Consider the following 56,299-nt stretch of genomic DNA (forward strand, 5'->3'; position numbering starts at 1 on the left):
CTCGAAGGCGAGTTCGCCCATGACCTGGGCCCAGCCGCGGCCGCGTTCGCCGAGTAGCGCCGACTTGTCGACGACCGCGTCGTGGAAGATGACCTCGTTGAAATGCGCCTGCCCGTCGATGCTCCGGATGGGCCGGATCTCGATGTCCGGGTGGGGGAGGTCGACAACGAGTTGGGACAGCCCCTGTTGTCGGTCATCGGGGACGCCGTCGGTGCGTGCCAGCAGCACCATCGCGTGCGCGAGGTGGGCGCCGGTGGTCCAGACCTTGGTGCCGCTGACCGTCCACGAGTCACCATTGTCGACGGCGCGCGTGCGAACGGCAGCCAGGTCGGAACCGGCGTCCGGCTCACTCATGCCGATGGCGAAAAAGATCGTGCCGGAGGCGATCCCGGGCAGGTATCGCCGCTTCTGCTCCTCGGTTCCGTTCGCGAGGATGCCCGGTGCCATCTGGCGGTCGGCGATCCAGTGGGCGGCCACGGGGGCGCCGTGTGCGAGCAGCTCCTCGGTGACCACGAAACGTTCGACCGGCGTGCGGCCGTGGCCGCCGTACTCGGTCGGCACGGTCATACCGACCCACCCACGCGTTCCCAGGCGGCGACTGAATTCGGGATCGAATCCGGTCATCCAGCTGTCGACGTCGGGGATGATGCCGCCACTGTCGATCTGGTCGCGTAGGAATGCGCGAACGTCGGCCCGGAGTGTGTCGAGTTCGTCGGCGGTCACCGAGCGCCGCGGCGAGGAGGTGGTCGTCACTGCTTCGGGCCCCGCGACGACCAGGCCTGCTGCCCCTTTCGGGACATCGACCACATCTGCACTCCGCGTTCGATTTCCAGGGCCGACGACCAGCTGACCGCCGGCGGACCGAGTTCGAGTCGGGCGCTGGTCATGATCCGACGGGTCAGTTCTGGATCGCGTGCGGCCGGCCCGGTCAGCCCGTCGACGAGTGCGGGCAGTTCCTCGGCGGGGACGGCGGCGTGTGCGAGACCCTTCGCGACCGCGTCGGCGCCGGTGAGGCTCTGTCCGCAGGCGGCCATGGCGATCGTCGCCGACCAGCCCACCGCTCGCCCGAGCAGGGACAGGTGTCCGCCACCGGGATGGATGCTGCGCGCAAGGAACCCACTGTCGAGAATCGCGTCCGGTGTGGTCACGAGGATGTCGGTGGCCATGGCCAGATTCAGTCCGGCTCCGACTGCGCCGCCCACCACCACGGAGATGGTCGGCACGGGTAGCGACCCGACCCGCACGAACGCGCCGTAGACCGCCGACGTGCGTGAGACCGCCTCGGGCGAGGCGGGATCTGATGAAGAGGTCGCCAGATCGCGGGTGTCGGCGCCGCTGCAGAAGTACTGGCCCGCCGCGTCGACGACCACGGCTCCGATCGTCGGATCGTCGGTCACCCGGTCGCAGAACTCGTCGATCGCCGCTGCCATCGTGAGACTGATCGCGTTCTTGCGTCGCGGGTTGTTGAGGGTCAGACGCGCGACGCCATCGGTCACCGAGGTGAGAACCGACGGAGCATCGGTATCGGGCTGGGTACTGGTTCCTTCTGACGTCATGTCGCCGACCCTAACAAGATCGGATCAGAAATTGTATCCAATCACTGGGGTCTGCTCATTGTCCCCGGTAGGGCGCGTTCGGGTCGCCCGCTCAATGGGACGGACCGACCGGCAGAGGTCGGGAACGGCACTACTGTGCGGCGAACGACGTGGCTCAGCGCAGGTGGGCCATCGCGTGGCGACAGAAGGAGCAATCAGGTGTTCGATTTGACCGGACGGACCGCGTTCGTGAGCGGCGCGGGACAGAGTGTCGGCGAGGGAATCGCGAGAGTTCTCGCCAGGCAAGGAGCTTCGGTGATCGTCAACGACCTGCACGCCGACCGCGCGGAGAAGGTCGCCGCGGCGATCGTCGAGGAAGGCAACCGCGCCGTAGCCGCACCCTTCGACGTCGTCGACTACGACGCCACCGTCGACAGCATCCGTGCCGCCGAAGCCGAGCTCGGCGGGCAGGTGAACATCGTGGTGAACAATGCCGGCGTTGCGGAAGGCCGGATGATCAAGCCTTTCCGTGACCTGGCGCCCGAGGAATGGCGAGCCCCCATCGACCTCAACATCTTCGGCGCGATGAACTGCATCAAGGCCGCGATCGATGGAATGTGCGACGCCGGGTGGGGGCGGATCGTCCAGATCTCGTCCGGCTCGGCGCGCACCGGTCAGAATATCAACCAGACGATGTACGCGACTGGGAAGAGCGGTATCGAGGGGTTCATTCGGCATCTGGCCGCCGAAACCGGCCAGTACGGCATCACCGCCAACATCGTGGCTCTGGGTCATCAGAAGAATCTCGAGGAGAAGATGCCGCCGGAGATGCTCGAAGCAATCCTGAAGACCATTCCGATCGGCAGGCTGGGTGACCCGATCGAGGTCGGGGCGTTCTGTGCGTACCTCGCCTCCGACGAGGCAGGCGGCATCACCGGCCAGACCCTCGACTTCAACGGCGGGTCGCAGACGCGATGAGCGAAGGTGCGGTCACCCTCTCGCTCACCGCGATCCGGGTCGGCGATCTGACGAGGTCGGTCGAGTTCTACACGAAAGGTTGCGGTTTCGAGATGGAGCGTGAGTTCACCACGCCCTCGTTCACCGCGGCGATCGTCCGCGCGGGTTCGGCGGGCCTCGAACTCATCCTGCCCGCCGACGGCGCGGTCTCCCAACCCGCCGATCACGGTGACATGCTGCGCAAGTTCGTCCTCAACACCGACGACCCGGCGGAGATCATGCGCCAGGCCTGCGGGCTCGGCGGCAAGGTGATCACCGAGGCCGCCGAGTATCCCGAGTACGGCATGACGATCGGAGTGATCGCCGACCCGGACGGATACGAACTGGAATTCGTCGGGCCGGTGCAGCCCGCAGGGTGACGAGGACCACTGAGCGGGAACGGCGCGGTATGGGTCACCGTGAGGCCATTAGCGTGGCCGCTGCCGGTGGCGATCAGGAGCTCGGCCGGCATGAGATCGACATCCGCGCACGCCGGGACGGCCGGTGCGGCGCAAGAACACGGAGTGCGCAATGACTTGAAACAGCAGTTTCGACGTGGTCGTCATCGGGTCGGGCGGGGCCGCACTGGCCGGCGCGCTCGCGGCGACGTCGCGCGGGCTGACGGTGTGTGTGGTGGAGAAGTCGGACCGGTTCGGCGGGACCTCGGCCTACTCGGGCGGCAGTGTGTGGTTGCCCGGCAACCACGTCCTCGCGCGCGACGGCGTCGACGACTCGGTGGAGAATGGGCTCACCTACTTCCGAGGCACCGTCGGCGACCGGACCGATCCCGACGTGCAGCGCACGTTCATCGAAACCGGTCCGGTGGTTGCCGAGTTCCTCGAGAACGAGATCGGGATCCCGCTCGAACACCGGCCGTTCCCCGACTACTACGCGGCGCCGGGCCGAAAGGACTACGGGCGGAGCATTTTCGCCAAACCGATCACCGCCGACGAGGTGGGGGCCCGAGTCCACGACGTCCGCCCGATGGTCCCGGCCGATCAGTTCGGCATCGAGATGGACCGTACTGTGCTCGACGGTGGGCAGGCCTGGATCGCGCGGATGCTGTTGGCCCTCGACGAATCCGGACGTGCAGAGCTTCACACGGAGACCGCCGCCGAGTCCCTGATCTCTGACGAGTCAGGTCGGGTCACCGGCGTCGTGGTCCGCAGTGCGAACGGCGAACGCAGCATTCAGGCGCGGGGCGGGGTCCTGCTCGCGGCCGGTGGCTTCGAACGCAACGCCGAGCTGCGACACGACCTTCAGCAGATGCCCTCGTCGAAGTGGACCTCCTCGCACCCGGACACGGGATCGGGCGACGCCCTCGCGATGCTCCGGAGCGTCGACGCGGCACTGGATCTGCTCGACCAGTCGTGGTGGTGCCCGGCAACCCTCTTCCCGAACGGCCACGCGGTGTTCACGCTCGGTTTGCGGGCGGGGATCATCGTCGACGAGACGGGCAGCCGCTTCGCGAACGAACTGCTCCCGTACGACCAGATGGGTCGCGCGATGCGCGAACGGATGCTGGCCGGAAAGGGCGATGGGTTCTGGTACATCTTCGACGACCGATCCGGCGACGACCTCCCGGCGATCTGTGCGCCTTCCCCGGACCGAGCGGAGATGACCGCGGCCGGCTTGTGGCACACCGCATCGTCGATCGACGACCTGGCGTCCGCGATCAGGATCGACGCCGCGGCGCTCACCGCAACGGTGGATCGCTTCAACCAGATGGCCGCGCAGGGCAGCGACGACGACTTCCAGCGTGGCGAGGACCCATACGGCCGGTTCTTCCTCGGTGCCCAGACGGCCGCCCAATGCCTGGTCGCCCTCGACGGATCGCGCTTCCACGCGGTCCGGATGGTGCTCGGTGATCTTGGCACGAAGGGCGGGGCGGTGATCACCGGCGACGGTGCGGTGCTCCGGACCGACGGTAACGGCGTGGTGCCCGGGCTGTATGCGGCCGGCAACTCCACGGCTTCGATCTCGGGGGAGGTCTATCCAGGTCCCGGGACACCGCTCGGTTCCGGGATGGTCATGGCCTACCGTGCCGTCGCGGACATGGCCTCACAACTCGCCGACGCGGGACAGGCAGCCGAACCCGCCTGACATCGAAACGATCTGGGGCTTGCTCCGGAACGCAATGTTCCACAAAGACTCCGGGCCGTGGTGCGGCAGAATGCGCGCCACGGCCCGGCTTCATGTCCGGTTCAGGTCGATCGACGAACCCGCTTCAGAGGTGACTACCGCCGTCGATGCGGATCTCGGTCCCGCTGATGAACGCCCCGTCGTCGGAGGCCAGCATGGCCACGACGCCGGCGACCTTCTCCGGTCCGGCCATGCCGGGGACGGCCGACGGTTCAGAGTTCTCGATCCGGACCACCGGTTGCATCTTCATGAACAGCGACGCGTCGGAGTCCTCCGGCAACCCCGGGGCCGAGGTCATGCCGGACGAGATGCTGCCGGGCGCCACCGACACGGCGCGGATCCCCTGCTTGGCGAACTCGAGCGCGATGGTGTGCGTCATCGACTGGATGCCGCCCTTGCTGGCCGCATAGGCGGCCATGTAGGGGTGCGCGAAGCTGGCCGAGGTGGAACTGAAGTTGACGATCACGCCGCGGCCGCATTCGATCAGCGCCGGCAGCGACTCCCGGATCATCAGAAAGGTGCCGGTCAGGTTGATGCGGATGATCTGATCCCACTCCTGCAGCGTGACCTGCTCGGTGTGTCCACTGCGGAGAATTCCGGCGGCGTTCACCAGTACGTCGAGTCCGCCGAGGTGGCCGGTGGCGAAAGCGACGCCGTCCCGCACCGAATCCTCGTCACCGATGTCGATGGCGCGCGAGACGAACTGGTCCGGTTTCGCGACGTCGGCTGCGGCCTGCGCGGTTGCGGCGAGCCCGTCGCTCGAGACGTCGGCCCCGACCACGTTCGCGCCCTCGGACAGCAGTCGCAGCACGGTGGCCTTGCCGATCCCCGAACCCGCGCCCGTGACCAGGACACGTCGGCCGTCGAATCGATTCATCCGTTCCTCCTTCTCGTCGCCCCGTCCGGTACACGAGGGCTGTGGGCCTCGATCGTGCCTCGGTACGGAGGGTCGCGTCGCCCACATCTCCCGCTAGGTGGGCGGTGGCGACAAAGGGAACCTCGAATCAGTGATCGGCGAGATCGGCTGCGACGCACCGGTCCCAGATCTCGCGCGCTGCGATTCGGACCGGGCCGAGGAGTTTGCGATGATCGATGGCTCCCACCGGACCGCAGATGGAGAGGCCGGCCATGTTGCCGTAGATGTGGTCGGGGGGCCCGATCGACACACCGACGCAGGCGATCCCCGGGAAAGCCTCTCCCCGATCGAACGCGCCACCACGATCACGGATCTGCGCGAGCTCACTGTCGAATCGCGACGCCGTTGTGATGCTGAGCGCGGTGCGCCGGACGAGTTCACCGTCCTCGTCTGTGTGCAGACCTCGAGGTGAGATGCGTCGCGGCGATGTCTCCGCGTAGGCGAGTACCACTTTCCCGAGCGCGGTCAGGTGTGCTGGGATTCGTTGGCCCACGGCGGTCGGGGTTGGGCCCGACAGTCGCCCGTTGACTTTTGCGAGGTAGACCGTGTCAGCGCCGTCGACGACGCCGAGTTGCATGGTGTAGCCGGTGCGCTGCGCGAACGCGTGCATCACCGGCCGGGCCCCTCTGAGCAAGCGGTTCTGGTTGAGTGCGGCCTGCCCGAGTTCGTAGGCCTTGACCCCCAGCTCGTAGGTCTGGTCGGGTGACCGCGCCAGCCAGCCCGCCTGGGCGAGCTGCTCGAGTAGACGATGGACCGACGACCGCGGCAGCTTTGTGCGGGCGGTCACCTGGGCCAGGGTCATGGGCCCTGCTCCGTTGAACGCCTCGAGCACCGTCGACACCCGATCTACCACCGAAATGGGGGTGTCACCCGTCTGTGTCGTCCTCACCTGACCTCCTTGATGTGACACTGATCACGATACCCCCGCGCCGGCGGACGTCCTCCGCCACCGCTGTTCAGCGACACCGACCGTCTCAGGCGAGGCGACCTCCTGTCGCCTCGTGCTCCCGGCCAGCGGAACGAGCCCCCAACGGAGCGGATCCGCCTGTCTATCCTTCGCGGAATGTCCGCGTGGTCACGGACGGTTCGCGCGAGAATGCGGCCGCGATCCCGCACGAGAACCGATGAGGAGGCTCATGTCCAGCGACGCGATCGCCGACGCCGATGTGGTGACGCTGCCGGCAGTCGGAGCGACCGCCGAAGGAGGTCGTGGTCGACGTGTCCGCGTGGTCGAGGTCATCGACGAAACCGCCGACGCCCGGTCGATCGTTGTGCGTCCCCGGCCCGAGGACGCCGACGAATTCGACTATGCCCCCGGTCAATTCCTGACGGTTCGGGTACCCGACGCCGGCAACGGCAGTGCGCGGTGTTACTCGCTGGCAAGCTCACCGCACGCGGACACCCACGTGAAGCTCACGGTGAAGCGCGTTCTCGGCGGGCACGGCTCGAATTGGATCTGTGACACCGTCGAAGTGGGGGACGAGCTCGAGGTCCTTCCGCCCGCAGGCACCTTCGGTCCGCGCTCGCTGACGGAACCTGTGGTGCTGGTCGCCGGCGGCAGCGGCATCACGCCGGTCATCTCCATTGCCAAGTCGCTGCTCTTCAGCGGTCCCGGTCACGTCTTCCTCGTCTACGCGAATCGCGACGAGGAGTCGGTGATCTTCGCTGCCGAACTTCGTTCGCTGACCGAGCGGTTCGCCACGCGACTGACCGTGGTCCACATACTGGAGTCGGTCCAGGGATACCCGACCCGGGAGGGGCTGTCTGCGTTGTTGCGGCCGATGACCGATCGCAACGTCTACGTCTGTGGACCCACCCCGCTGATGGATCTCACCGTGGACGTGTGTGCGGAGGTCGGCTTCTCACATGACCACGTCCACACCGAGCGATTCCTGTCGTTGCACGGCAATCCGTTCGACAACGTCGAGTCGTACGAGACCACCGGCTCCGACGCCGGTGAGGTTGTCTGCGCGGTCGAGGTGGATCTCGACGGCGAACGGCGCACGGTCGAATGGAAGGCACGGCAGAAGCTGCTCGACGCGCTGCTCGCGGCCGGCCTGGACGCGCCCTACTCGTGTCGGGAGGGCGCCTGCAGCGCGTGTGTATGCGTCCTGAAATCGGGGGAGGTGACCATGGCGCACAACGAAATCCTGGCCGAAGAAGACGTGGCGGAGGGGTATGTCCTCGCGTGTCAGGCCGAGCCGGTCAGCGACGCCATCGAGATCGAATACTGAAACCGGCCGCCCGGGTTCTGAATCGGCTTCCCATTCGATGGGAGACGCACGTCACAAGTGGGCCTTCCGTTGCCAAGCTGAGCACACCGCGATGCAGCGACGGATGTCGCGAGAATCCGATCAGGAGGCCCAGTGAGTTCCACCACCGAAATCAACGACGAGGTAAGGGTCATCGATGCCGGAGCGCCGCCGGAGCGATTCGCGCGCGGCTGGCACTGCCTCGGGTTGGTGCGTGACTTCGCCGACGGCCAGCCTCACCAGGTCTCCGCGTTCGGTACCGAACTCGTCGTGTTCGCAGGCGAAGACGGCACGATCAATGTCCTCGATGCGTTCTGCCGGCATATGGGTGGAAACCTGGCGCAGGGCACCATCAAGGGCAACACCATCGCCTGCCCGTTCCACGACTGGCGGTGGCGCGGCGACGGCAAGTGTGCGGCCATCCCGTACGCCAAGCGAGTCCCGCCGATCGCCCGGACCCGGTCCTGGCACACCTCGGTGGTCAGCGGACAGCTGTTCGTCTGGCACGATCCACAGAACAGCAAGCCACCGGCCGAGCTCGCGATCCCCGAGATCCCGACCTACGGCGATCCGGGGTGGACGGACTGGGTCTGGAACTCGATCGAGGTCACCGGGTCGCACTGTCGCGAGATCGTCGACAACGTCGTCGACATGGCGCACTTCTTCTACGTCCACTACGGAATGCCGACGTACTTCCGGAATGTGTTCGAGGGACACACGGCGACGCAGTCGATGCGGACACGGCCACGTCCGGATGCGGCGGGGGTCAGTCAGAGCACGAACTACAGCACCGAAAGCCAGTCGGACGCTACCTATTACGGGCCGTCCTACATGATCGACAAGCTGTGGAGCGGCGGCCGGGACCACGAGGATGGGCCGAACATCTACCTCATCAACTGTCACTACCCGATCTCGGCGACCTCGTTCCGGCTTCAGTACGGCGTCATCGTCGAGAAGCCCGCCGGACTCGCCGACGAGCAGGCGGAGCAGATCGCCCAGGCGGTGGCCAAGGGTGTCGCCATCGGCTTCGAGCAAGACGTGCACATCTGGAAGAACAAGTCGCGGATCGACAATCCGCTCCTCTGCGAGGAGGACGGTCCGGTCTACCAGCTCCGCCGCTGGTACGAGCAGTTCTATGTCGACGTCGACGACGTGGCCCCGGAGATGGTCAACCGCTTCGAGTACGAGATCGACACCGAGCGCGCGCTGCAGTCGTGGCAGGCAGAGGTGGACGACAATCTCGCAGCCGGGCGCAGCGCGTTCGCGCCGAACCTGACGTCCGCCTCCGCCGAGTCGACATCCTGACCGCCTGCGGTCGACGAGACACCCACCAGGAGAACACCATGAGCTACGAAGTCCTCGACAAGATCATCGACGGAGCTGACGAATTGCGTTCCGGCGCCGAGGAGTCGGAGAAACTCGGCCGCCTGTCCGACGATGTCGCCAAGGGCCTCAAGCGGTCCGGGATCATCCGGCTCCTGCAGCGCAAGAGATACGACGGGTACGAAGCCCATCCGAGAGAATTCGCCGAGACCGTGATGAAGACGGGAAGCATCTACGGCTCCGCCGGCTGGGTCGGCGGCATCGTCGGTGTGCACCCCTGGCAGCTGGCCTTCGCCGACCCGAAGGTCCAGGACGAGGTCCTCGGCGGCGATTCCGACACCTGGCAGGCGTCTCCGTACATGCCCGGTGGCGTCGCGATCCCGGTCGAGGGCGGGTACCGCATGACCGGCCGTTGGCAGTTCTCGTCGGGAACCGACCACTGTGACTGGATCTTCCTGGGCGCCATGGTTGGTGGTGACGACGGCAAGCCCCTGATGCCCCCGACCGGGTTGCACGTCATCCTGCCGCGGTCGGACTACGAGATCATCGACGACTCGTGGGACGTCGTCGGTCTGCGCGGCACCGGCAGCAAGGACATCGTGGTGACCGATGCCTTCATCCCGGACTACCGGGTGATGAAGTCGCGGGAAGTCATCGACGGCACCGCGGCCAAGGAATACGGCGTCACCGAGACCCTGTACAAGATGCCGTGGTCGACGATGTTCCCACTCGGTATCACCTCGGCGACCATCGGTATCTGCGAGGGCGTGCTCGCCGCCGGAGTCGACTACCAGCGCGAGCGAGTGAACGCAAACGGCACCAAGATCAAAGATGACCCCTACGTCCTGCACGCGCTGGGCGAAGCCGCCGCAGAGATCGATGCGGCCCGGCAACAGCTGTTGAGCAACGTCGATCGGGTCTGGGACCTCGTCGATTCCGGGCGGGACGTCGACTTCGAGACCCGGGCAGCCGTGCGACGCAACCAGGTTCGTTCGGCATGGCGTGCCGTGCGGGCCGCAGATGACGTGTTCGATCGTTCCGGCGGAAACGCTCTTCGGATGGACAATCCGCTACAGCGTTTCTGGCGCGACGCCCACGCTGGTCTGCACCATGCGATTCATGTGACCAGCACGACGTATCACGCATCGGCGTTGTCGTCGCTCGGAGTCGAGGTCCCTGCCGGACCGCTTCGAGTTCTGATCTGATCCGGACGAGTCGAGGACAGGACGTTATGACTGAGATCAAAGGCCTGGGGTACGTGCGGGTGTTGGCCACCGATATCGATCGCTGGCGAGAATTGGGATACGACGTACTGGGTTTCGCGCCCGGCTCGGGTCCTGAGAAGGACGCGCTGCACTTCCGGATGGACGAGCGGCCGTCGCGGATCACCGTCGAGCACGCCGATGTCAACCGTGTCAGTGCGGTGGGTTGGGAGGTCCGTGACCACCTCTCCCTGCAGCGGTTGATGTCCACGCTCGACGCCGAGGGCATCGAGTACGCGCCGATGTCGCAGGACCTCTGTGACGCCCGCAAGATCGAAGCCGGCATCTCGTTGAAGGATCCGGGCGGCACGCCGCTGGAGATGTTCCACGGGCCTGCTCTCGATCACAGCCCGGTGATCACGAAATACGGTCAGAAATTTGTGACGGGCCAGCAGGGTCTGGGGCACGTGGTCATGCCGACCACGAACTTCGACGAGTCCTACCTCTTCTACACCGAGACGCTGGGTTTCCTTCCGCGCGGCGCTTTCCGGATGCCGTCGCCCCCCGGCGCCGGCCCGTTGCGCATTCGCTTCCTCGGCATCAATCAGCGCCATCACAGCCTGGCGATCATGCCGAGTCTCGAGGGCCGTGATCCCGGTCTGATCCACGTCATGGTGGAGGTGGACGAACTCGACGCCGTCGGGCGCGCCTACGACCAGGTGATGTCGCGCGACTTCCCGGTGTCCTCGACGCTCGGGCGGCACACCAACGACAAGATGGTGTCCTTCTACGTTCGCGTTCCGGGTGGTTGGGACATCGAGTACGGCACCGGCGGGAAGCTCGTCGACGAGAGTTACTACACCGCAGAAGAGATCACCGCAGACAGCTACTGGGGTCATGAGTGGATGTGGGCGCGCGAGGCGAAGGCGGCGGCACGCAGAGCGGCCCAGGACGAGGAAGTGGCCCAAGAGGAGGAAGTGGCATCGTGACGATCAGGGACTTCGATCACGATGTGGTGGTCATCGGCGCGGGACTCTCCGGTCTCTACGCGGTGTACAAGCTCCGCGCACAGGGCCTGACCGTCCATGGGTTCGAGTCAGCCGAGGGCGTGGGCGGGACGTGGTATCACAATCGCTATCCGGGCGCGCGGTGTGACGTCGAGAGCATCGATTATTCGTACTCGTTCGACGACGATCTGCAGCAGGAGTGGACCTGGTCGGAACGATTCGCCACGCAGTCCGAGATCCTGGCGTACCTCGAACACGTCGCCGACCGGTTCGATCTGCGCAAGCACTACGACTTCCTCACCCGGGTCACCTCGACCGTGTACGACGAGGACTCCGCCCGGTGGACGATCTCCACCGACACCGGCCTGACCACGAGGGCGCGCTTCGTCGTCATGGCGACCGGGGTGCTCTCCGCGACCAACCGGCCCGACATCCCCGGACGAGACCTTTTCGAGGGCGAGAACTACCACACCGGCGAATGGCCGCACCACGAAGTCGTTTTCACCGGCAAACGTGTCGGTGTCATCGGCACCGGGTCATCCGGTATCCAGTCGATCCCGGTGATCGCCGAGACGGCGAAGCAGGTGGTGGTCTTCCAGCGCAGCCCGAACTATTCGATCCCCGCCGGCAATCGGCCACTCACCGACGACATGATCGCCGACGTCAAGGCGAATTACGCCGAGCGCAGGCGGTTGTCCCGGGAGAGTGGCGGCGGCACCCCGAACGCCCCGTACCCGAAGGGCGCGATGGAGGTCGACGACGCCGAACGCAAACGCGTCTACGACGAGTGGTGGCATCGCGGCGGTTATCTGTTCGCCAAGGCGTTCCCGGACCAGACGATCAGCCGGGAGGCCAACGACACCGCCCGTGAGTACGTCGAGGCGAAGATCCGGGAGATCGTCAAGGACCCGGCGGTCGCCGACCTGCTCATCCCCACCGATCACCCCATCGGAACCAAGCGGATCGTCACCGACAGCGGCTACTTCGAGACCTACAACCGCGACAACGTGACCCTGGTGAACCTGCGAGCCACCCCGATCGAGGAGATCACCCCCGGCGGGGTGCGTACGACCGAGCAGGAGTACCCGCTCGACATGCTCGTCTACGCCACCGGGTTCGACGCGATGACCGGTTCTCTGTCCCGCATCGACATTCGCGGTCGGGCCGGTCGGACCATGGTCGAGGAGTGGTCGGCCGGACCGCGCACCTACCTCGGTCTCGCCGTCAACGGGTTCCCGAACATGTTCTTCGTGACCGGTGCCGGAAGCCCGAGCGTGCTGGCGAACATGGTGCTCGGCGCCGAGCAACACATCGACTGGATCGCAGCGTGTATCGCCCATGTCGACGGACACAACGCGGCGACGATCGAGGCGGAGAAGGAAGCCGTCGACAGTTGGGTCGCGGAGTGTAACGCCAAGGCTGCCGGGACGCTCTTCCCCACCGCGAACTCGTGGTACATGGGGGCGAACATCGAGGGCAAGCCGCGCGTGTTCATGCCCTACATCGGTGGATTCGGCAACTACGGGAAAATCTGCGCCGAAGTCGCGGAGGCCGGTTACAAGGGCTTCGCGATCTCGTGAATACGAAGGGGCTGCAGCATGTCTGAACGCAGGACCGATCTACATCCCGATGTCGAGGCGATGCTGTCGGCGCTGGAGGCCGGGTTCCCGGACGTGACCGAACACGATCCCGCCGAACTGCGTGAGATCATCGTGTCCCGGCGGGCGCCGTTGTCACGACAACCCGACATGGCGGTCGCCCGTGACGTCGCGATCGACGGACCCGATGGCGACCTTCTCGGAGTGCGAATCTACGTACCGCACGGTCGTTCCGACGATCGTCGAGATGATGCCCGGCCGGTCGTGGTGTTCGCGCATGGCGGTGGTTTCGTGTTCTGCGATCTCGACAGCCACGACGAGTTCTGCCGGGCTATGGCGGCCGAGGTCGACGCCGTCGTGGTGTCGGTCGATTACCGTCTGGCGCCGGAGAACCCGGCGCCGGCGGCGATGGAGGACATGTACCGGGCGATCTGCTGGACGGCCGAGAACATCGCCGGTTATGGAGGAGACCCTGCCCGGATCGCGGTCGCCGGCGACAGCGCCGGCGGCAACCTGGTCGCTACCGCGAGCATCGCTGCGCGCGACCGGGGCGGCCCGGCGATCGTCGCTCAGGTCCTGCTCTACCCGGTCATCGACGACGACCTCGACACCGAGTCGTATCGGCGCTACGGAGTCGGTTACTACAACAGCACGAAGGCGATGCGATGGTACTGGGATCAGTACGCGCCGAACGGGCGTGACAGCGCCCGGATCATTCCCACGCGCGCGGCGTCGCTCGCCGGGCTACCGGCGGCGGTGGTGGCGACGGCCGAACTCGATCCGCCGTGCTCGGCCGGAGAGGACTATGCGCACCGCCTGCGCGAGGCCGGTGTCCCGGTCATCGAGCACCGGTTCGACGGATTGTTCCACGGGTTCTTGACCTTTCCACAGTTGTCGCTGACACCTCCTGCGCGGGAGAAAGTCTGGCAGATGATGCGCGACGTCCTCGCGCAGACAGCGAACCAGCCCTCCCATTGAGTGGACCGGCACGGCCCGCCGCCGCGGCGGACCGCCGAGCATAGGGCGAGATGTGAAGTCGAACACAGGAAGTGCGTAGAGGTGGTCATGACACAAGAAGTGGCGGGCCGGCGGTTGACGGGCAAGGTCGCTCTGGTCACCGGCAGCAGTCGCGGGATCGGCCGGGGGATCGCCCGCCGGTTGGCGTCGGAAGGTGCGACGGTGGTCGTCACAGCTCGGTCGGCCAAGCCGTCACCGTCGGTGCGCAACGGTGAGAACCACGTGCTCGCCGGGTCGCTGGCCGAGACCGTCCAGGCGATCGAGGAAGCGGGCGGCACCGCCATCGCGATCCCGGCCGACCTGGAGAACCCGGTGGACCGTGACGGCCTCGTCGATGCTGTGGCAGAGGCCGCCGGCGGCATCGACATCCTGGTGAACAATGCGGGGTTCGCCGACTACAGCAGCATCGAGAACATGAGCGAGGAGACCTTCGACCGCACCGTCGAGCACTATCTGAAGGTTCCTTTCCTGCTGTCACAGAGAGCGATACCGCACATGCGGAAGAGTGGCGCCGGCTGGATCGTCAACATCGGGTCGTCCACCGGCATGAGTCCGATCCGACCCTTCCGTGACTACAACAAGACCTCTGGCGACGTCATCTACGCGGCGACGAAGGCGGCGCAGCACCGGTTCACCCAGGGGCTCGCCGCAGAATTGCTCGACGACAACATCGCGGTCAATGCCGTCGGTCCGTCGACTGCCATCCGGACGCCCGGTGCGGCGGCACTGCTGCCCGACGGTTACGAGACCGAACCCGTCGAATACCTCGCGCAAACCGTGCTGGAGATGTGTACGACACCCGCGGCGGAACGAACCGGATTGATCGCGTTCAGTCTCCACTACCCGTGGGCGACCGACACTGTTGTCCGCACCTTGGACGGGCGCGACGAGTTACCTCGCCGCGAGCCGCCGTCGTGGAGCAATCCCAACATCCGCCCCACCGGGCTCTAGGAGTGAGCACGACGATGGGTACTGCTGCACAACAACGTTTTTCGACCGGCACGGCGGTGGTCACCGGGGCGGCCGCGGGTATCGGCGAGGGACTCGCGCGCCGGCTGGCGTCGCTCGGGATGACGGTGGTCGTCGCCGACGTCGACGCCGATCGCGCTGCCGCGGTGGCCGCCGACATCTCCTCGGCCGGTGGGCGGGCCGAAGGGCGGGGCGTCGACGTCAGTCACCCCGACGAGGTCGAGGCGCTGGCCGAGTCGGTGTTCGACCGGCACGGCAGCGTCGAACTGCTCATCAACAACGCGGGGATCGAATCGGCCGGTCTGCTCTGGGAGATCGACGACGCACGCTGGCGCCGACTCATGCAGATCAACGTCGACGGGGTGTTCTACTGCCTCCGGTCCTTCGTCCCCCGGATGCTCGGGGCGGGATCGCCGGCGTGTATCGCCAACATGTCGTCGGTCGGTGGACTCAATGCAGTTGCGGTGCAGGGGCCCTACATCGTGAGCAAACACGCGGTGCTGGCGATGACCGAATGCCTGCACCAGGACCTGTCGATCGTGGGAGCCCCGATCCAAGTGAGCGCGATCATCCCGCACTCGGTCCGAAGTCAGATCTTCCTCGCGGCTCAGCGGGAGGCGCCGACCGACAACCCGACCGCCAACGCGGTCTTCGATGCCATGCAGCGCGACAACGTGGCCAAGGGCCTCGATCCGCTCGATGCCGCCGAGCACATGATCGAGCAGATCGCCGAGGGCGAGTTCTGGATTCACTCCGACGACGAGATGTGCGCGGCGGCGGCCCATCGTCGTGGCCGCCAGCTCCTGGACCTTCTCCCACCACCAGACCCACGAGACATGCTCACCCGCATGGGTGTGCCGCTCCCGGAAGGCAAATCATGACCGAGACCATCTCCGCAGGGGTTCAATCCGACGGAACATCCGACGGGGCCCGTGTCGATCCGGACGCTCTCCGCGAGATCCTCACCGAGTGCGACCCCGCGCCGCTGCTCATGTCACTCGTCCATCTCACCGGGGACACCGCACTTCTCGACGAGTTCGGAGCCAGGCTCGAATACTCCCGTCCCGGAACGCACTACGGCACCCCGACGCCGGGCGCCCTACCTGCCGGGCAGTATCCGCAGGACGTGGTCGACGACGTCCGGGCCCGGGCGCTGGAGATCCTCACCGGCTCCGATCTCGTTGCGCAGCTGGAAGTACCTGCGCCCGACCTCTTCAGCGCGATGGCCCGGGTGGCCACCTCGCAGGAGGTCGACGAGGAGTTCATCCCGCTGCTGCGCGAACAGGCCGGTTTCGTCACCGACGAGCGGTATGTGCCGGTGACCGCGACGCCGCCGACCGACTTCGAGGTGATCGTCGTCGGCGCCGGTATCACCGGTATCAACGCCGCGATCAAGTTGGGCCAGGCGGGCTTCTCGTACACGGTCTTCGAATCCAGAGACGAGATCGGCGGCACCTGGACCCGCAACACCTACCCGGGCGCGGCCGTCGACACGCCGAGCCACTACTACTCCTATTCGTTCGAACTGAACCCGAACTGGTCCCGGTACTACCCGACGGGCCCCGAATACCAGCAGTATCTGCTCGACGTGGTCGCCAAGCATGAGCTCCGCGAACATATTCGGCTGAAGACCTCGGTGCAGTCCATGACGTGGTCTGAGGAGGATCAGGTCTGGGAGGTCGTGACCCGCGACCGCGCCGGCGCCGTCGAGCATCACCGGGCCAAGGCCGTCATCTTGGCGCTGGGGATGCTGAACTCCGCCAACATCCCCGACGTGCCGGGCCTGGACACTTTCGACGGTCGCGTCGTCCACACCGCCGAGTGGGATGCCGACCTCGATGTCACCGGCAAGCGAGTCATCGTCTTGGGAACCGGTTGCACGTCGGTCCAGGTCGTGGCGAGCATCGTCGACAAGGTGTCGGCCCTCGACGTGATCGTCCGCACCCCGCACTGGATCGTTCCCGAGCGCACCGTCGTTCACGACGTTCCTGCCGGACAGCGCTGGGCGCTCGAACATCTCCCGTTCTACAACCAGTGGTTCCGCCTGCGTTCCTACTGGTTCGCCTCGGACAACCTCTACCGCTTGCCGCGTGTCGACCCCGAGTGGGCGGCCAGCCACTTCTCCGCGTCCGCCGAGAACGACATGGTCCTGAAGAACGCCCAGAAGTATCTGCGGGACAGCTTCCCGGACCGTCCCGACCTCATCGAGAAGTTGACGCCGGACTTCCGCCCCTACGCCAAGCGGATCGTCAAGGATCCCGGCTTCTATGCAGCACTGAAGCGGGACCATGTGTCGTTACACCGCGCCTCGTTCGAGCGGGTGACCCCCGAGGGTGTGCACACCACCACGGGCGAGTTCATCCCGGCGGATGTGATCATCTTGGCCACCGGTTTCACGCTCGACTTCACGACGAAGATCGACATCGTCGGACGGAACGGCGAGAAGCTCGCCGATGTCTGGAAGGGCGGCGAGGACCCGCGCGCGTACAAGGGCGTCCAGGTGTCCGGCTTCCCGAACCTCTTCGTGACCTCGGGTCCGAACTCGGCGCCCAATCACGGGGCCGGACACAACATCACGAGTGAGGAACAGGTCCACTACGTGGTGGAGTGCCTCCAGTATCTGCTGGAGCACGACTACGCATCGATGGATGTGCGGCAGGAAGTGCTCGAGGAGTACAACGCCGAGGTCGACAAGGCCCTCGACGAGACGGTCTGGGTGCACACCGGCGGGCCGGTCAACAGCTACTACCGCAACAGCAGCGGACGGGCCATCGTGCCGTGCCCGTGGCGCCTGGTCGACTACTGGACGATGATGCGTGAACCGGATGCCGAGGACATGACCTTCGTCTCCGGAACCGGCGCGCCCGCGGAGTCGGCCCGATGAGCGCACCCTCGACACACACCGTCGACCTCCTGGTCATCGGAGCCGGTACCGGTATGGCCGCCGCGCTTGCCGCGCACGAGCTGGGTCTGAGCACCCTGGTCGTCGAGAAGTCGGAGTACGTGGGTGGTTCGACCGCCCGCTCGGGCGGGGCGTTCTGGATCCCCGGCAACCCGGTGCTGACGAGCGCGCAGCCCGAGGACACGACCGAGGTGGCCGCGACCTATGTGGCCTCGGTCGTCGGAGACACCGCGCCACGCGAGCGCGGCACCGCCTTCCTCGATCACGGGTCGGCGGCGGTGGCCATGCTCTCGCGGACAACGCCCATGAAATTCATGTGGGCACCGGGTTATTCGGACTACCACCCGGAGTTGCCGGGTGGGTCGGCGGTCGGTCGGACCTGCGAATGCAAGCCGTTCGACGCGGCGCAGCTCGGGTCCGAACGACCGCGACTGCGTCCGGGTCTTATGGAAGCGCCGCTGCCCATGCCCGTCACCGGTGCCGACTACAAGTGGCTCAACCTGCTGACGAGGGTGCCGCGCAAGGCGGTGTGGCGGGTGGCCAAAGCGCTGTCGATCGGCGTCGGCGGACTCGCTCTGAGGAAGGAGTATGTGGCCGGCGGTCAAGCCCTGGCGGCGGGTCTGTTCGCCGGAGTCGTGCGTGCCGGGATTCCGGTGTGGACCGACTCGCCGATGGTCCGGCTGCTTTCCGACGGTGGCCGGGTGACGGGTGCGGTGGTGCGACGCAACGGTGTCGAGACCGTTGTGCGGGCCCGCAGAGGTGTTGTCCTCGCCGCCGGTGGATTCGACCACGACATGGAGATGCGCCACAAGTTCCAGTCCGAACAGCTGATCGACGGGGTCAGCTTAGGGGCCACGACGAACACCGGCGACGCCATCAAGATCGGCCAGGAGCTCGGAGCCGGCCTCGCGTCGATGGACCAGGCGTGGTGGTTTCCCGCGGTGGCGGCGGCCCCGGGTGGGTCGCCGTCGGTCCTGCTCGCCGAGAGGTCCCTGCCGGGCTCGTTCATCGTGGACGCCTCGGGCCGCCGGTTCATCAACGAAGCGGTGGACTACATGAGTTTCGGACAGCGCGTGCTTGAACGCGAGCGTGCCGGGGATCCGGTCGGCGAGATGTGGCTCGTGTTCGATCAGAAGTACCGGAACAGCTATGTCATGGCGGGCGGCTTGTTCCCCCGGCAACCGCTGCCCCAGAAGTGGTATGACGAGGGTATCGCGGTCGCCGCGGACGATCCGCGCGATCTGGCGGTGCGTATGGGGGTCGACGAGTCCCGCTTCGTGGACACGTTCGATTCGTTCAACACCGCCGCCCAGGTGGGTGTCGACCACGCGTTTGGCCGGGGTTCGAGTGCATACGATCGGTACTACGGCGACCCGACAGTCACACCGAACCCCAATTTGCGCGCCTTGCATCGTGATTCGCTCTACGCGGTCCGCGTCGTGTTGAGTGATCTGGGAACCTGTGGTGGGTTGCGTGCCGACGACCGCGCACGGGTTCTACGCGAGGACGGTTCGGTGATCGACGGTCTGTACGCGATCGGCAACTCGGCTGCCAACGCATTCGGCGCCACCTATCCCGGTGCGGGTGCGACGATCGGTCAGGGACTCGTCTACGGGTACATCGCCGCCCTCGCGGCCGCCGGGAGGCTGCCGGATCCGGCGAAAGCTGCTCACTGACAACTGAACACCGAGAAGGGCCCCGATGACCAGTCATCGGGGCCCGTCTCGTGTGCAGAGTGTCAGCGCGCGTTGAAGCCCGCGTCGACGGGGAAGGTTACACCGGTGATGTACTTGCCGGCGTCGCTGACCAGGAAGGCGATCGCGTTGGACACGTCGATCGGATCGATGAACGGTACCGGCATGATGTTGCGGACCGCGTCGAAGTCGGCGTTCGGATCGCTGTAGAACTGTTCGATGATCGGATTCTGGATCATCGGGGTGGCCACACCCGTGGGGTGGATGGTGTTGACCCGGATGTTCTGCGGGCCAAGCCAATTAGCGTAGTTGCGCATCAGGCCGACCACGCCGTGCTTGGCGGCGGTGTAGGCCGCGTTCACCCCACCCATGCCACCGGTGCCCTTGAGGCCCTGGCTGGAGCTGGTGATCACGATCGACCCGCCCTGGTTCTCGAGGAGGCTCGGCACAGCTGCCTCGACCGTGTTGTGGACGCCGTTGAGGTTGACGTCGATCACGTCGAGGAATGCCTCATGGGTGTTCACGTTGACGCCCAGCGGCATGATGCCCGCGTTCGCGAGCACGATGTCGACGCGCCGTCCGAGGGTCTCCTCGCCGCGTGCGAGTGCCGACGAGACCGCCTCCGGGTCACGGACGTCGCCTTGCGAGGCCACGATCTTGCCGCCGGCCGCCTCGACCTCCTTGATCGTGATGTCCAGATCGTCCGGTGTCGACATCGCGTACTCGACAGTGGAGATCTGCGAGCAGAGGTCGATCGCGATGATGTCGGCGCCCTCGCTCGCGAGTTTGATCGCGTGACTGCGGCCCTGTCCTCGTGCGGCGCCGGTGATGAAGGCTACTTTGCCATCGAGCGTTCCCATTGTTTCCTCTCGGTCCCGACCACGTGACTGCTCATTGTTGTTTCTGTTCCCCTGGCGGACAGGACTTTTGTCCCCGGGGACGGTCCTCCGCAGAGGAGGGCTCCGGGTAAAGCTACGAGGGCGCGAAGGTCGGGCCAAGACGGGTTCCTGACCAGTGGGACGGGCTTGAGAGTCGAGGGATCTCGGCGGCTCGCCTGTCCGTCCCGGCCAACGGGAATCAGGGCGCGGATGACGATCGCGGGAACTATGGTCGCCATCACAGCGGTGTCGACGAGGAGATGGATGTGATGGCATCAGTTCCGGATCAGGCGGTACGCACGAACACCGACGGCGGGGCGGGCCTGCCAGAGGTCGACGGGCAGCTCATGCGTCGGGTGCTCGGCCACTTCGCGACCGGTGTGGTCGCGGTGACCGGCGTGCACCCGGCAACCGGGGAGCCCACCGGTCTGGCCGCAAATTCGTTCACCTCCGTCTCGCTGCACCCGCCCCTGGTCGCGTTCTGCGTCGCGCAGACGAGCTCATCGTGGCCTCTCGTCCGAGCGTCGGGACGGTTCACCATCAACATCCTCGCGGAGTCGCAAGAGCACATCTGTCGTCAGTTGGCCGCGCGTGGAACCGAGAAGTTCCGCGGCCTGAGCTGGGACCCGTCACCCTCGGGCGCGCCGGTGCTGACCGGGACCCTGGCCTGGATCGAAGCGGAGATCGAGAACGAACACGAGGCGGGCGATCACACGATCGTGGTGGCCAGGGTTCGTCACCTGCACGCCTCCGACCAGGCGCCGCTGTTGTTCTTCCGGGGTCAGTACGGGCGCTTGTCCGCGGCACATGCGGGCTGAGGGAGAACAGGGGAACACCGTGACGATGACACCGTTGAACTGCAGGGGTTGCGACCGGGTCGTGCGCGTCGAGAAGTTCAGTGCGGCACACACATCGGTCGAATGGACCTTCGATTCCCGGGAGTGTCCCTTCATCGCTGCGCTGGCGGATTCCGACGTCTTCGGATCGCATTCGCGCCAGTGCGAGCAGCTGCGCCAGACGATAGATCAGGCTGTCGTCGACCACCGACTGACCGAGTCCGTGCTGGAACTGCCCACGGCAGAACAGCTTCCGCGGTTGCACTGAGGCCCGGCGTCGTCCTCGAATCGTCCGCGAGCGCTCCGCTCCCGGTGTGTGCCGGTGAACGGGAACCGTGTCGATCGTTTCGACGTGACGGTGGCACGCTCGTGAGATGACGATCAACGGAGACACCCGCACCCCAGATACCCCGACCTCCGACGCCCAGAGCGCAGATTCCCGGGCCACACCCGAACTCCTCGAGCTGCCCACCGAGCACGGTATTCTGCGCTACCGCGAGGCCGGCGACGGCCCGCCTCTTGTCCTACTCCACGGATCGGGTCCCGGAGTCACCGGCTGGCGGAACTTCCGCGGGAACCTCCCCGCGCTCGCCGCGCAGTTCCGCACATTCGTGCTGGAGCTCCCGGGATTCGGGGTCAGCGACAGCTTCGGGACTCCCCATCCGATGATGTCCGCACAGACCGCGGTCACGGCCTTCCTCGACGGGCTGGGCCTCGACCGCGTGCGCATGATCGGCAACTCCATGGGCGGGTTCATCGCCACCGACTTCGCGTTGAATAATCCGGCTCGCGTCGAGCGACTGGTTACCGTCGGCGGTGCCGGGACGAATCTCTACGGCCCCCAACCGGGCGAAGGCATCATCCGGCTCAGCGAGTTCGTCGAGAACCCGACCCGCGAATCGTTGGTCTCCTGGCTCAATTCGATGGTCTACGACCGCTCGCTGATCACCGAGGAGATGATCGACGAGCGATGGGCGCAGGCGACGGACCCGGACACGCTGGCCAGTTCGCGCGCGATGTACGGCACGGCAGCCTTACAACGAATGTCCGATGCGATGCGGACCTCCGACGCGACACCCGGCTGGGCAAACCTGCGCAAGCTCCAGGTGCCGACCCTGATCACCTGGGGGCGCGACGACCGGGTCAGCCCCGTGGACATGTCGATCATCCCGATGCGGACCCTGCCCTTCGGCGAGGTCCACATCTTTCCCAACTGTGGCCACTGGGTCATGATCGAGCAGCAGAAGGCATGGGAGTCAGCGGTTCTCGCGTTCCTGACGCGCTGATGGCCTCCGGCACCGGACAGCGAGCGCCCCACGGGACCTCCCGTGGGGCGCTGCTCGTCTCGACGTTCTACCGCGCGGAATCCACCGAACCGGCCAGCTCAGCTGTTGGCACCACGGGTTCGTCGGCGGTGCAGAAACTGTGGCAGACACGTTCTCTCACGATGCATCGTGGGTTCTCGGGGTCGAAGAATGCATCCACCGACGCCCAGTGGATAGGGTGGTCCATGTATTCGCCGAGCAGCCCGTCGATGTCGGCGAACTCTTGCTCCCAGACGTGCGTCCACCGTGAGTCACCGCCCGCCTCTGCCACGTGGCTGAGCTGCCACGCCCGCATCGAGGTGACGAACCGCGGCATCCGCAGGAGCGTACGTTCGAACTCGTCGATCTCTTGGTCCGATGCCGTCTCGTCAACCCGCAGGAGCAGAGTGCGATAGACGATCCCGTCCTCGCTGTGCTGCCGCCGGCCCGAATCCCCGGCCAGGCGGGTGTTCGCACCGTGATATTCGACCGAGTTGACGCGAGCGACCGATGCTCCCGAAGTCGCCCACTCGACATCGGCGCGGCCCCGCCGCCACTCCTCCTCGGAATCGAACTGTAGGTGGACGACGAGGTCTCCGCCGTTGCGGACTCCGGCCAGCGTCGGCGACACAAGGGTCCTGCGCGCACCTGTCGCCGAGGCGGCCGCGGTCACACGGTCGACTATCGCGTCCAGTGCCCGTGGGTCGTCGGGGTCGGTCAGGTGGATCAGCCGGGTGATCTCATACATCGCAGAGTCCTTCCACGTCGCCTACATCGGCCGCCATGGAACGGGAGCGCTCGACGATCATCGGCGCCTTGTCGGTCCACCATTGTGCGGGAGCAGGGTCGTGCCGGGCGGCGACCATGGTCTGCCACCAATCGCGTGGTCCCTGTACCGACCAGGTCGCGGTCACGGTGTTGCTGGCGTCGTCGAGCCAGACCGGTGGGCTGACGACAATCCGATCCAAGGTCAATCCCCGGCGCGTGGCGGCAGGTGCGTATTCATCGAGGTAGGCGTCGACGAAGTCGCGTGCCGCACCGGGTTTGAGGACGACCTGATCGACAACGAAGATGGTTCGGTCGCTCATGGACGATCACGCTATCGGGCCGGTGACAACCTGCTGGTCTATTTCCCGGTAGCCGGGAGGTGAGCGGATCGGGCGAGCCGCGCTCCCGATGATCGGGAAAGCAAACGCCGTTTCACGGGCAGCCCGTTGATAGTCTCGGCTGGTGAGCGACGATCCCCATCCGAATCTGCCGGCGACGAGCTGGGCGGTGCTGGGCATGTTGTCGTTCGGCGAGGAATTGACCGGCAATGATCTCAAGAAGTGGGCGGACTGGAGTATCGGCTTCTTCTACTGGAGCCCGTCGGTGAGTCAGGTGTATGCCGAACTGAAGAAGCTCGAGGATCAGTCGCTGGTCGTGTCGCGCAAGGTGTCCGACGAAGGTGTCCGGGGACGGCGCGTCTACGGAATCACCGACACCGGTCTCGAGGCGCTGCGCAACTGGTCTCGTTCGGCCGACGTCGAGATCCCCGTGCTGAAACACGGGGTGATGTTACGTCTGTACATGGGTCATCTGCAGACGCCCGAGGAACTCAAACACGTTGTGCGTGCCCACATCGCCAATCTCCGCGAGACCGCGGACCGGGCTGCGCTGCACGCCGAACACTCCGAGGCCGAACCGGGCTGGGCCTTCTCCCAGATGAGCCTGCGGTGGGCGCAGCGTTATTATCAGTCCGAGATCGAGCTCGCGCAGGAGTTGTTGGCGGAGATCGATTCCGCCGCGGCGCGGTTCGACTCAGCCGCCGACCACGACGATCGGGGACTCCCGATCCCGAGGAATCCCGGCGCATGGCGCGACGTCCCGGCCGATTCGGGAACGAGCGACTCCGTACAACCCGGCTGACGGGTCGCGCCGCGGGGCGGCGGAGCGATCACCCCTCGGCGAGCACTCGTGCCGCGGTGGGCATCGACCGCATCAGGTTGCGGCGCTGCAGGGTAGGGGTGACCCGCGTTCCGTCGCACATGCTGCGCCAGATGGCGCCGGCGGTCAGGCGCACCGGGTTGATCATCGTCGAATCGAAGGTCAGATCGCGCAGGGGCCCACACACCGAGACTGCTGTGGTCGCCTCGCCGATCGGTCCGATCGGCGCGGCTATGCAACCGAAACCGCTGACGGATTCGTTGCGCTCGAAAGCGATTCCATGTTCGAGAATCAGATCGGCGCCGGGAATCCGGTGCCCGCTGTAGGCGAGCAAGGCTCGTCCCAGCGCGGAGCGGCGTGCGTCCCGGCGACCCCCGATCCGGGTGGGCACAAGGGGCGCCAACCGGCCGCCGATCTTGTCCAGGTAGACGACATCGTCACCGTCCAGGACGGCCAGGTGCACCACCATGCCGGTTGTCCGATACAGCTGCTGGAGGTGTTCGGTCGACGCGGCGTGCACACGGTCCTGGTGAACGGCCAACGATCCCAGTTCGACGAGCCGGATACCGAGGCTGTAGTTGCGGCCGTCTCGGCTCAGCCACCGCAGGGCGACGAGCCGCTCGAGCATCCGGTGCGCCGAGGATCGCGGCAGGCCGGTCCGGAGCACGATCTCGGCGAGGCTCAGTCGGTCCCGGCCGTCGAAGGCGTCGAGGACGAGCGACAACCGATCGAGAATTGCGCTCGGTGCTGACGGGGCGTCGTCGGCGATCTCGTTCGGAATGGACATGCCGTCGCTCCTGTTTCCGGGCTGCATCGCCCTGACGTGGCTATTTCTATTAGGAAGTGTGCCACAGAGCGCACCTAATGTGAAACGGCTCACGGAAATCGTGCGCAGATTCGGCCCCGGGTGCGGCCGGATTCACGCCCCGGCGACGACCACCAGCGGACATCTGGTGCCGGTGAAAATGCTCGCCGCGCACAGGTTGCAGTGGATGCACAGCGAGGTCGTGGTCAGATCCTTCTGGATGCGATTGATCAGGTCCGGCTCGCGCAACAGTGCGCGAGCCATGGCCACATACTCGAAGCCGTCGCGCATCGCGGTGGTCATGCCGCCGTGATCAGTGACCCCGCCGAGGAGCACGAGAGGCATGGTCAGCGCCTCGCGGAACTGCCGCGCGTGATCGCGGAAGTAGAGCGGTTCGTACGGGTACTGCTTGAAGACGAATCGGCCGAACATCTTCATTCCGAGTTTGACGATGCCCGACTGAGTCTCGGCCATTGCACGAACCGGCACGTCGCCACGGAAGAGATACATCGGGTCCAGCAGCGACGACCCGCCGGTCAATTCGATCGCGTCGAGATGTCCATCCGCCTCGAGCATCTGGGCGAACCGGAGTGATTCGTCGAGCCACAGCCCGCCCGGCACGCCGTCCGCCATGTTCATCTTGGCGATGACGGCGACCTCACCGGCGGCCGCCTCGCCGACCTCGGCGACGATCCGGCGGGCGAACCGGGCGCGATTGGACAGCGATCCACCCCAGGAATCCCTGCGACGGTTGATGTTCGGGCTGAGGAAGGAACTCGCGAGGTAGTTGTGGCCGAGATGGATCTCGATCGCGTCGAAGCCGACGTCCTTGGCCATGCGTGCGGCATCCCCGTGCGCTTTGATGACCCGGACGATGTCGTCCTCGGTGGCGGCACGGTCGAATCCCATTGCCAGCGGGTTCGGCCGGGCCGACGGGGCGATGGATGGCAGTCCGTTGGACCGCGAGTTGGCCACCGGTCCCGCGTGTCCGATCTGGGCCGACACCTTGGCGCCCGTCGCATGCACGGCGTCGGTGAGCCGTCGGAGGCCGGGGAGGGCGTCGGCCCGCCAGTAGATCTGATCGCGCTCGGTGCGCCCTTCCGGGGCGACGGCGAGGTAGGCGACGGTGGTCATCCCGACACCACCCTTGCCGACGGCCACATGGAAGTCGATGAGTTCCTCGGTCACCAACGCGTCGCGGGTGACGCCTTCAAAGGTTGCCGACTTGATGATGCGGTTGCGCATCGACACCGGACCCAGGCGGGCCGGGGCCAGTGGATCCGGCGTGGTCGTCGCGGGAACGGGGGACGCGATGTCGGGCATCGGGATCTCCTTGATTCGGTGGACTGGTCCTGAAAAGGCAGGGGGCTGTGCACATCTGGTGCAGGACCGGTTGTGTCGGGCGGTTCGGACCGTGTGATCTCGCGTGAGACCCGGCCTCAGGTGTCGGCGGGGATCTCCGGGATGCGGATGTCGATCCAGCCGAGCATCGCGTCGACCGCGTCCGCGGAGTCTCCGTCGGCACCGGAATCGGCCCATTCGGTGAGGGCGGCGAACGCGGCGGCCTGGTACGTCGACGCCATTGCGCGGCAGATCGCGGGCGGCGCGTGCGGCACCCGCCGGCCGATGAAGGCGGCGAGTTCGTCGATCCAGGGGCGATAAGCGCGGGGTGCCATCGCGAAGAGCTCCGGCTCGTCGGCGATCAGCCGTAACCAGGCCGGATTGACGCGCTGCACGCGGGGATGATGCGACACCGAGCTGACGACGCCGGTGCGGATCGCATCGGCGAGCGAGTCGGCGGCCGAAGTCTTCTCGAGAGCGTCTCGCAGCCGGACGGTGGCCTGTGCGACGCCGGTCCAGGCGATGTCGGCCTTGGTAGGGAAGTGTCGCAGCAGCGTCCGCGCGCTCACTCCGGTGGCGTCGGCCAGGTCGGCCCAGCTCGTATCGGCGAAACCCTGGTCGCGCCACAACCGGAACGCGGCTTCCGCGACGGCTCCGGAATCGATCACCGACGGTCGACCGCGCCCGCGCCGGCCGACGGCGGGGGGCGGCGCGGGCGGATCGTCGAGAGGGGGCACGCACTGAGCAGACCATTTTTGTCCTAGTGTGTCAAATATAGGCGGTGCGCGGTGCCGTCGTCATCGAGACGGAGGAGCAAGCGATGGGAGAACGAGCGGTGAAGTGTTACGTGGTGACCGGCTCGGCGTCGGGAATGGGCCGTGCTGTCGCGAAAAAGCTTCGCGTACAGGGGCATAAGGTCATCGGCGTCGACCTCGTCGACGCTGAGGTCGTCGCGGACCTGTCCACCGCGGGCGGGCGGCGTACGGCGATTGCCGACGTCCTTGCGGCCGCAGGCGGACGGCTCGACGGTGCGGTTCTCGCCGCGGGTCTGGGGCCGACGCCGGGCGAGGAACGGCTCCGTCTGATTGCCGAGGTCAACTATCTCGGCGTCGTGGAACTGCTCGAAGGCTGGCGGTCCGCGCTGTCCGCCGCGGACGAGGCGAAGGTCGTCGTGTTCTCGAGCAATTCGACCACGACCGTCCCTGCGGTGCCCTCACGTACCCTCGCCGCGTTCGCCGAACGCGACATCGACAAGGTGTGTCGGTCGGTCCGGATCTTCGGCAGGCAACGAGCGCCCATCGTGTACGCGGGCTCCAAGCTGGCGGTCAGTCACTGGGTGCGTCGCGCGGCCGTGTCCCGGGAGTGGGCGGGTGCCGGCATCCGGTTGAATGCGCTGGCTCCCGGTGCGATCCTGACCCCTCTCCTCGAAAGGCAGCTGGGGACCCCGACCGAGGCCAAAGCCATCCGGAGCTTCCCGGTCCCGATCGGCGGATTCGGCGATGCCGACCATCTCGCTGACTGGGTCCTGTTCATGCTGTCCGACTCCGCCGAATTCCTCTGTGGGAGCGTGCTGTTCGTGGACGGCGGCTCGGACGCGTACTTCCGGGCCGAGGACTGGCCGCGATCGGTGCCGATCCGGCGCTTGATCGGTTACGTCCGGCGGTTCCGGGGATTCGTGCCGAACAGCTGACGCGGCGACCGTTCGGTCGCCTCACCAACCGCCCCGCTCCGTCCGGACCGGGGCGGTTCGGCGTGCAGACCAGCGTCGCGAGGCGCCGTGGTCCGAACTGCCCGACGAATGTCCCGGTCACCGGGAACCGCCGTCTCCGCACCCGTACGACCTGCGCTCATAATTCACTGCTTGCACCCGGAGGGTGACGCGAATCACGCGGGGGGAGCCGATGTGTGGGATGTCCTATCCGATGCGCGGGCCTCGCAGTTCTGTGAAGGAGTACCTGTTATGAAACTCGGTGGACTGACTCGCCATCGGCGAGCCGTGGCCGGCCTGAGCGCGCTCGCGGTCGTGAGCGTGGTCGGCCTGACGGCATGCGGCAGTGACGATTCCTCGAGCAGCAGCGCACCGTCGGCGGCGACGACGTCCCTGCCCGCCGACCCGGCCGACGGCACACCTGTCAAGATCGGCTTCATCTCCGCCGAAGGCGGTGCCGCTGTCTCACTGCCCGAGTATCGGCAGGGCGCGGAGGCGGCAGTCGAATACGTCAACGAGAACGGCGGCGGCCTGGCCGGGCACCCGGTCGAACTGATCGTCTGCAAGCAGCAGGAAGAGCCCACCTCGGCCACCAAGTGCGCCAACGAGCTGGTGGAGCAGGGTGTTTCAGCCGTACTCTCACCAGGAACGTCCATGGGCCAGGTGATCGTCCCGATCGTCACCGGAGCCAAGATCCCCTACGTGACGCTCAACGCCGTCTCCGCCGCCGAGCTCACCTCACCGGGTGTCTCGGCTCTCTCCGCCGGACTCCCCGGGACGCTCACCGCCACGGCGACGGGCGCGAAGAGTGAGAATCTGAAGAAGGTCACGATCTTCGCCAGCGACGGTGGCGGCATCGGCAACGTGATCCGCCAGATGGGTGATCCGATCTTTCAGGCGATGGGCATCGATCTGAACGTCGTGCCGATCCCGCTGGGCGTGCCGGACCCGACCCCGATGGTCTCGGCCGGACTGTCGGAGAAGCCCGACGGAATCAGCGTCGTGGCGGATGCGGCAACCTGCGCTGCCGTGCTCAAGTCGGTCCAGACCCAGAACCCCACGATCAAGAAGATCCTCAACCCGATCTGCCTGGACCCGAACGTCACCGATGTCGTCGGTGTCGACGCCGTGAAGGGCAACATCGGCATCACCGCGACCGACTACCTCTCCGACGATCCGGATTCGGTCCTCTACCGGAGCGTCTTCGAACAGTACGCACCCGATCTGTCGATCACCGGTGCCGGATCCTCGGGCTACCAGGTCGTTCTCGGCGTAGTCCGTGCTGCCGACGGTATCCAGGGCGGGGTGAACGCAGCCGCCATCGCGGATGCCCTGAAGGCGAGCAAGAACGTCGAGATGCCCGCGGGTGGCGGAGTCACCTTCACCTGCAACGGGTCCGCCTTCCCGCAGATGCCGACACTGTGCGCGAGCCAGACGCTCTACGGCACGATCAACGATCAGGGTGTCCCGGTCGACCTCAAGGCCGCCGGACAGAAGCCGGCCGCGTAAGCGTCTGGCGCAGAAGGAAACAATATGACTGACCATCTCTCCTATCTCGTTCTCGGCCTCGGCAACGGCGCGGTGTACGCGGCCATCGGGCTCGCACTCGTGATGACCTTCAAGAGCTCCGGCGTCGTGAACTTCGCGACCGGCGCGGTTGCCCTGTACACCGCGTACACCTACGTCCTGCTGAGGACGGGGGAGCTGATGGTCCCGATCCCGGGCCTCCCCAAGTCGATTCACCTCGGTGGACCACTTGGGGTGGTTCCGGCCATGGCGATCGCGCTCGTCATAGCCGCAGTTCTCGGGGTTCTCTGCTACGCCTTGATCTTCCGGCCGATGCGCAATGCCTCGGTGGTGGCCAAGGCGGTGGCCTCGATCGGTCTGATGATCGTCCTGCAGGCGGTCATCGCCCAGCGGGTCGGCACGCAGATCCCCCTGGTGGAACCGATTTTCCCGATGAAGACCATCCCCATCGGCGACAGCGTCGCGCCAACCGACCGTATGTGGCTCGCGGGTTGCGTCGTCGGTCTCGCGATCGTCACCACACTCGCCTTTCGGTACACCAGATTCGGTGTCGCGACCGAGGCGGCGGCCGAATCGGAGAAGGGTGCCTATCTGACCGGACTGTCGCCGGACAAGATCGCGTTCAGCAACTGGGCACTGTCCTCGGTGTTGGCCGGCCTCGGCGGCATCCTCATCGCCCCGCTGGTCTCGCTGAATCCAGTTGCATACACGATGTTCATCGTTCCCGCGCTCGCCGCGACGCTCGTCGGCAACTTCTCGTCCATCTGGCTCACCGTGATCGCCGGGATCGCGGTCGGCGCCCTGCAGTCCGAGGCGACCAATCTGCAGAACACCTTCGACTGGCTTCCGAAAACCGGTCTCTCCGAGGCGATCCCGCTCATCCTCATCCTCGGCTTCCTGGTGGTGAAGGGGCGGCCGCTACCCGATCGCGGTGCGGTGGTGCGCCAGGCACTGGGCCGGGCGCCCCGTCCGGAGCGGATCGTCCTCCCCGCACTGGTGTCGATCGCGATGGCCGTCATAGCCTTGATGCTGACCACCGGGAGCTATCGGGCGGCCGTGATCACCAGCATCATCTTCGCCGTCGTCGCGTTGTCCCAGGTGGTCGTGACCGGTTATGCCGGGCAGGTGTCGTTGGCCCAGCTGACCCTGGCCGGCGTGGGTGCCTACTCCCTGTCGGTTCTCAACACCCACCTCGGCATCCCGTTCCCGTTCGCGCCCATCATCGCGGCGGTCGTCGCCACCGTGCTCGGTGTCGTCGTCGGTCTGCCGGCCCTGCGCGTCCGCGGCCTACCGCTGACCGTCGTGACGCTCGCGCTCGCGGTGTTCCTGGAGGCGTTCTGGTTCCGGAACCCCTCGCTGAACGGCGGGGTCACCGGCGCGCCCATCGACACCCCGCGGTTCCTCGGGATCGACCTCGGGATCGGTGCCGGGGAGAACTACCCCCGCCTCGCGTTCGGCGTCCTGTGCCTGATCGTGCTCGTTCTCGTCGGGCTCGGTGTGGCCTGGCTGCGACGCAGCACGCTGGGGACCGACATGCTGGCCGTCCGCGCCAACGAGCGGTCGGCGGCGGCAACCGGTATCGATGTGTCGCGAACCAAGCTGGCCGCCTTCGGGATCGGCGCGTTCATCGCCGGCCTCGGCGGCTCCCTGCTCGGCTACCAGCAGACCCTCGCCACCGCCGAGTCGTTCACGGTGTTCCTGGGAATCAGTCTGTTCGCGGTCATGTACATCGCCGGCATCACCTCGATCACCGGCGGGATCCTGGCCGGCCTCATGGCACCGGGCGGTCTGCTGTACATCGTCCTCGACCGTGCGGCCGACATCGGGGAGTACTACACGCTGATCAGCGGAATCCTGCTGATCGTCTCGGTGATGGCCAACCCGGACGGTATCGCGAGCCGGCTGCCTCACATCCCCTGGCCGGCGCTGCCCGCGCTGCGGCGGCGGGCCGTCGACGAGGTGTCGGTTGCCGCCGGATCCGCGACCTCCGGAAGCTCGGCGCCGGCGATCGACCGCACCGATCCGGTTCTCGCCGTGGACGGTGTCGGCGTCCGCTATGGCGCGGTGGTCGCCGCCGAGGACGTGTCGTTCGAGGTCTATCCGGGAGAGATCGTCGGACTCATCGGACCGAACGGCGCCGGGAAGACCACGATCATCGATGCGGTGACCGGATTCGCGCCGTCCACCGGTGCGGTCACACTAGGGGGCCACGACATCAGCACGCTGCGCCCGCACGTCCGCAGCCGGCACGGGTTGGGTCGGAGTTTCCAGGACGTCGAGCTGTACGACGATCTCTCGGTGGCCGAGAACGTCACCGTCGGCGCGAGCCGGTCCCGTTCGGACGTGCCAGTGGAACGTCGGGTCACGCAGGTGTTGCAGATGGTCGGGCTCGACGAGATGGCCGACGCCGAGGTCGCCACCCTCTCCCAGGGCCGGCGCCAGCTGGTCTCGGTGGCACGAGTTCTCGCGGCATCGCCGAAGGTAGCGCTGCTCGACGAACCGGCTGCCGGGCTGGACTCCTCGGAGAGCCAGTGGCTGGGCGAACGGCTGCGGATGGCCCGCGACGCCGGGACCTCGATCCTGATGGTCGACCACGACATGGACCTCGTCCTGTCGATCTGCGACCGCGTCGTGGTTCTCGACCTCGGCAAGGTCATCGCCACCGGAACGCCCGAGCAGATCCGCACCGAGGATGCCGTCATCCGTGCCTATCTCGGGATGCCAGGTGGCGCGGTGGATGCCGAGCACGAAGCGATCCCGGAGTTGCACACCGCAACCCAGACCACAAGCACCCAGGAGGTCCTGTCGTGAGCGCGTTGCACTGCACGGGGTTGACAACCGGATACACCAAGCAGCGTCCGTGTGTGCGGGACGTCGACCTGACGGTCGAGGCCGGCGAGATCCGGTGCCTGCTCGGTCCGAACGGTGCCGGAAAGACGACCCTGCTGCTGGCTCTGGCGGGAATGCTGCCGCGGTTCGGCGGTGACATCGAGGTCGACGGGACCTCTCTCGCCGGTGGACGTCCACGTGACGCGGTTCGTGCCGGGATGGTCCTCGTGCCGGACGACCGCGCGTTGTTCCGGCAGCTGTCGACCGTGCAGAACCTCCGACTCGCTGTGCGGGAGCGCAGTCGGCGAGCCGCGGCTGTGGACCAGGTCATCGAGTACTTTCCCTCGCTCGAGAAGCGGTTGAAGATCGACGCGGGGCGACTCTCTGGTGGCGAGCAGCAGATGCTCGCGATCGGCCGTGCCATCGTCCAGCGGCCGAAGGTCCTACTCATCGACGAGCTCAGCATGGGGCTCGCGCCGGTGATCGTCGACGAGATCCTCGAGGTCCTCCGGCGCCTCGCCGCCGACACCGGGATGGCAGTCGTCCTCGTCGAGCAGCATGTGCACCTGGCTCTGAACGTCGCGGACACCGCGGCCGTGGTGGTGCACGGGAACGTGGTCATCGACGACTCGGCGTCGGCCCTGCAGGCCGAACCGGCGCGAATCGAGCGCGCATACATGGGAACCGAGGGCGCGGTGGCGGTCTGACAGTGGCGGCGACGGTCCCGCTGAATGGACTCACTGGCCTACTTCGCGCACAGACGTAGTGGAATCAGCATCGTCACGTCGACCCGGATCCGGTGCAACGGGATGTCGGAATATTAGAACGTGTTCTAGAATTGAGTGATGCGCTTGCGCGCCACTGCGGTGGTGAGCGTTCCCCAGGTGTACGAGAGTGAGGCGAAATGGCGGTTGACCAGGCAATTCGCGAGAAGATCGCTGCTGACCTGGCGCGGGCGGAGGCGTCGGCGACCGCGATCGACCGGCCCACCGACGCCCATCCCGACCTCGATGTGGTCGACGCGTATGAGATCCAGCTGATCAACATCCGCAAGCGACTCGACGCCGGGGCCAAGGTCGCCGGGCACAAGGTCGGCCTGGCCTCCGAGGCCATGCAGAAGATGATGGGCGTGGACGAACCGGACTACGGCCATCTGCTCGACGACATGCAGTACTTCGAACACACCCCGATCGACGCCAAGAAGCTCTGCTTTCCGCGCGTCGAAGTCGAGGTCGGCTTCATCCTGGGCGAGGACTTGCCGGGGGAGGGCTGCACCAATCAGGACGTCATCGACGCGGTGGCCTGGGTGGTGCCGTCGATCGAGCTGATCGACTCCCGGATCAAGGACTGGAAGATCACGCTCTGCGACACGATCGCCGACAACGCGTCGTCGTGCGGGTGGATCCTCGGACAGCAGCGCGTCCCGATCTCCGAGATCGACACCGGTGACATCGAGGCGACGCTGACGCGCAATGGAGAGATCGTCGCGAAAGGCAATTCGTCTGCGGTATTGGGCCATCCGCTGAACGCCGTGAGTTGGCTCGCGCGCAAGGTCGAGGGCTTCGGAGTGCGCCTGCGCAAGGGCGACGTGATCCTCCCGGGCACCGCGACGCGGGCCATCGACATCTCGTCGGGCGATCACTTCGTGGCGGAGTTCGCCGGCCTGGGCAGCGTCACGCTCGACTTCACCTAGACACGAAGTGTCCTTCGATTCCACTGAGACACCGAATTTGCTGGACCTGAACAACTTTCACACAGTATGAGGAGGAACCCGTGGCAGCCAAGCTGACCGCAGCGATCATCGGGTCGGGCAACATCGGCACCGACCTGATGTACAAGCTGGAGCGCTCCGAGGTGATCGAGCCGCGCTGGATGGTCGGCATCGATGCCGCCTCCGAGGGTATGAAGCGCGCGGCCGATCATGGCCTGATCACGATGAGCGGTGGCGCCGACGAGCTGCTGGCGTCGTCGGAGCGTCCGGATCTGATTTTCGAGGCGACCTCGGCCTATGTGCACCGCGAGTACGCGCCGAAGTACGAGGAGGCGGGCATCATCGCCGTCGACCTCACCCCGGCCGCTGTCGGCCCCGCCGTGGTGCCGCCGGCCAACCTCCGCGAGCACCTGGATGCGCCGAACACGAACATGATCACGTGCGGTGGGCAGGCGACCATCCCGATGGTGCACGCGGTGAGTTCGGTTGTGCCGGTGCCGTATGCCGAGATCGTGGCGTCGGTCGCCTCGGTGTCGGCCGGTCCTGGAACCCGCGCGAACATCGACGAGTTCACCGCGACGACCTCGGCAGGTGTCGAGACGATCGGGGGCGCGCAGCGTGGCAAGGCGATCATCATCCTGAATCCGGCCGATCCGCCGATGATCATGCGTGACACCATCTTCTGCGCCATCCCAGAGGATGCTGACATCGATGCGATCGCCGAGTCGATTCACCGACGGGAGAAAGAGATCCAGGCATACGTGCCGGGTTATCGACTGTTGCAGGACCCCCAGTTCGACCCGCCGAGCGTCCTCAACGGCGGTTTCGCGCGGGTCTCGATCTTCGTCGAGGTCGAAGGCGCGGGGGACTTCCTCCCGCCGTACGCCGGGAACCTGGACATCATGACCGCCGCCGCCACGAAGGTCGGCGAAGAGATCGCAAAGACGAAGTTGGGAGTCCCCGCATGAGCACCAATGTGGTTCTGACACCGCGCGACCCGAAGCTGATGGCTAACGCGCGCAAGTACTCCGACACCCTCGACATCCGCATCACTGACTCATCGCTGCGCGACGGCAGCCACCACAAGCGCCATCAGTTCACCGAGGAGGAGGTGCGCGCGATCGTCGGCGCACTCGACGACGCCGGTGTTCCGGTCATCGAGGTGACCCACGGTGACGGTCTGGGCGGATCGTCGTTCAATTACGGTTTCTCCAAAACCCCTGAGCAGCAGCTGATCAAGGCCGCCGCAGAAACAGCAAAGCGAGCCAAGATCGCCTTCCTGATGCTGCCGGGGCTGGGCACTAAGGACGACATCCGCGCCGCGCAGGACAACGGCGGTCAGATCTGCCGCATCGCCACGCACTGCACCGAGGCCGATGTCTCGATCCAGCACTTCGGACTCGCGCGTGACCTCGGCCTGGAGACCGTCGGCTTCCTGATGATGAGCCACAGCCAGCCGCCGGAGGTCATCGCCAAGCAGGCCCGCATCATGGCCGACGCCGGGTGCCAGTGCGTGTACGTCGTCGACTCCGCAGGTGCTCTTGTCCTGGAGGACGTGACGGTGCGAGTGGAGGCCCTGGTGGCCGAGCTCGGCAACGACGCGCAGGTCGGGTTCCACGGTCACGAGAACCTTGACATCGCGGTTGCCAACTCGGTCAACGCGATTCGTGCCGGTGCACAGCAGATCGACGGGTCGATCCGTCGATTCGGTGCCGGCGCCGGGAACACGCCCACCGAGGCATTCGTCGGCGTGTGCGACAAGCTCGGCATCACCACCGGCGTCGACTTCATGAAGATCGCCGACGCCGCACAGGATGTCGTCCGTCCGGCAATGCCGTCGGAGTGCCTGGTCGACCGGTCGGCGATGATGATGGGCTACGCCGGTTGCTACAGCTCGTTCCTCAAGCACGCCGAGGGTCATGCCGAACGATACGGCGTCTCGGCCGCGGAGATCCTCCTCGAGGCGGGTAGCCGCAAACTGGTCGGCGGCCAGGAGGACCAGCTCATCGACATTGCGCTCGAGCTCAAGAAGAAGCAGGACGCGAATGCCGGGGTCTGAGCTCGCGCCGGCTCATCTTGATCGAGTGAAAGATATTCGGCCAGAACGACACTGACAGCCTCCCACTGTTCGGGATCCCAGCAGCAGATGTGGACCGTTCGATGAGTGAATAACGAGCAACTCATCGAGGAGGTTCACATGACAGATCCCACACTCCGGCCGGTCTCGGCGTCTCACGTCGAGTGGTCGCTGGAAGCCGATGTCGTAGTCGCCGGACTCGGCGTCGCCGGCGCCACAGCAGCGATCGAGGCTGCTCGCGCCGGCGCCGAGGTCGTGGCGCTCGAACGACTCGGTGGTGGAGGGGGCGCCGCCGCCATGTCCGGAGGTTTCATATACCTCGGCGGCGGTACTGCCCTGCAGAAGTCGCTGGGATTCGAGGACTCGGTCGAGAACATGAAGGCGTTCATGAAAGCCGCACTCGGACCTGGCGTCGACGAGGCCAAAGTCGATGTCTACTGCGAGGAAAGTGTCGAGCACTACAACTGGCTCGTGGACGCGGGTGTGGTGTTCGACGAATCGTTCTGGGGTGAGCCCGGTTGGGAACCGCCCCACGGCGAGGGGTTGATGTACTCCGGCGGGGAGAACGCCGCGCCGTTCATCGCCACGATTCCGCCCGCACCCCGTGGCCATCTCCCACGACGTGCGGCAACTGCGGACAGCGAACAGGCCGGCGGGTACATGTTGATGAAACCGCTTCTCGCGCTGGTCGAAGAACTCGGCGTGCAAACGCTCTACGACAATCGCGTCCAGTCGCTCGTGGTCGACGACGACGAGCGCGTCGTCGGCGTGATCGCCAGGAACTACGGTGTGGATCAGGCGATCAAAGCCCGGCGGGGAGTGGTTCTCGCGACCGGGAGTTTCGCCTACGACAACACGATGCTGCGCGACCACGCGCCACATATCGAAGGTCGTCCCGCGGCCTCGATCGAGAGTCACGACGGTCGTGCAATCCTGTTGGGTCAAGCACTCGGTGCGGCGACCGCGCACATGGACGCGACCGAGGTGGCCATCTTCTGCGACCCGCAGCTGATGGCCCGCGGGATCCTCGTCAACGGGCAGGGTCAGCGTTTCGTCACCGAGGACACCTACCCCGGCCGGATCGGGCAGGCCACGCTGCTGAACCAAAGGGGCGAGGCCTTCGTGATCATCGACGAGGCGTCGTACGAGGAGGCGCTGACCACGGATTCGACGAGTGCGATGATGCGTGCCACCCCGAGATGGGTGTGCGAGAGTGTCAGCGAACTCGAGTCCGAGATCGGCCTGCCGTCTGGGTCCTTGTCCGCGACGATAGATCTGTACAACACGCACGCCGCGAACGGAACCGACCCGTTGTTCGGCAAGAAGTCGCAGTGGTTGAAGCCCATCGGGACACCTGTTGCCGCATACGATCTCCGCGGAATGATGGGCGGATTCACGCTCGGCGGGTTGAAGACATCGACCGACTCCGAGGTTCTCCACGTGTCGGGGGCGCCGATACCGGGGTTGTACGCAGCCGGGCGTTGCACGGCTGGCGTGTGTGCCGGTGGTTACGCGAGTGGTGCCAGTCTCGGGGATGGGAGCTTTTTCGGACGGCGCGCCGGGGTGAGTGCAGCAGCGGGGTGAGGGTTGAGACTGGGTCGACATACGGATTAGCTGTCTCTCCCATTCACCTGGACGCTCCTCTCGGAGCGTCGGCGGCACAGCTAACGTGACACACATCACCAACGTGTATTCGCTGTAAGGATGAATTTTGAACCGATTCCCGCTGGCGTTCTTCTCGTTCGTCCACCTTGCGGACAACACCCCCGAGAACCATCGGAATTACAACCGGTGGCATTTGATGGACCACCGGCCGGAGAACCTTGCTCTCCCCGGGGTGGCTTGGGGAGAACGGTGGTCTCACAAGCCTGATATCGACTGTATGGACGGTGCGACAGCGGCATTCGGCTCGGTTGACTACGTTGCCATGTACTGGTTCAACGATCCTGTCGAAGAGTCTGTCGCGGAATGGAACCGGCTCGGCGCCGATTCATTCGAATGGGGTCGCGGGCCGTTGATCCCAGGTGTTCAACGGCCACTCCTGGGATTCTTTCGGCCGGTCAAGGGCTACGCGGCTGCATCGGCGCTTGTTTCGGCCGAGGTATTGCCGCTTCGACCGAATCGCGGTGTTCACCTCACCCTCACCCGATTCGACGACGCGCGAGGTGCTCCCGCACATGAACATCATGCCGCCGAGGATCGCGAACTGATACCTGAACTACTCGATCTCGCCGGGGTGGCAGGTGCCTGGACGTTCACCTTCAGCCACCATCAGAACGTAACCATGCGTCCTCGGACCAATTCCGATGACCCGGAGGGTTCGATGCGGATTCGACTTGTATACATCGATGGTGATCTCAGCTCGACAACCGAGCGAATATGTCAGTCGCACAACGATTTCAATGCCTCGAGGGGGTTCGACCGAGGAGATTCGTGTGTGCAGACCCTGGCGTGTATGTCGCTGGGCTCCATTGTGCCCTTCGCCGATTGGTGACAAGACGGGGTGGCGGTCCAACGCCATGGCGGTCCGGGCCAGCGGCGCTGACGGACGAACGACTGTAGGTAAGTGGATAAGGAGAACGATGAACATCACGACAACCGACGGGTCGAATGCGGTGGATCCGACACGGTACGGACCATGGGCGGTCATCGCGGGTGGGTCTGAAGGAGTGGGCGCCTCGTTCGCTCATCAACTCGCCGACGCCGGGATCAATCTCGTGCTGATCGCACGCAAGCCCGGTCCGCTCGAGGAGACCGCCGCGGCGGTCCGGACGCGCGGAGTCGAGGTCCGAACTCTGTCTCTCGATCTGACCGATTCCGGAGCAATCGGTCAGATCTTCGCTGCGACCGAGGATCTGGACGTCGGACTGCTCATCTACAACGCCGGTGCGAACAGTTATGGAAGCGATTTCGTCGAAGGCGACCTCGGTCGTTTTCAAGACGTGATCGACCTCAACATCACCGCGCAGCTGACACTGGTCCACTTCTTCGGTGCAAAGATGCGTGCGCGGGGTAGTGGCGGTCTGCTGCTGGTCGGCTCGATGAGCGGCTACCTGGGCGGGAAGCATCTGTCGATCTACGGCGCCGTCAAGGCCTTCGGCCGGGTCTTCGCCGAGTCGCTCTGGTTGGAATTGCGAGACCACGGCGTCGATGTGCTCGAACTCGTGCTCGGCGTCACCCGAACGCCTGCGATGGAGCGCGCCGGGATGAATCTCGGTGGAGCAATGAAAGTCAGCGAGCCCGACGACGTTGCGCGCGAAGGACTCGCTCACCTCGCGGACGGGCCGGTGTGGGTCGCCGGCGGGAACGCATCCCGTGCCGAGGAGATCAACGGTCCCGACCGTCGAGGGCTGATCCTCAAACAGCACGAGCGGATGCTGAAACTGTTCCCGCAGAGGGCGAAGAGCGATGCCGAATCCGTTCAGACCCAGGGCTGAGCCGTGCGAATCGGGATCACCAGCCCGATCGTCACCCGGGTGCCCGGAGTCGCCGGGGAATGGGAGGCGTCAGCGGGAATCGCCGAGCTCGCAGACATCGCCTCGGCGGCCGACCAGCTCGGGTTCGAGTATCTGACCTGCAGCGAGCATGTGGCTGTGCCGACCGAGGTGGCGGCCACCCGCGGCGGGACATATTGGGATCCGTTGGCCACCTTCGGTTTCATCGCTGCACGGACTCGTCGTATCAGGTTGTTGACGCAGGTGCTGGTGCTCGGCTATCACCATCCGCTCGAGATCGCGAAGCGGTACGGAACCCTCGATGCCGTCAGCGGTGGCCGGCTCACGCTCGGCGCCGGCGTGGGTTCTCTGCGTGAAGAGTTCGAGCTACTCGGAGCCGAGTTCAACGGTCGCGGCGAAATCGCCGACGATGCGCTTCGTGCGCTTCGGGTCGCGATGTCCCAATCCGAACCGCGGTATGAAGGAACTCATTTCCGTTTCGGCGGAATGCTCGTCGAGCCCCATGCGGTACAGAGTGACGTTCCGATCTGGATCGGCGGCCGCACGATGAGGTCGTTACGTCGCGCGGTGGAGTTGGGCGACGGGTGGGTGCCGTTCGGTCTGAGTCGTGCGCGGCTGCGAGAGATGCTCGACTCGGTCGCGTTGCCGACGAATTTCGAGGTGGTCCTCTCGGCAGGCACGGTGGATCCGTCTGCCAGTCCGGACCAGGCTCGAGTCGAGGTGGCTGCGGCATCGGCCGCCGGTGCCACCGTTGTCGGAGTGACCGTCGCGGCCTCCTCGGCCGATCACTACATCGAGCAGTTGGCCGCACTGGCCGACTTGCATGATCTGCCCGGTCGTGGCGGGATCTCGACAACGATGGAAGGAGATTCGCATGACGTCGCCTGAGGATCGAATGTCAGCGATGGAGGCCAGGCTGCGCCTCGTGGAGGACGAACGGGAGGTCGCTCGACTGGTGGCCTCGTACGGCCCGCTCGTCGACAGCGGCGATGCAGATGCCGTCGCTGCGCTGTGGACGCCCGACGGTGTCTACGACGTCGACGGTTTGTACATGCAGGGACGTGACGACATCGTGGCGATGGTGAGGTCCCGCACGCACCAGGGTTTCATTGCCGGTGGGTGCGCTCATTTCCAAGGGCCGGTGCACGTGACCGTGAACCGCGACGAGGCGACTGCGGCCAGCTATTCGCTGCTGATCCTCGGTGACGAGAACGGGTTTCGAGTCCACCGAGCGACTGCACACCACTGGCGGCTCGTCCGGACCACTGATGGTTGGAAGGTGGACCGGCGTACGAGCCGCGCGCTCGACGGAAACCCTGACGCCCCTGCGCTGCTCAACGCAGCTGTGAACGGACAGGTGAATCCTGACGGAGCTCAAACCTGACGCGTCAGGACAAGTGTCGCAGTTGCCCACTGTCGCGTAGCGGTCTGACGTCGATGTTCTCTCGGAGTCGTCAGGTGTGCCGGTGGCGGTCACACGCCTCGTCGAATGCGTGCAACTCGGCGAGAAGAGCGTCGGCACGGTCGGGCCTCAGTTCCGCTAGTACTCGCCCGACTCGTTCACCGCACCTGCCGACTTCGTGCTCATACCCGCGGCGACTGGAGATCGTCGGCCGGATCAGTCGGCTTTCGGAAGGACCGACGCAGCGCTCGACGTAACCCAGATCGATCGCGGTGTTCACGTGTCGGCTCACAGTCGACTGATCCAGTTGCAACGCCGCTTCCAGGTCGCGCTGGGTGTACGGGCACCCGTCCGACAGAACATCAAGATGGCGAATGCGATGCGTGCAGATGTGTTGCGGCTGTGAGCCGTTGGCAACGCCGATGCGTGGTGTAGAGCTCCATTGCCAAGTCACGGTGCACTACGGGCTTGGCAACATGCTGGTGTTCCGGCTCCATTGCGTGCGCCTGCACCGGGCCGGTCTCGTGAGACCGGCCCGGCGAAAGCGAGGTCATCATGCGCCCGCAGGGGAGTGTGCAGTGGTCACCGACAGGATCTTCTCGGTGAGTTCGGGGCGGCAGATGATCAAGTCGTGCTGTGAGCGGACGTATTCGGGCATTTACGGCGAGTGCTCGACTGTGCTCAGCTGTGGCTGATGTGCGCGAGGAAGTCGCGCGCGGCTCCGGCGCCGGGTTGTGCGCCTGCGGGCCACACCGCCCGAAGGGGCCGGGCCAGATCGAGGTCGAGAATTGGGACACCGACGAGCCGTCGCCCGATGTCGTCGGCCACCGACAGGTTGCTGAGAACCGCCGGTCCGGCGCCGGCGATCACCGCGGCCCGCACCGACGCCGTGGTGGACAACTCCAGAACCGGTGGCGCGACCGCGCGTGTCGGCCCCAGTGTTCGTGCCAGTGCGCGCTCGAAGAATTCTCTTGTCCCGGAACCCTCCTCACGCGTGACGAGTGCCGTGCGCGCGAGGTCGTGGGCCTCGACGGGGCGTCGGAGCCGTGCCCACGGGTGATCGGGCGCCACGACGAGGACGAGTTCGTCGCGTGCGATCGTGCGACTGCGGAGTCCGCTCGGGACGCGGGAGCCCTCGACGAAGCCCAGTTCCACGTCGCCGGCGCGGACGAGGTCGAACACGTGGTCGGAGTTGGTGGCGGTGAAGGACACCCTGGGTGCGTGCTCGTGTTTCGCGGCGAATGACACGAGCCAGCGGGGGAGTAGGTGCTCGGCAACGGTGAGGCTGGCCGCGAGGCGGAGTCGATCACGACGTTCCAGGCGTAGGGCCGCGAGCCCGGCGTCGAACTCGCCCGCGAGGGTCAGGAGTCTGTCGGCCCAGTCGGCGACGAGCCGGCCGGACTGGGTGGGGAGCGAACCGCGTGGGGTGCGGGTCAGCAGCGCGACGCCGAGTTGGGCTTCCATCGCCCGGATGCGGGCCGACACCGCCTGCTGGGTCACGCCCAGTTCTGCGGCGGCCGCGTTGAGGCTGCCGGTGGTGACAACGGCCTGCAACGTCTCCAGCGACGCGAGGTCGGGCATCCGCGGGCTCAGCACCATCGTCCGAGGGTACAACCGCGAGTGGTGACCGAGGTACAACCATCGGTTGTACCCTCCCAACGTTCTGAGGCCTACCGACCGAGCCCGTTTCGCGGGAGCGTGGTGGACATGACCACCATCGCCCTCTCCCGGACAGCGGCCGGCGCCCGCCCGCGGTCGGTGAGCTACGTGCCGCCCAACTGGTTCGCGGCCGTGATGGGCACCGGGATCATCGCGATCGCCGCCCACGGTTTGCCGTGGCAACCCTCGGGGATCGGACTGTTGGCCAGCGGTTTCTGGCTGTTGGCGTGCACGGTGTTCGTCGGGGTGGTGGTCGCGACGATCCGCCACTGGCTGCTCGACCCGGAGGTCGCCCGCGGACACCACGCGCATCGGGTGGTGGCCCACTTCTACGGCGCGGTGCCGATGGCGGTGATGACGGTCGGGACCAGCACCCTGGTGGTGGGCGCCCCCCTCGTCGGTCGCGACGTGGCCTTGGGCATAGATCTTGCGTGCTGGGTTCTCGGCACCCTCGGCGGGGTGATCACGGCGGTGGCCATCCCGTACCGGCACCTGATCGTCGGGCGGGCGCGTGTCGACGACGCTTTCGGCGGCTGGCTGATGCCGGTTGTCGCGCCGATGGTGTCGGCGTCGGCCGCTGCTGTGCTGGTGACCCGACTGAACGGCGGATGGGCGGCGCACCTGGTGCTGGGCGTCGGGTACGCCATGTTCGTACTGACGGTCGTGACCTCGGTGCCGATCATGGCGGCACTCGTCCTGCGCCTGCGGACCGGTGATCACGGTGCTGCGCACATGGTCCCGACGTGGTGGATCGTGCTGGGCCCGCTCGGACAGTCGGTGACCGCAGCCTGCCTGCTCTCCCACGCCGCACCCCATGTCGTGACCGGGCCGATCATCGGCGCCCTGCACTCGTTCGCCGTCGGCTACGGGCTCGTCGTCTGGGTGGCCGCCACCGTCTGGATCGTGATCGCCGGCCGACTCACCCTGCGCACAGTGCGTTCCGGGATGCCCTTCGCGATGACCTGGTGGTCGTTCACCTTCCCGGTCGGGACCTATGTCACGGGTTCGAGCGCGTTGGCGCTCACACCGGGCGGCGTGGCTTTCGAGTTCGCCGCGGTAGCCGGGTTTGCGGTCCTGGTCTCGGCGTGGGGCGTCGTGGCGGTTCGTACGATCCGCGGTATCGACCGCACCCGCCCACGCGGATCTCGTAGCGCAAGACGGTCTATAGCGCGCATTGTCGCTACGAGATCCCGGGGAGCAGCGAGGTGCGGGTCAGGGGGTGTCGCGGCGCCGGAAACCCAGGAATCCGATCGCCAGGAAGGCCAGGGTGAACAGGCTGATCCACAGCAGTCCCCACCAACTGTGCGAGGCGGCGGACACGTCGGGCACGTGGAAGAAGGGACTGATGCCGAGGGCCCAGGTCGGCAGCTTGAAGCTGGGGCCGAGCAGGGTGAGGACAAACGATGCCAGGACCCCGATCCATGACGCAGGTTGAATCCGGGGCCGGGCGCCGATGACCGCGACCGCGAGCGCGATCACGGTCCATACCGCCGGAATGGTCGCGACCGCTTGCAGGAACGCGTTTTCGAAGGTGATCCCGATGTGGGCCGCGGATGCGAAGATGCCGATGACGACGCCTGCGATCAGCATGAAGAGTGCGGGCGCCAGAAACGCGATGGAGACGTTCGACGCCAGGTAGCGGTGTCGGCTGATCGCCGCGGCCAGGACCGGCTCGGTGCGGTCGTCGAGTTCCTCGGTGCGAATCCGGTTGACGATCTGCACTCCGCCCACCGAGGCGATGATGCCGACGAGGCTGAGGATGGTGGTCAGGAATGCGGCGACGAGATCGTCGGGAGAGGCTGCGCCAGAGGCGAAGATCTCGGCCATGGCCGGATTCGCGCCGAACAGGTCGTCGACCGAGCCCGTGAAGTAGCCGAAGATCACGCCCAGGCCGGCGAAGGCCGCACACCACGCCGAGATCGATGCCCGGTTCAGGTGGATGGCGAGACCCAGGGGCGTGCGGGCGGTTCCGCGTTCGGGTCCGGGGCGCGGTGCGATCAGGCCCTGACCGAAGTCGCGGGACACCTGCAGCCGGAAACCGATCGCGGAGACGACGGCGGCGAAGGCGATCCCGAGGAGCAATGGCCACCAGTGGTCGCCCGTCCCCGGACGCGTCTCGGTGATCCAGCCCAGCGGATTGACCCAGGTGGTCCAGCCGGGCGCACTCACCGAGTACAGGAACCCCCGCAGGATGAACAGGACCCCGAGGACCGAGACGGCGATCGTCGTCGCGGTCCGCGCGTCGGAACCGATCTGAGCCGTGACCACAGCCACCGCGGCGAACATCCAACCGGTGACGGTGAACCCGGCGGACAGCAGAAAGGATGCCTGCCAACCTCCACCGCACAGCACGGTGGCGATCCCGGAGACCACACCGACGGCCAGCGAGGCGACAAACGACAGCGCCAGGGCCGTCAGCAGTCGCGACTCGCGGCCCAGGACACCCGCCGCGAGGAGCTCCGCCTGCCCCGAATCCTCCTGTCCGCGGCTCGCTTTCGACACGATCAGGATGGCGCCCAACGCGGTGATGAAACCGCCGAGGGCGAGGCTGCGCCATGCGTTGAACCCGTCGGTGGTGGACAGATCGAAAGCGGGTCCGAAGATGAGGCCGAGGGCCGGGTTGGACCCGACCGTGGCCGCGAAGGCTTTCCGGTCGGCCAGATCCGGGAACAGCAGGGGGTAGACGATCACCGACGACACCGAGAGCGCGGTGGTGATCACCACCCAGGGTGCGAACGTCCGTGCCTCGTGGCGCAGTGAGGCACGGAGCAGGGGAGCGGTACCGGCGACGGCCGCGGCCGCGGTCATCAGCGGGCGCCCGTCGCGCGGCCGTCGGTAGCAGTGTCGCCGGTAGCGGTGCCGTCGGTGTCACTGCCGTCGTTGTCATAGAGGCGCAGGAACAGACTCTCGAGCGACGGCGGCTCCACGGTCAGCGATGCGATGCCGTACGGGAGGAGCGCGCGCATGGCCTCGTCGATCCGGTCGGAGTCCACGGTCGCCACCAGGCGGTTGCCCTCCAGGTCGATGTCGTGCAGGACGGCCAGCTGGTCGCGTAGGGGGATGGTCTCCAGTTCTGCACGGATGCTGGTGCGCGTGTGTCCGCGGAGCTCGGTCAGGGTGCCGGTCTCCACGATCTCGCCTGCCCGGACGATGCTCAACCGGTCGGCGAGGGTCTCGACCTCGGCCATGATGTGACTCGACAGCAACACCGACGTTCCGCGTGCCGTCGCCTCGCCCACGACCTCTTGAAAGACCTTCTCCATCAACGGGTCCAGACCGGAGGTCGGTTCGTCGAGAATCAGCAGTTCGACATCGGAGGCCAGTGCGGCGACGATCGCGACCTTCTGCCGATTGCCCTTCGAGTACTGCCGACCGCGTTTGCTCGTATCCAGTTCGAACCGGTCGACGAGTTCGGATCGCCGTGCCTCGTCGAGGCCGCCGCGCATCGCTCCGAGCAGGTCGATGGCCTCGCCTCCGGTCATCGACGGCCAGAGCGACACATCTCCGGGGACGTAGGCGAGGCGACGATGCAGCTCGACGACGTCGTGCCACGGATCGCCGCCCAGCAAGCGGAGCCGGCCGGAGTCGGCGCGCAGCAAGCCCAGCAGCACGCGGATGGTCGTGGACTTGCCCGCACCGTTGGGGCCGAGGAAACCATGCACCTGACCGCGCTCGACCTGCAGATCCAGGCCTCGTAGAGCCTCGAACTTCCCGAAGGACTTGCGCAGTCCTTCGACGTCGATGACGAGTTCTCCGCCGGCCATGGCGTCCTCCAGCCGTTCAGGTGGTGTGGGTGTTGTTCGGTGGTTGGCAGAAGTGTTCCACGAGTGTGGTTCTCGTGTCCGCCAGTTCACCGGCAGTACCCGAAGCGGCGAGCCGTCGCCGAACCGGCTCACCACGAGCGGCCGTCGGGGATGAAGGCTTGTCTCGGCGGCGGAGCACGGCAGGACTCACGCGCTCAGATGCCCATGAGTCCGGCCGCGGTCAGTTCACATACCGGCCGGCGGATGGCCCAGGCAGATCAGCGCGCCCATCGGGTCCTTGATGGAGGCGAGCGTGCCGTACGGCGTGTCTTCGCCGGCCATCAGGATCTCGGCGCCGAGGCCCTCGGCCTGCTTCACGGTGGCGGCGACATCGTCGACGGTGATGTAGACCTGCCAGAACGACGGCACCTCGGCGGGGAAGAGCTTGACCGAGTCCATGATCCCGGCATACGACATCTCGCCGAAGAAGACCTGTCCGTAGTTGTCGGGTCCGACGGCATCGGGGTCACCGCCGGTGCCGACCTCTTCGATGCGCGCGCCGAGTACGGCCCGGTAGAAGTCGAGGGACTTGGCGTAGTCCTTGCTCTGGCAATCGAACCAATAGGGGGTGCCGTGGACGCCGTACTCGGTGTAGCCCACATGGGTGTTCGGCTGCCAGAAGCCGATGACTGCGCCCGCGGAATCGACCGCGACCATCATCGTGCCCTCCTCGCCGATGGCCATCGGCGGCACCATGATGGACCCGCCGGCCTGTTCGACGGCCCTCACGGTCGCGTCCGCGTCCTCGGTGTGCAGGTACACCGACCAGATGTTCGGCGGCCCCGCACCATCCATCGTCGGGCTGAGACCCGCGACGCGCTTGCCGTTCTTCGTGAAGTTGCGGTAGCCGCCGAACTCCTCGTCGGCCTCCTCCGCCTCCCAGCCGAAGATCGCACCGTAGAACTCCTCGGCTCTCGCGGTGTCACTGCTCATCAGGTCGAACCAGATGGGTGCCCCCGAAGGAGCTGCGTAGTCGGCCATGTCATGTCCTCTCGTACTGAACGGCGATGGATTCGATCGACACACTTCTGACTGTCATGGTCGCGCAAACTCATCGGTCCCGACCCCCGATCACCGCAGACCGGAATGGCACCCTGGTCGCATGACGACGCAACGAGACACCGCCGAGCGACTCCGCGGGTTCGCCTGGCCCGCGATGCTGGTCGGGGGGCTCCTGCTGGTCCTCCTCGCCCAGGTGCAGTGGGGCTGGACCGAGGAAGGTGTGGAACCGTCGATCACCGGATTGGGTCACGTCAAGATCCTGGGAGCGACTACCGACGATGTCGAGTTCTTCTTCGCGGACAAGACCGACGATCCCGGTCTGAGCGTGGTGGTGGCCGGCGCGGTGATCGCGGTCGTTGCGGCACTGGGCTGGTGGCGCACCCGACTCCGGCCGTCTGCCGTCGGACTGATCGGTCTCGCGTCGCTCATCGCACTGGTTGTCGGCGTCCGGACGTTGAGTGATCCTGCCGCACAGTTGTTCTCCGACTCGGTGTCGGAGGCGTTGGGTGCAGAGCTGCCCGCCATGCAGCCCGGTTACGGCCTGATCGGGACCGTCGTGGTCGCGGTCCTGCTGCTGGCCGTCGTCGCCGGATGGGTACTCACAACGCTGCTGTCGCGGCCGACGGTCAGCCGAACCGGCGAATCGTCTTGATGTAGCCCATGTTCTTGAGCTTGGTGAAACCGATCGGTACACCGTTGGGCCCGTACGCGTTGAACACTCGGCCGGCGCCGGCGTAGATACCGACGTGCCCGGCGTCGCGGCCGAAGATGATGATGTCGCCCGGGGCGAGCGCACGGAGCGGGATCGCGTGACCGACCTTCGCCTGTTGCTGACTGGTCCTCGGGAGGTGGACCCCGGTCGTGTAGAACGCCCACCGCACCAGCCCGGAGCAGTCCCACGAATGTGGACCGACACCGGCCCACTTGTAGGGCTTGCCGATCTGGGTGATCGCTGCGCCGAGCGCGTTGAGCCCGGCCTGCGTCGGCACCGGGAGGTAGATCGGCGCCGAACCCGTGGCGTCCGAGGATCCCGCGGCAGCCGCGCGGGCGGTGTCGGCCAACGGCGAACCGGTGAGGGGGACGCCGATGGTGAGTGCGGCGGTCAGGGCAAGAGTGCAGGTCACGCGCGTGCGACGCGTTCGGGAAACGGGCATGACGACAGCTTCGCCGACGGTCGACGGCGCGTCGTCGGTCGTGCCCTACGTGTGACGAAGGTGTGACCGCTGTGATGCCTGAGGCTAGTGGTCACTAATGTGATTGGGCCGGTGGCTAATTGCCGTGCCCGGTTGTCACCAGTACCCGTCCGGGTCGGATCGCGGTGACTCCGCCGGGATGATGCCCTCGGCAACCCCGTGGTCGATGCTGGCCGACAGTCGGGCGCAGGTCGGCATCATCGCGCCCGGGAGAAGAGGCCCGTTGCCGTCATCGCCGCCGGCGCGCATCTGCTCGAGGCCGAGGCAGCGATCTCGGGCGTCGGCATTCCACTGCACACTCGTGTGGAACGAACTCGTCTTCTTCACGAGCACGCAGGCATGGCATGCCCGGCACTCGATCTCACGCATACCGCCCCGGAGGTAGTGCTCGCGGTCGCGCTGCGTCGCCTCGTGAACCCGGGCACGACGGTCGGGATCGGCGTGGAAGTCCGGCGCCTTCGCCCACCGATCGGTACCCACTCGACCCTCGGCTGCCCGGGTCATCGTCAGACCTCGGCCTTCTCCGAGGACGCCGTGGTCTCCGAGGACTGAGCCTTCTCGGCCTCCTGGCGACGCAGATTCTCCTGGATCTCCTCGTTCCAGCTCTCGAGGGCCTTGGACGTGTCGATCTCGTACTCGAAGCGTCCGGTCATCTCGTCGGTGACCTCGGCCTTGTCGACGTAGAACTGCTCGTACCACCGACGGAGCTGGTAGACCGGGCCGTCTTCCTCCACGAGGAGGGGATTGTCGATGCGCGTCTTGTTCTTCCAGATCTCGACGTCCTGCAGGAAGCCGACCTCGACACCCGAGCTGATCTTGTCAGCCATCTTCGACGCCTGCTCGGCGGTCAGACCGTCGGGCACCTTGGCCATCACGCCGTACATGAGAACGAAGGAGTTCTCGTCGATCGGGTAGTGGCAGTTGGTGAGGATGGTCTCGACCGCGTAGCCGCCGTAATACTGGATCATCGGGTTGAGCATGTAGGACGGGCCGTAGTACGCCGCGATCGACTCCAGGCGGCTGTCCCCGTAGTTGGTGCCGAGGGAGACGTCGGGCCGGCCGTGGGAGTTCATGTACTGAGCTGCGATCTCGCCCTCGAAGACGTTCTTGAAGTAGTCCGGCAGGGCGAAGTGAACGTAATAGAAGTGCGCCATGTCGACCACGTTGTCGATGATCTCGCGGCAGTTGGAACCCTCGATGACGAGGCGGTTCCATGTCCAGGCCGTCCACTCGTCGGTGCCGAACTCGTCGAGCTCGGGAATGATGCATTCGTCCGGCGGGGGATTGCCCTCGGGATCGTTGTAGACGAAGACCTGGCCGTTGCGGACCATCGACGGCCAGGAGCGGGTCTTGGCCAGCTTCGGGTTCCGCTTCGCATAGGGAACGCCCCCGCAGCGACCGTTCCCTTTCCAGAGCCAGCCGTGGAACGGGCACGCGACGTTGTCGCCCGACAGCTTGCCCTGGGAGAGATCGCCGCCCATGTGCCGGCAGAACGCGTCGAGTACGTTGACCTCGCCCTTGGTGTCGACCCAGACGACCAGCTTGGTCCCGAAGATCTGCACCGAGTGGGGCTGGCCGTCGGAGAATTCGCCGAGCAGTCCCAGGCAGTGCCAGCCGCGGGCGAATCGGGTGGGCGGCGCCCCGGTGTCGATCTCCCGGATGCCGACATCCGCCCCATCCGTGGCGGTGGCTCCGTCCGACGAGCGGGGGGTGCCCGGGGTCATCGTCTCGGGTCCTGAAGACATATGCCCTCTCCTGTCTGTGGCTCGTATCGCGTCAGGGTCTGCTCTCAATACTAGAACACGTTTCAGATTTGTCAGGCCGATCGACCTCCCAGGGTGCGATCTGGCCTGTACATGGGCATGAATCCGCAGTGCTCGACAGAAATGAGAACGTGTTCTAATCTCGAACTCGATGGTACAGCGGCCGGTCTTCCGGCCGAGGAGAGACGAGTAGGAGCAGGCGAGATGCCAGCACAACGGAGCGAAGCCGCCGAGCAGGTCCTGGAAAAGATCAGTGCCTTGCTCCCGGAGATCGAGCAGCGTGCGCAGTCGACCGAGGATCTGCGCCGCATCCCCGAGGAGACGGTGTCGAGTCTCGAGACCGCCGGATTCTTCAAGCTGCTGCAGCCCGAGCAGTGGGGTGGCTACCAGGTCGATCCGGTGACCTTCTACGAGGCGGTCCGCCGCATCGCTTCGGCCTGCGGTTCCACCGGCTGGGTCTCGGGCATCATCGGCGTGCACAACTGGCACCTCGCGCTGTTCGACCAGCAGGCGCAAGAGGACGTGTGGGGTTCGGACACCAACGTCCGCATCTCGTCGTCGTATGCGCCGATGGGTATGGGCGAGGTCGTCGACGGCGGTTACAAGGTGAACGGCTCGTGGGCCTGGTCGTCGGGGTGCGAGACCGCCGACTGGGTGTTCGTCGGTGGCCCGGTCATCAAGAACGGCAAACCCGTCGACTTCGTGAGCTTCCTGATCCCGCGCGAGGACTACACCATCAAGGATGTGTGGAACGTCGTCGGACTGCGCGGCACCGGCTCCAACACGATCGAGGTCAAGGACGTCTTCGTGCCGCGGCATCGCATGTTGAGCATGCGGACGATGTCGATGGGCGAGAGCCCGGGCCTCGAGCGCAATACCGCCCCGGTGTACAAGATGCCCTGGGGGACAATTCATCCCAGCACCATCGCGACCCCGATCGTCGGAATGGCCTACGGCGCCTACCGGGCGCACGTCGAGCACCAGGGCAAGCGTGTCCGGGCTGCGTACGCCGGCGAGAAGGCCAAGGAGGATCCGTTCGCCAAGGTCCGGATCGCCGAGGCGGCCAGCGACATCGACGCCGCGTGGCGTCAGTTGTCGGGCAACCTGCAGGCCGAGTACGACCTCATCCTGGCCGGCGAGGAGGTCCCGATGGAACTGCGTCTGGCCGCGCGTCGTGACCAGGTGCGAGCGACCGGGCGGGCCATCTCCGCGATCGACCGGCTCTTCGAGAACTCCGGAGCGCACGCGCTGGAGAACGGCACCCCGATCCAGCGGTTCTGGCGCGACGCCCACGCGGGCCGCGTGCACGCCGCCAACGATCCCGAGCGCGCGTACGTGGCATTCGGCAACGGCGAGTTCGGGATTCCCATCGGCGACACGATGGTGTGACGCCCCTTCGTGACGCTCGCAAGCTCGCTCCTCCGGGAGCAAGGACTAGACAGGAGCACTGGAGATGACTGACAGTCCGATCCGCTCGCTGGGATACATGAGGATCGAAGCCACCGACATCGAGGCGTGGCGCACCTACGGCCTCAAGGTCCTCGGCATGATCGAGGGTTCCGGGCTCACCGACGGTGCGCTCTACCTCCGGATGGACGACTTCCCCGCGCGGCTGGTGATCGTGCCGTCCGAGCACGACCGGCTCGCCTGCGCCGGATGGGAAGTCGCCGACGCCGCCGCGCTACAGGATGTCCGGGATCGCCTCTCACGTGCCGGGGTGGTGTTCCGCGAGGGTAAGGACGAAGAGGTCGCCGACCGTCGCGTCGCCGAGATGATCGTGTTCGACGATCCGGCCGACAACACCCTCGAGGTGTTTCACGGTGCCGCCCTCGAACATCGTCGCATCGTCAGTCCGTACGGCCACCGATTCGTCACCGAGGAGCAGGGACTCGGGCATGTCGTGCTGACCTGCACCGACGACAAGGCGGCGCTCGAATTCTATCGCGACGTCCTGGGATTCCGTCTCCGCGACTCGATGCGGTTGCCCCCGCAGGTGGTCGGCCGCGAAGAAGGCGACGAGGTCCCGTGGCTGCGCTTCCTCGGATGCAATCCGCGGCACCACTCCCTGGCGTTCCTGCCGATCCCCAACAGCACCGGCATCGTCCACCTCATGGTCGAGGTCGAGAACTCCGATGACGTCGGACTGTGCCTCGATCGCGCGCAACGCAAGAAGGTGCCGATGTCGGCGACGCTGGGTCGGCACGTCAACGACCTGATGCTGTCCTTCTACATGAAGACGCCAGGCGGGTTCGACATCGAATTCGGTTGCGAGGGAAGAACGGTCAAGGACGAGGAATGGATCGCCCGCGAGAGCACCGCGGTGAGTCTGTGGGGACACGACTTCAGTGTCGGGTTCAAGGCCTGATATGACGCGAACCCCCTACGGTTCTGCCGATTTCGACTCCCGGCAGTTCCGTACCGCCATGGGGCAGTTCTGCACCGGCGTCACGGTCATCACCACACTCGACGACGCGGGCAAACCGGTGGGATTCGCTTGCCAGTCGTTCGCCGCGTTGTCCCTCGACCCCCCGCTCGTCCTGTTCTGTCCGATGAAGACCTCGCGCAGTTGGAAGGTCATCGAGAAGGCGGGCAAGTTCTGCGTGAACGTCCTGTCGAACCGGCAGCAGGACGTCAGTGCCGCATTCGGCGCCCCCGGTGACGACAAGTTCGCGAACGTCACCTGGGACCCGTCCCCGGCCGGGTTGCCGGTCATCCGGCATGCATTGACCTGGGTCGAGTGCGACGTGGAGAGCGTCACCGACGGCGGCGACCACCACATCGTGATCGGGCGGGCCCTCACCCTCGGAGAGGTGTTGCAGGACAAGCCCCTCCTCTTCTATCGCGGCGGCTACCTGTCGACCGAACATCCGCGGGTCACACCCGCACAGGCCGAGTTGGAGAATTTCCTGACATGGACGGGCGGGGACACCTGGTTATGAGCACCGACGTCACGACGACCCTGGTCACCCAGCCGCTCACCGACGCCATCGCCGAAGCCGAGAAGCTCGTCACATCGGCCGATTTCGCCGAGACCGAGCAAGATCTCGCGGAGGGGCTCGACTATCTCGCCGGCAGCATCGCCGCGATCGTACAACTGGTTCGAGCGCGGTCGCTCTCACACCCGAACTTCGTGACCTCGACCGGCCCGGCGACGAAGATGGGGCTGGACAATCCGGACACGCTCTACTATCACGCCGACGTCGAACCGACCGGGACCTACGTGGTACGCGGGCGACGGGGTACCACAACAGATCTCAGCTTCCAGGTGCTGCGGGGCGACTACACGGCGTCCGAGGTGCCCGGCGGCGAGGACGCGTTCGACGACCGTCGCCTGACCATCGCCGAGGACGGTTCGTTCGAGTTGACCTTCGGGCCGCCGCTCCCGGATCCTCCGGACAACTACTTCCCGCTCGGCGACGGGGCGTCGATGCTCGCTGTGCGCGAGGTGTATTCGGACTGGACCGAGCGGAAGGGGTCGATCACCATCGAGCGCGTCGACACCGTCGGGTCGGCGCCCGAGGAGCCGGACCTGGCGCGTGTGTCCCGCAGATATGCGACCGCGGGAAAGATGCTGCTGACACGCATCAACACCTGGTTCAACTTCCCCAAGTGGTTCTACCTCGACGAGCCGGTCAACACCTTCACCGCGCCGCGCCAGACGCCCGGCGGACTCAGTACGCAATTCTCCTCCGTCGGTCACTACCGCCTGGGTCCCGACGAGGCGATGGTCATCACCATCCCGCGATCCGACGCGCCGTACCAGGGCTTTCAGCTCGGCAGCATGTGGTACATCTCGCTGGACTACGTGAATCACCAGACCAGCCTGAACTCCGCTCAGGCGCAGGTCGATCCGGACGGAATGATCCGGATGGTGGTGTCACACCGAGATCCCGGCGTGGCCAACTGGATCGAGACGACCGGCCGAGCCAAGGGCATCCTCCAGTTCCGCTGGCAGCGCAGCGACTCCGCGATCGGACCCGAACTCGGTCCGAGCGCTCAGGTCGTCGCCTTCGACGACGTCGCAGCGCACCTGCCGCATCTCGAGCACAACAGGATCGATGCCGAGGGCTGGGCGGAACGGATCGCAGCACGGCAACGCGGGTTCGCCGAGAGGATGCTGGGATGAGCGAGAGTGTGCCGTCGGGCGGATTGCTGGCCGGCAAGGTGGTCGTGGTGTCGGGCGTAGGTCCGGGTCTGGGCCGGTCGATCTGTCTGCGCGCCGCCGCCGAAGGCGCCCGGGTGGTACTCGCGGCGCGGACGGAATCGCGGCTGAAGGAGGTCGCCGCGGAGATCGACGCGGCGGGTGGGACGAGCCTCGTCGTGCCGGCCGACATCACCGACGACGCGGCCGTCGACGAGCTGGTGGCCACCACGCGCGCCGAGTTCGGTCGCGCGGATGTACTGGTCAACAACGCATTCGCGCTGCCGTCGATGAAGCCGTTGTCGCGCACCGACTTCGACCAGATCGCAGCCAGCCTCGAGGTCACCGTCCTGGGGACCCTGCGCGTCATCCGCGCGTTCACCGACACCCTCGCCGAGTCCGACGGCTCGATCGTCAACATCAACTCGATGGTCATCCGGCATTCCGAGCCCCGGTACGGCAGCTACAAGATCGCCAAGTCGGCGCTCCTCGCCATGTCGCAGTCGCTGGCGACGGAGCTGGGTGACAAGGGTATTCGCATCAACTCCGTTGCGCCGGGTTACATCTGGGACGACCAGTTGAAGTGGTACTTCGGCGAGGTCGCCAAGAAGTACGGGATCACCCCGGAGGATGTCTACGCGCAGACCGCGTCGAAGTCCGACCTGAAACGACTGCCCGAGCCCGACGAGATCGCGGACGCCGTCGTCTTCCTCGCCTCACCGATGGCACGCGCCATCACCGGTCATACCTTGGACGTGAATTGCGGTGAATATCATGACTAGTGCTGCGCGCACCGACGTCGGGACGATCGAGGACCTGCACTCGTCGGCGACCCGTGCCACCGGACTCGACGACTTCGGTGACTCCGACTACCTGGAACCGCTGGGCATCCTGCTCGAGTCGTACCGGTCCGAAGCCGGGCTGACCGAACTCGGCAGCAAGATGTTCCGCTACTTCCTCAAGGGTGCGCTCGTCGCGCGATTGCTCAGCGAGGCGTCGTGGAAGGCCAACCCCGGGTTCGCCGACGTCGAGGTGACGCGTCCGATTTTCGTGACGGGTCTGCCGCGCACGGGAACCACCGCGCTGCATCGGCTCCTGGCCGCCGATCCCGCGCACCAGGGCGTCGAGATGTGGCTCGCGGAATTCCCCCAGCCACGTCCGCCGCGCGACACCTGGTCCGACAACCCGGTCTATCGCCAGATCCAGTCCGGCTTCGAGCAGCACCACGTCGAGAACCCCGAGTTCATGGGATTGCATTACATGGACGCCGGCGAGGTCGAGGAGTGCTGGCAGCTGCTCCGGCAGAGCGTCATGTCGATCTCCTATGAGTCGCTGGCGCACGTCCCGACGTACTCGCAGTGGTTGTCGACCCGGGACTGGACGCCG

Annotated in this window: 55 protein-coding genes and 1 pseudogene (2 of these 56 cut by a window edge); 38 read left to right on the plus strand and 18 right to left on the minus strand. The window is 66.2% G+C overall.

Annotated elements, in window-relative coordinates; all coding sequences use genetic code 11:
- Positions 1 to 753: the 5' portion of an acyl-CoA dehydrogenase family protein gene (locus ACSUZC_RS04160; RefSeq protein WP_439031656.1), read on the minus strand. Its footprint begins 405 nt before the window's first position; only the first 753 of its 1,158 coding nucleotides appear in the window; its start codon is at positions 751 to 753; the stop codon falls past the left edge of the window.
- The gene (locus ACSUZC_RS04165; RefSeq protein WP_439031657.1) at positions 750 to 1,556 is read right to left on the minus strand and encodes an enoyl-CoA hydratase-related protein; all 807 of its coding nucleotides are present in this window, start codon (positions 1,554 to 1,556) and stop codon (positions 750 to 752) included. Before ACSUZC_RS04165 ends, ACSUZC_RS04160 begins: the two co-directional genes overlap by 4 nt.
- 198 nt (positions 1,557 to 1,754) lie before the next feature.
- Here ACSUZC_RS04165 and ACSUZC_RS04170 point away from each other — a divergent pair, with 198 nt between their 5' ends.
- The 3 genes from ACSUZC_RS04170 (at position 1,755) to ACSUZC_RS04180 (ending at position 4,634) form a co-directional block, all read left to right on the plus strand.
- Positions 1,755 to 2,513, plus strand: a complete 759-nt coding sequence (locus ACSUZC_RS04170; protein WP_439031658.1) for an SDR family NAD(P)-dependent oxidoreductase — start codon at positions 1,755 to 1,757, stop codon at positions 2,511 to 2,513.
- Positions 2,510 to 2,911 carry a VOC family protein gene (locus ACSUZC_RS04175; RefSeq protein WP_439031659.1) on the plus strand — a complete coding sequence of 134 codons (402 nt, stop codon included), beginning with the start codon at positions 2,510 to 2,512 and terminating at the stop codon, positions 2,909 to 2,911. The genes ACSUZC_RS04170 and ACSUZC_RS04175 overlap by 4 nt, the downstream gene beginning before the upstream one ends.
- A 175-nt stretch (positions 2,912 to 3,086) precedes the next feature.
- Positions 3,087 to 4,634 (plus strand): FAD-dependent oxidoreductase, encoded by a 1,548-nt coding sequence (locus ACSUZC_RS04180; protein WP_439031660.1) that lies wholly within the window; start codon positions 3,087 to 3,089, stop codon positions 4,632 to 4,634.
- Positions 4,635 to 4,758: 124 nt separating this feature from the next.
- On the opposite strand, the gene ACSUZC_RS04185 is transcribed toward ACSUZC_RS04180, so the two are convergent.
- On the minus strand, positions 4,759 to 5,550 hold the full coding sequence (locus ACSUZC_RS04185) for an SDR family NAD(P)-dependent oxidoreductase (RefSeq protein WP_439031661.1): 792 nt from the start codon (positions 5,548 to 5,550) through the stop codon (positions 4,759 to 4,761).
- Positions 5,551 to 5,677: 127 nt separating this feature from the next.
- Positions 5,678 to 6,478: an IclR family transcriptional regulator gene (locus ACSUZC_RS04190; RefSeq protein WP_439031662.1), complete on the minus strand. Its 801-nt coding sequence runs from the start codon at positions 6,476 to 6,478 to the stop codon at positions 5,678 to 5,680.
- Positions 6,479 to 6,725: 247 nt separating this feature from the next.
- On the opposite strand from ACSUZC_RS04190, the gene ACSUZC_RS04195 reads away from it, so the two are divergent.
- The 10 genes from ACSUZC_RS04195 (at position 6,726) to ACSUZC_RS04240 (ending at position 19,535) form a co-directional block, all read left to right on the plus strand.
- Positions 6,726 to 7,823 (plus strand): 2Fe-2S iron-sulfur cluster-binding protein, encoded by a 1,098-nt coding sequence (locus tag ACSUZC_RS04195; RefSeq protein WP_439031663.1) that lies wholly within the window; start codon positions 6,726 to 6,728, stop codon positions 7,821 to 7,823.
- Between the two features lie 132 nt (positions 7,824 to 7,955).
- On the plus strand, positions 7,956 to 9,146 hold the full coding sequence (locus ACSUZC_RS04200) for a Rieske 2Fe-2S domain-containing protein (protein WP_439031664.1): 1,191 nt from the start codon (positions 7,956 to 7,958) through the stop codon (positions 9,144 to 9,146).
- Between the two features lie 38 nt (positions 9,147 to 9,184).
- Complete coding sequence (locus tag ACSUZC_RS04205; protein ID WP_439031665.1) at positions 9,185 to 10,369, plus strand: acyl-CoA dehydrogenase family protein; 1,185 nt, start codon at positions 9,185 to 9,187, stop codon at positions 10,367 to 10,369.
- A 26-nt stretch (positions 10,370 to 10,395) separates the two neighbouring features.
- A complete protein-coding gene (locus ACSUZC_RS04210) occupies positions 10,396 to 11,355 on the plus strand; it encodes a VOC family protein (RefSeq protein ID WP_439031666.1) in 960 nt (319 codons plus the stop codon).
- The gene (locus ACSUZC_RS04215) at positions 11,352 to 12,953 is read left to right on the plus strand and encodes a flavin-containing monooxygenase (protein ID WP_439031667.1); all 1,602 of its coding nucleotides are present in this window, start codon (positions 11,352 to 11,354) and stop codon (positions 12,951 to 12,953) included. The genes ACSUZC_RS04210 and ACSUZC_RS04215 overlap by 4 nt, the downstream gene beginning before the upstream one ends.
- Before the next feature lie 18 nt (positions 12,954 to 12,971).
- Entirely contained in the window at positions 12,972 to 13,949 is a 978-nt protein-coding gene (locus ACSUZC_RS04220) for an alpha/beta hydrolase (RefSeq protein WP_439031668.1), read from the plus strand.
- A gap of 87 nt (positions 13,950 to 14,036) precedes the next feature.
- Entirely contained in the window at positions 14,037 to 14,939 is a 903-nt protein-coding gene (locus ACSUZC_RS04225; RefSeq protein ID WP_439031669.1) for an SDR family NAD(P)-dependent oxidoreductase, read from the plus strand.
- A gap of 14 nt (positions 14,940 to 14,953) precedes the next feature.
- The gene (locus ACSUZC_RS04230; RefSeq protein WP_388053823.1) at positions 14,954 to 15,838 is read left to right on the plus strand and encodes an SDR family NAD(P)-dependent oxidoreductase; all 885 of its coding nucleotides are present in this window, start codon (positions 14,954 to 14,956) and stop codon (positions 15,836 to 15,838) included.
- A complete protein-coding gene (locus tag ACSUZC_RS04235; protein ID WP_439031670.1) occupies positions 15,835 to 17,841 on the plus strand; it encodes a flavin-containing monooxygenase in 2,007 nt (668 codons plus the stop codon). Before ACSUZC_RS04230 ends, ACSUZC_RS04235 begins: the two co-directional genes overlap by 4 nt.
- On the plus strand, positions 17,838 to 19,535 hold the full coding sequence (locus tag ACSUZC_RS04240; RefSeq protein WP_439031671.1) for a 3-ketosteroid-delta-1-dehydrogenase: 1,698 nt from the start codon (positions 17,838 to 17,840) through the stop codon (positions 19,533 to 19,535). Before ACSUZC_RS04235 ends, ACSUZC_RS04240 begins: the two co-directional genes overlap by 4 nt.
- 62 nt (positions 19,536 to 19,597) lie before the next feature.
- Here ACSUZC_RS04240 and ACSUZC_RS04245 read toward each other — a convergent pair whose 3' ends face one another.
- Positions 19,598 to 20,413: a mycofactocin-coupled SDR family oxidoreductase gene (locus ACSUZC_RS04245; RefSeq protein ID WP_388053829.1), complete on the minus strand. Its 816-nt coding sequence runs from the start codon at positions 20,411 to 20,413 to the stop codon at positions 19,598 to 19,600.
- 287 nt (positions 20,414 to 20,700) lie between these two features.
- Between ACSUZC_RS04245 and ACSUZC_RS04250 the strand changes: the two genes are divergently transcribed.
- From ACSUZC_RS04250 to ACSUZC_RS04260, 3 genes are all read left to right on the plus strand, one after another.
- Positions 20,701 to 21,249 carry a flavin reductase family protein gene (locus ACSUZC_RS04250; protein ID WP_388053831.1) on the plus strand — a complete coding sequence of 183 codons (549 nt, stop codon included), beginning with the start codon at positions 20,701 to 20,703 and terminating at the stop codon, positions 21,247 to 21,249.
- A gap of 25 nt (positions 21,250 to 21,274) precedes the next feature.
- On the plus strand, positions 21,275 to 21,535 hold the full coding sequence (locus ACSUZC_RS04255) for a hypothetical protein (RefSeq protein ID WP_388053833.1): 261 nt from the start codon (positions 21,275 to 21,277) through the stop codon (positions 21,533 to 21,535).
- Positions 21,536 to 21,641: 106 nt separating this feature from the next.
- Entirely contained in the window at positions 21,642 to 22,553 is a 912-nt protein-coding gene (locus ACSUZC_RS04260) for an alpha/beta fold hydrolase (RefSeq protein WP_388053835.1), read from the plus strand.
- A gap of 67 nt (positions 22,554 to 22,620) precedes the next feature.
- On the opposite strand, the gene ACSUZC_RS04265 is transcribed toward ACSUZC_RS04260, so the two are convergent.
- On the minus strand, positions 22,621 to 23,319 hold the full coding sequence (locus tag ACSUZC_RS04265) for a Dabb family protein (protein ID WP_388053837.1): 699 nt from the start codon (positions 23,317 to 23,319) through the stop codon (positions 22,621 to 22,623).
- Entirely contained in the window at positions 23,312 to 23,659 is a 348-nt protein-coding gene (locus ACSUZC_RS04270; protein ID WP_354560692.1) for a hypothetical protein, read from the minus strand. The genes ACSUZC_RS04265 and ACSUZC_RS04270 overlap by 8 nt, the downstream gene beginning before the upstream one ends.
- 196 nt (positions 23,660 to 23,855) lie before the next feature.
- On the opposite strand from ACSUZC_RS04270, the gene ACSUZC_RS04275 reads away from it, so the two are divergent.
- The gene (locus ACSUZC_RS04275; RefSeq protein WP_439032987.1) at positions 23,856 to 24,479 is read left to right on the plus strand and encodes a PadR family transcriptional regulator; all 624 of its coding nucleotides are present in this window, start codon (positions 23,856 to 23,858) and stop codon (positions 24,477 to 24,479) included.
- Positions 24,480 to 24,507: 28 nt separating this feature from the next.
- Here ACSUZC_RS04275 and ACSUZC_RS04280 read toward each other — a convergent pair whose 3' ends face one another.
- The 3 genes from ACSUZC_RS04280 to ACSUZC_RS04290 form a co-directional block, all read right to left on the minus strand.
- Positions 24,508 to 25,284 (minus strand): IclR family transcriptional regulator, encoded by a 777-nt coding sequence (locus ACSUZC_RS04280; protein ID WP_388053839.1) that lies wholly within the window; start codon positions 25,282 to 25,284, stop codon positions 24,508 to 24,510.
- 132 nt (positions 25,285 to 25,416) lie between these two features.
- The gene (locus ACSUZC_RS04285) at positions 25,417 to 26,625 is read right to left on the minus strand and encodes an NADH:flavin oxidoreductase (RefSeq protein ID WP_439031672.1); all 1,209 of its coding nucleotides are present in this window, start codon (positions 26,623 to 26,625) and stop codon (positions 25,417 to 25,419) included.
- A 116-nt stretch (positions 26,626 to 26,741) separates the two neighbouring features.
- On the minus strand, positions 26,742 to 27,311 hold the full coding sequence (locus tag ACSUZC_RS04290; protein ID WP_439031673.1) for a TetR/AcrR family transcriptional regulator: 570 nt from the start codon (positions 27,309 to 27,311) through the stop codon (positions 26,742 to 26,744).
- Positions 27,312 to 27,463: 152 nt separating this feature from the next.
- On the opposite strand from ACSUZC_RS04290, the gene ACSUZC_RS04295 reads away from it, so the two are divergent.
- The 12 genes from ACSUZC_RS04295 to ACSUZC_RS04350 all read left to right on the plus strand — a co-directional run bounded on the left by ACSUZC_RS04295 (position 27,464) and on the right by ACSUZC_RS04350 (position 41,334).
- A complete protein-coding gene (locus ACSUZC_RS04295) occupies positions 27,464 to 28,333 on the plus strand; it encodes an SDR family oxidoreductase (protein WP_388053845.1) in 870 nt (289 codons plus the stop codon).
- 270 nt (positions 28,334 to 28,603) lie between these two features.
- Positions 28,604 to 29,860 carry an ABC transporter substrate-binding protein gene (locus ACSUZC_RS04300; RefSeq protein ID WP_439031674.1) on the plus strand — a complete coding sequence of 419 codons (1,257 nt, stop codon included), beginning with the start codon at positions 28,604 to 28,606 and terminating at the stop codon, positions 29,858 to 29,860.
- A 24-nt stretch (positions 29,861 to 29,884) separates the two neighbouring features.
- Complete coding sequence (locus ACSUZC_RS04305) at positions 29,885 to 32,689, plus strand: ABC transporter permease subunit (protein WP_439031675.1); 2,805 nt, start codon at positions 29,885 to 29,887, stop codon at positions 32,687 to 32,689.
- On the plus strand, positions 32,686 to 33,414 hold the full coding sequence (locus ACSUZC_RS04310) for an ABC transporter ATP-binding protein (RefSeq protein WP_354560679.1): 729 nt from the start codon (positions 32,686 to 32,688) through the stop codon (positions 33,412 to 33,414). The genes ACSUZC_RS04305 and ACSUZC_RS04310 overlap by 4 nt, the downstream gene beginning before the upstream one ends.
- Positions 33,415 to 33,611: 197 nt before the next feature.
- Positions 33,612 to 34,400 carry a 2-keto-4-pentenoate hydratase gene (locus tag ACSUZC_RS04315; RefSeq protein WP_439031676.1) on the plus strand — a complete coding sequence of 263 codons (789 nt, stop codon included), beginning with the start codon at positions 33,612 to 33,614 and terminating at the stop codon, positions 34,398 to 34,400.
- An 80-nt stretch (positions 34,401 to 34,480) separates the two neighbouring features.
- Positions 34,481 to 35,386 (plus strand): acetaldehyde dehydrogenase (acetylating), encoded by a 906-nt coding sequence (locus ACSUZC_RS04320; protein WP_388053853.1) that lies wholly within the window; start codon positions 34,481 to 34,483, stop codon positions 35,384 to 35,386.
- Positions 35,383 to 36,477, plus strand: a complete 1,095-nt coding sequence (gene dmpG / locus ACSUZC_RS04325; protein ID WP_388053855.1) for a 4-hydroxy-2-oxovalerate aldolase — start codon at positions 35,383 to 35,385, stop codon at positions 36,475 to 36,477. Before ACSUZC_RS04320 ends, dmpG begins: the two co-directional genes overlap by 4 nt.
- Before the next feature lie 138 nt (positions 36,478 to 36,615).
- Complete coding sequence (locus ACSUZC_RS04330; RefSeq protein ID WP_439031677.1) at positions 36,616 to 38,079, plus strand: FAD-dependent oxidoreductase; 1,464 nt, start codon at positions 36,616 to 36,618, stop codon at positions 38,077 to 38,079.
- Positions 38,080 to 38,206: 127 nt separating this feature from the next.
- The gene (locus ACSUZC_RS04335; RefSeq protein ID WP_439031678.1) at positions 38,207 to 38,989 is read left to right on the plus strand and encodes a hypothetical protein; all 783 of its coding nucleotides are present in this window, start codon (positions 38,207 to 38,209) and stop codon (positions 38,987 to 38,989) included.
- An 88-nt stretch (positions 38,990 to 39,077) separates the two neighbouring features.
- The gene (locus ACSUZC_RS04340) at positions 39,078 to 39,932 is read left to right on the plus strand and encodes an SDR family NAD(P)-dependent oxidoreductase (protein ID WP_439031679.1); all 855 of its coding nucleotides are present in this window, start codon (positions 39,078 to 39,080) and stop codon (positions 39,930 to 39,932) included.
- A gap of 3 nt (positions 39,933 to 39,935) precedes the next feature.
- A complete protein-coding gene (locus ACSUZC_RS04345; RefSeq protein WP_439031680.1) occupies positions 39,936 to 40,838 on the plus strand; it encodes an LLM class F420-dependent oxidoreductase in 903 nt (300 codons plus the stop codon).
- Entirely contained in the window at positions 40,825 to 41,334 is a 510-nt protein-coding gene (locus ACSUZC_RS04350) for a nuclear transport factor 2 family protein (protein WP_439031681.1), read from the plus strand. The genes ACSUZC_RS04345 and ACSUZC_RS04350 overlap by 14 nt, the downstream gene beginning before the upstream one ends.
- A gap of 70 nt (positions 41,335 to 41,404) precedes the next feature.
- On the opposite strand, the gene ACSUZC_RS04355 is transcribed toward ACSUZC_RS04350, so the two are convergent.
- Positions 41,405 to 41,644 carry a hypothetical protein gene (locus ACSUZC_RS04355; protein ID WP_439031682.1) on the minus strand — a complete coding sequence of 80 codons (240 nt, stop codon included), beginning with the start codon at positions 41,642 to 41,644 and terminating at the stop codon, positions 41,405 to 41,407.
- Between ACSUZC_RS04355 and ACSUZC_RS04360 the strand changes: the two genes are divergently transcribed.
- Positions 41,633 to 41,758 (plus strand): hypothetical protein, encoded by a 126-nt coding sequence (locus ACSUZC_RS04360; RefSeq protein ID WP_439031683.1) that lies wholly within the window; start codon positions 41,633 to 41,635, stop codon positions 41,756 to 41,758. The genes ACSUZC_RS04355 and ACSUZC_RS04360 overlap by 12 nt on opposite strands.
- Before the next feature lie 275 nt (positions 41,759 to 42,033).
- On the opposite strand, the gene ACSUZC_RS04365 is transcribed toward ACSUZC_RS04360, so the two are convergent.
- On the minus strand, positions 42,034 to 42,951 hold the full coding sequence (locus tag ACSUZC_RS04365) for a LysR family transcriptional regulator (protein WP_439031684.1): 918 nt from the start codon (positions 42,949 to 42,951) through the stop codon (positions 42,034 to 42,036).
- Between the two features lie 108 nt (positions 42,952 to 43,059).
- On the opposite strand from ACSUZC_RS04365, the pseudogene ACSUZC_RS04370 reads away from it, so the two are divergent.
- Positions 43,060 to 44,133, plus strand: a pseudogene (locus tag ACSUZC_RS04370) (TDT family transporter); the annotation flags it as partial.
- Positions 44,134 to 44,223: 90 nt separating this feature from the next.
- Here the strand turns inward: ACSUZC_RS04370 and ACSUZC_RS04375 are convergent.
- The 3 genes from ACSUZC_RS04375 to ACSUZC_RS04385 form a co-directional block, all read right to left on the minus strand.
- The gene (locus ACSUZC_RS04375; protein ID WP_439031685.1) at positions 44,224 to 45,819 is read right to left on the minus strand and encodes an ABC transporter permease; all 1,596 of its coding nucleotides are present in this window, start codon (positions 45,817 to 45,819) and stop codon (positions 44,224 to 44,226) included.
- Positions 45,819 to 46,775, minus strand: a complete 957-nt coding sequence (locus ACSUZC_RS04380; RefSeq protein WP_439031686.1) for an ATP-binding cassette domain-containing protein — start codon at positions 46,773 to 46,775, stop codon at positions 45,819 to 45,821. Before ACSUZC_RS04380 ends, ACSUZC_RS04375 begins: the two co-directional genes overlap by 1 nt.
- A gap of 225 nt (positions 46,776 to 47,000) precedes the next feature.
- Positions 47,001 to 47,795, minus strand: a complete 795-nt coding sequence (locus ACSUZC_RS04385; RefSeq protein ID WP_439031687.1) for a VOC family protein — start codon at positions 47,793 to 47,795, stop codon at positions 47,001 to 47,003.
- Between the two features lie 121 nt (positions 47,796 to 47,916).
- Between ACSUZC_RS04385 and ACSUZC_RS04390 the strand changes: the two genes are divergently transcribed.
- On the plus strand, positions 47,917 to 48,468 hold the full coding sequence (locus ACSUZC_RS04390) for a hypothetical protein (RefSeq protein WP_439031688.1): 552 nt from the start codon (positions 47,917 to 47,919) through the stop codon (positions 48,466 to 48,468).
- Here ACSUZC_RS04390 and ACSUZC_RS04395 read toward each other — a convergent pair.
- From ACSUZC_RS04395 to ACSUZC_RS04405, 3 genes are all read right to left on the minus strand, one after another.
- Positions 48,443 to 48,970, minus strand: coding sequence for a C40 family peptidase (locus ACSUZC_RS04395; RefSeq protein WP_439031689.1), 528 nt, complete (start codon positions 48,968 to 48,970; stop codon positions 48,443 to 48,445). The two genes, ACSUZC_RS04390 and ACSUZC_RS04395, sit on opposite strands and share 26 nt — an antisense overlap.
- 135 nt (positions 48,971 to 49,105) lie before the next feature.
- On the minus strand, positions 49,106 to 49,513 hold the full coding sequence (locus ACSUZC_RS04400; protein ID WP_439031690.1) for a hypothetical protein: 408 nt from the start codon (positions 49,511 to 49,513) through the stop codon (positions 49,106 to 49,108).
- 2 nt (positions 49,514 to 49,515) lie between these two features.
- Entirely contained in the window at positions 49,516 to 50,754 is a 1,239-nt protein-coding gene (locus ACSUZC_RS04405) for a Rieske 2Fe-2S domain-containing protein (RefSeq protein WP_439031691.1), read from the minus strand.
- A 222-nt stretch (positions 50,755 to 50,976) separates the two neighbouring features.
- Here ACSUZC_RS04405 and hsaA point away from each other — a divergent pair, with 222 nt between their 5' ends.
- The 6 genes from hsaA to ACSUZC_RS04435 form a co-directional block, all read left to right on the plus strand.
- The gene (gene hsaA, locus ACSUZC_RS04410; protein WP_439031692.1) at positions 50,977 to 52,161 is read left to right on the plus strand and encodes a 3-hydroxy-9,10-secoandrosta-1,3,5(10)-triene-9,17-dione monooxygenase oxygenase subunit; all 1,185 of its coding nucleotides are present in this window, start codon (positions 50,977 to 50,979) and stop codon (positions 52,159 to 52,161) included.
- Positions 52,162 to 52,225: 64 nt separating this feature from the next.
- The gene (hsaC, locus tag ACSUZC_RS04415; RefSeq protein ID WP_439031693.1) at positions 52,226 to 53,137 is read left to right on the plus strand and encodes an iron-dependent extradiol dioxygenase HsaC; all 912 of its coding nucleotides are present in this window, start codon (positions 52,226 to 52,228) and stop codon (positions 53,135 to 53,137) included.
- Position 53,138: 1 nt separating this feature from the next.
- Positions 53,139 to 53,711, plus strand: coding sequence for a 3-hydroxy-9,10-secoandrosta-1,3,5(10)-triene-9,17-dione monooxygenase reductase subunit (gene hsaB / locus ACSUZC_RS04420; protein ID WP_439031694.1), 573 nt, complete (start codon positions 53,139 to 53,141; stop codon positions 53,709 to 53,711).
- Positions 53,708 to 54,898, plus strand: a complete 1,191-nt coding sequence (locus ACSUZC_RS04425; protein ID WP_439031695.1) for a hypothetical protein — start codon at positions 53,708 to 53,710, stop codon at positions 54,896 to 54,898. The genes hsaB and ACSUZC_RS04425 overlap by 4 nt, the downstream gene beginning before the upstream one ends.
- Positions 54,895 to 55,695 (plus strand): SDR family oxidoreductase, encoded by an 801-nt coding sequence (locus ACSUZC_RS04430; RefSeq protein WP_439031696.1) that lies wholly within the window; start codon positions 54,895 to 54,897, stop codon positions 55,693 to 55,695. Before ACSUZC_RS04425 ends, ACSUZC_RS04430 begins: the two co-directional genes overlap by 4 nt.
- On the plus strand, positions 55,688 to 56,299 hold the 5' portion of the coding sequence (locus ACSUZC_RS04435; RefSeq protein WP_439031697.1) for a sulfotransferase family protein. It continues 531 nt past the right edge of the window; only the first 612 of its 1,143 coding nucleotides appear in the window; the start codon lies at positions 55,688 to 55,690; its stop codon lies beyond the right edge, outside the window. Before ACSUZC_RS04430 ends, ACSUZC_RS04435 begins: the two co-directional genes overlap by 8 nt.

The sequence above is a fragment of the Gordonia terrae genome, from assembly GCF_051789125.1.
Lineage (GTDB): Bacteria > Actinomycetota > Actinomycetes > Mycobacteriales > Mycobacteriaceae > Gordonia > Gordonia terrae_A.

Coding starts and splice junctions, on each gene's coding strand:
- ACSUZC_RS04225 (WP_439031669.1), top strand. CDS start 14,037: ATGACACAAGAAGTGGCGGGCCGGCGGTTGACGGGCAAGGTCGCTCTG.
- ACSUZC_RS04365 (WP_439031684.1), bottom strand. CDS start 42,951: ATGGTGCTGAGCCCGCGGATGCCCGACCTCGCGTCGCTGGAGACGTTG.
- ACSUZC_RS04425 (WP_439031695.1), top strand. CDS start 53,708: ATGAGCACCGACGTCACGACGACCCTGGTCACCCAGCCGCTCACCGAC.
- ACSUZC_RS04285 (WP_439031672.1), bottom strand. CDS start 26,625: ATGCCCGACATCGCGTCCCCCGTTCCCGCGACGACCACGCCGGATCCA.
- ACSUZC_RS04220 (WP_439031668.1), top strand. CDS start 12,972: ATGTCTGAACGCAGGACCGATCTACATCCCGATGTCGAGGCGATGCTG.
- ACSUZC_RS04185 (WP_439031661.1), bottom strand. CDS start 5,550: ATGAATCGATTCGACGGCCGACGTGTCCTGGTCACGGGCGCGGGTTCG.
- ACSUZC_RS04300 (WP_439031674.1), top strand. CDS start 28,604: ATGAAACTCGGTGGACTGACTCGCCATCGGCGAGCCGTGGCCGGCCTG.
- ACSUZC_RS04330 (WP_439031677.1), top strand. CDS start 36,616: ATGACAGATCCCACACTCCGGCCGGTCTCGGCGTCTCACGTCGAGTGG.
- ACSUZC_RS04430 (WP_439031696.1), top strand. CDS start 54,895: ATGAGCGAGAGTGTGCCGTCGGGCGGATTGCTGGCCGGCAAGGTGGTC.
- ACSUZC_RS04385 (WP_439031687.1), bottom strand. CDS start 47,795: ATGGCCGACTACGCAGCTCCTTCGGGGGCACCCATCTGGTTCGACCTG.
- ACSUZC_RS04245 (WP_388053829.1), bottom strand. CDS start 20,413: ATGGGAACGCTCGATGGCAAAGTAGCCTTCATCACCGGCGCCGCACGA.
- ACSUZC_RS04375 (WP_439031685.1), bottom strand. CDS start 45,819: ATGACCGCGGCCGCGGCCGTCGCCGGTACCGCTCCCCTGCTCCGTGCC.
- ACSUZC_RS04295 (WP_388053845.1), top strand. CDS start 27,464: ATGGGAGAACGAGCGGTGAAGTGTTACGTGGTGACCGGCTCGGCGTCG.
- ACSUZC_RS04205 (WP_439031665.1), top strand. CDS start 9,185: ATGAGCTACGAAGTCCTCGACAAGATCATCGACGGAGCTGACGAATTG.
- hsaB (WP_439031694.1), top strand. CDS start 53,139: ATGACGCGAACCCCCTACGGTTCTGCCGATTTCGACTCCCGGCAGTTC.
- ACSUZC_RS04275 (WP_439032987.1), top strand. CDS start 23,856: ATGTTGTCGTTCGGCGAGGAATTGACCGGCAATGATCTCAAGAAGTGG.
- ACSUZC_RS04235 (WP_439031670.1), top strand. CDS start 15,835: ATGACCGAGACCATCTCCGCAGGGGTTCAATCCGACGGAACATCCGAC.
- ACSUZC_RS04305 (WP_439031675.1), top strand. CDS start 29,885: ATGACTGACCATCTCTCCTATCTCGTTCTCGGCCTCGGCAACGGCGCG.
- ACSUZC_RS04210 (WP_439031666.1), top strand. CDS start 10,396: ATGACTGAGATCAAAGGCCTGGGGTACGTGCGGGTGTTGGCCACCGAT.
- ACSUZC_RS04395 (WP_439031689.1), bottom strand. CDS start 48,970: ATGCCCGTTTCCCGAACGCGTCGCACGCGCGTGACCTGCACTCTTGCC.
- hsaA (WP_439031692.1), top strand. CDS start 50,977: ATGCCAGCACAACGGAGCGAAGCCGCCGAGCAGGTCCTGGAAAAGATC.
- ACSUZC_RS04380 (WP_439031686.1), bottom strand. CDS start 46,775: ATGGCCGGCGGAGAACTCGTCATCGACGTCGAAGGACTGCGCAAGTCC.
- ACSUZC_RS04260 (WP_388053835.1), top strand. CDS start 21,642: ATGACGATCAACGGAGACACCCGCACCCCAGATACCCCGACCTCCGAC.
- ACSUZC_RS04405 (WP_439031691.1), bottom strand. CDS start 50,754: ATGTCTTCAGGACCCGAGACGATGACCCCGGGCACCCCCCGCTCGTCG.
- hsaC (WP_439031693.1), top strand. CDS start 52,226: ATGACTGACAGTCCGATCCGCTCGCTGGGATACATGAGGATCGAAGCC.
- ACSUZC_RS04265 (WP_388053837.1), bottom strand. CDS start 23,319: ATGTATGAGATCACCCGGCTGATCCACCTGACCGACCCCGACGACCCA.
- ACSUZC_RS04340 (WP_439031679.1), top strand. CDS start 39,078: ATGAACATCACGACAACCGACGGGTCGAATGCGGTGGATCCGACACGG.
- ACSUZC_RS04280 (WP_388053839.1), bottom strand. CDS start 25,284: ATGTCCATTCCGAACGAGATCGCCGACGACGCCCCGTCAGCACCGAGC.
- ACSUZC_RS04315 (WP_439031676.1), top strand. CDS start 33,612: ATGGCGGTTGACCAGGCAATTCGCGAGAAGATCGCTGCTGACCTGGCG.
- ACSUZC_RS04350 (WP_439031681.1), top strand. CDS start 40,825: ATGACGTCGCCTGAGGATCGAATGTCAGCGATGGAGGCCAGGCTGCGC.
- dmpG (WP_388053855.1), top strand. CDS start 35,383: ATGAGCACCAATGTGGTTCTGACACCGCGCGACCCGAAGCTGATGGCT.
- ACSUZC_RS04270 (WP_354560692.1), bottom strand. CDS start 23,659: ATGAGCGACCGAACCATCTTCGTTGTCGATCAGGTCGTCCTCAAACCC.
- ACSUZC_RS04230 (WP_388053823.1), top strand. CDS start 14,954: ATGGGTACTGCTGCACAACAACGTTTTTCGACCGGCACGGCGGTGGTC.
- ACSUZC_RS04400 (WP_439031690.1), bottom strand. CDS start 49,513: ATGACCCGGGCAGCCGAGGGTCGAGTGGGTACCGATCGGTGGGCGAAG.
- ACSUZC_RS04165 (WP_439031657.1), bottom strand. CDS start 1,556: ATGACGTCAGAAGGAACCAGTACCCAGCCCGATACCGATGCTCCGTCG.
- ACSUZC_RS04195 (WP_439031663.1), top strand. CDS start 6,726: ATGTCCAGCGACGCGATCGCCGACGCCGATGTGGTGACGCTGCCGGCA.
- ACSUZC_RS04240 (WP_439031671.1), top strand. CDS start 17,838: ATGAGCGCACCCTCGACACACACCGTCGACCTCCTGGTCATCGGAGCC.
- ACSUZC_RS04175 (WP_439031659.1), top strand. CDS start 2,510: ATGAGCGAAGGTGCGGTCACCCTCTCGCTCACCGCGATCCGGGTCGGC.
- ACSUZC_RS04390 (WP_439031688.1), top strand. CDS start 47,917: ATGACGACGCAACGAGACACCGCCGAGCGACTCCGCGGGTTCGCCTGG.
- ACSUZC_RS04250 (WP_388053831.1), top strand. CDS start 20,701: ATGGCATCAGTTCCGGATCAGGCGGTACGCACGAACACCGACGGCGGG.
- ACSUZC_RS04255 (WP_388053833.1), top strand. CDS start 21,275: ATGACACCGTTGAACTGCAGGGGTTGCGACCGGGTCGTGCGCGTCGAG.